The organism is Kosakonia sp. N21 (assembly GCF_050587465.1).
Classification (GTDB): Bacteria; Pseudomonadota; Gammaproteobacteria; order Enterobacterales; family Enterobacteriaceae.
Genome location: NZ_JBOBHR010000012.1, coordinates 56919 through 111739 on the forward strand (window position 1 = coordinate 56919; position 54821 = coordinate 111739).

61 protein-coding genes (2 of these 61 cut by a window edge) are annotated in these 54821 nt (G+C 53.0%); 26 read left to right on the forward strand and 35 right to left on the reverse strand.

The window, feature by feature from the left end; all coding sequences use genetic code 11:
* A protein-coding gene (locus ACQ3G7_RS22245) for a phage baseplate assembly protein V (RefSeq protein ID WP_430892195.1) crosses the window boundary here: on the reverse strand, positions 1–130 show its 5' end (the start). It extends 506 nt beyond the left edge of the window; only the first 130 of its 636 coding nucleotides appear in the window; its start codon is at positions 128–130; its stop codon lies beyond the left edge, outside the window.
* Between the two features lie 122 nt (positions 131–252).
* On the opposite strand from ACQ3G7_RS22245, the gene ACQ3G7_RS22250 reads away from it, so the two are divergent.
* A complete protein-coding gene (locus ACQ3G7_RS22250; RefSeq protein ID WP_430892197.1) occupies positions 253–1344 on the forward strand; it encodes a GTP pyrophosphokinase in 1092 nt (363 codons plus the stop codon).
* An 82-nt stretch (positions 1345–1426) separates the two neighbouring features.
* Here ACQ3G7_RS22250 and ACQ3G7_RS22255 read toward each other — a convergent pair whose 3' ends face one another.
* The 11 genes from ACQ3G7_RS22255 to ACQ3G7_RS22305 form a co-directional block, all read right to left on the reverse strand.
* Positions 1427–1876 carry a phage virion morphogenesis protein gene (locus tag ACQ3G7_RS22255; RefSeq protein ID WP_430892199.1) on the reverse strand — a complete coding sequence of 150 codons (450 nt, stop codon included), beginning with the start codon at positions 1874–1876 and terminating at the stop codon, positions 1427–1429.
* On the reverse strand, positions 1869–2336 hold the full coding sequence (locus ACQ3G7_RS22260; RefSeq protein ID WP_430892201.1) for a phage tail protein: 468 nt from the start codon (positions 2334–2336) through the stop codon (positions 1869–1871). Before ACQ3G7_RS22260 ends, ACQ3G7_RS22255 begins: the two co-directional genes overlap by 8 nt.
* Entirely contained in the window at positions 2299–2562 is a 264-nt protein-coding gene (lysC, locus tag ACQ3G7_RS22265) for an Rz1-like lysis system protein LysC (RefSeq protein WP_430892203.1), read from the reverse strand. The genes ACQ3G7_RS22260 and lysC overlap by 38 nt, the downstream gene beginning before the upstream one ends.
* A complete protein-coding gene (gene lysB, locus ACQ3G7_RS22270) occupies positions 2444–2857 on the reverse strand; it encodes an Rz-like lysis system protein LysB (protein WP_430892205.1) in 414 nt (137 codons plus the stop codon). The genes lysC and lysB overlap by 119 nt, the downstream gene beginning before the upstream one ends.
* Positions 2854–3363 (reverse strand): lysozyme, encoded by a 510-nt coding sequence (locus tag ACQ3G7_RS22275; protein ID WP_430892207.1) that lies wholly within the window; start codon positions 3361–3363, stop codon positions 2854–2856. The genes lysB and ACQ3G7_RS22275 overlap by 4 nt, the downstream gene beginning before the upstream one ends.
* Positions 3347–3583 carry an HP1 family phage holin gene (locus ACQ3G7_RS22280; protein ID WP_430892209.1) on the reverse strand — a complete coding sequence of 79 codons (237 nt, stop codon included), beginning with the start codon at positions 3581–3583 and terminating at the stop codon, positions 3347–3349. Before ACQ3G7_RS22280 ends, ACQ3G7_RS22275 begins: the two co-directional genes overlap by 17 nt.
* Positions 3574–3777 (reverse strand): tail protein X, encoded by a 204-nt coding sequence (locus tag ACQ3G7_RS22285; protein ID WP_430892211.1) that lies wholly within the window; start codon positions 3775–3777, stop codon positions 3574–3576. Before ACQ3G7_RS22285 ends, ACQ3G7_RS22280 begins: the two co-directional genes overlap by 10 nt.
* Positions 3777–4283 carry a head completion/stabilization protein gene (locus tag ACQ3G7_RS22290; RefSeq protein WP_430892213.1) on the reverse strand — a complete coding sequence of 169 codons (507 nt, stop codon included), beginning with the start codon at positions 4281–4283 and terminating at the stop codon, positions 3777–3779. Before ACQ3G7_RS22290 ends, ACQ3G7_RS22285 begins: the two co-directional genes overlap by 1 nt.
* Before the next feature lie 96 nt (positions 4284–4379).
* Positions 4380–5138: a phage terminase small subunit gene (locus tag ACQ3G7_RS22295; protein WP_430892215.1), complete on the reverse strand. Its 759-nt coding sequence runs from the start codon at positions 5136–5138 to the stop codon at positions 4380–4382.
* A gap of 3 nt (positions 5139–5141) precedes the next feature.
* Positions 5142–6299 carry a phage major capsid protein, P2 family gene (locus tag ACQ3G7_RS22300; protein ID WP_430892217.1) on the reverse strand — a complete coding sequence of 386 codons (1158 nt, stop codon included), beginning with the start codon at positions 6297–6299 and terminating at the stop codon, positions 5142–5144.
* Between the two features lie 36 nt (positions 6300–6335).
* Positions 6336–7193: a GPO family capsid scaffolding protein gene (locus ACQ3G7_RS22305; protein WP_430892219.1), complete on the reverse strand. Its 858-nt coding sequence runs from the start codon at positions 7191–7193 to the stop codon at positions 6336–6338.
* A 176-nt stretch (positions 7194–7369) separates the two neighbouring features.
* Between ACQ3G7_RS22305 and ACQ3G7_RS22310 the strand changes: the two genes are divergently transcribed.
* Together ACQ3G7_RS22310 and ACQ3G7_RS22315 are read left to right on the forward strand one after the other, a co-directional pair.
* The gene (locus ACQ3G7_RS22310) at positions 7370–9139 is read left to right on the forward strand and encodes a terminase ATPase subunit family protein (protein ID WP_430892221.1); all 1770 of its coding nucleotides are present in this window, start codon (positions 7370–7372) and stop codon (positions 9137–9139) included.
* Positions 9139–10176, forward strand: coding sequence for a phage portal protein (locus ACQ3G7_RS22315; protein ID WP_430892223.1), 1038 nt, complete (start codon positions 9139–9141; stop codon positions 10174–10176). The genes ACQ3G7_RS22310 and ACQ3G7_RS22315 overlap by 1 nt, the downstream gene beginning before the upstream one ends.
* Before the next feature lie 358 nt (positions 10177–10534).
* Here ACQ3G7_RS22315 and ACQ3G7_RS22320 read toward each other — a convergent pair whose 3' ends face one another.
* The 8 genes from ACQ3G7_RS22320 to ACQ3G7_RS22355 all read right to left on the reverse strand — a co-directional run bounded on the left by ACQ3G7_RS22320 (position 10535) and on the right by ACQ3G7_RS22355 (position 16890).
* The gene (locus tag ACQ3G7_RS22320) at positions 10535–12361 is read right to left on the reverse strand and encodes a DUF7380 domain-containing protein (protein WP_430892225.1); all 1827 of its coding nucleotides are present in this window, start codon (positions 12359–12361) and stop codon (positions 10535–10537) included.
* Between the two features lie 212 nt (positions 12362–12573).
* Positions 12574–14874: a replication endonuclease gene (locus ACQ3G7_RS22325; protein ID WP_430892227.1), complete on the reverse strand. Its 2301-nt coding sequence runs from the start codon at positions 14872–14874 to the stop codon at positions 12574–12576.
* Positions 14864–15139, reverse strand: coding sequence for a DUF5405 family protein (locus ACQ3G7_RS22330; RefSeq protein WP_088237007.1), 276 nt, complete (start codon positions 15137–15139; stop codon positions 14864–14866). Before ACQ3G7_RS22330 ends, ACQ3G7_RS22325 begins: the two co-directional genes overlap by 11 nt.
* A complete protein-coding gene (locus tag ACQ3G7_RS22335) occupies positions 15136–15360 on the reverse strand; it encodes a TraR/DksA C4-type zinc finger protein (protein ID WP_430892229.1) in 225 nt (74 codons plus the stop codon). Before ACQ3G7_RS22335 ends, ACQ3G7_RS22330 begins: the two co-directional genes overlap by 4 nt.
* A 3-nt stretch (positions 15361–15363) precedes the next feature.
* A complete protein-coding gene (locus ACQ3G7_RS22340) occupies positions 15364–15660 on the reverse strand; it encodes a DUF5405 family protein (RefSeq protein ID WP_430892231.1) in 297 nt (98 codons plus the stop codon).
* A complete protein-coding gene (locus tag ACQ3G7_RS22345; RefSeq protein WP_430892233.1) occupies positions 15660–15884 on the reverse strand; it encodes a DUF2732 family protein in 225 nt (74 codons plus the stop codon). The genes ACQ3G7_RS22340 and ACQ3G7_RS22345 overlap by 1 nt, the downstream gene beginning before the upstream one ends.
* Before the next feature lie 63 nt (positions 15885–15947).
* Positions 15948–16448: a phage replication protein B gene (gene repB, locus ACQ3G7_RS22350; protein ID WP_035889130.1), complete on the reverse strand. Its 501-nt coding sequence runs from the start codon at positions 16446–16448 to the stop codon at positions 15948–15950.
* A gap of 169 nt (positions 16449–16617) precedes the next feature.
* Positions 16618–16890 carry a Cox family DNA-binding protein gene (locus ACQ3G7_RS22355; protein WP_088237003.1) on the reverse strand — a complete coding sequence of 91 codons (273 nt, stop codon included), beginning with the start codon at positions 16888–16890 and terminating at the stop codon, positions 16618–16620.
* Between the two features lie 148 nt (positions 16891–17038).
* Here ACQ3G7_RS22355 and ACQ3G7_RS22360 point away from each other — a divergent pair, with 148 nt between their 5' ends.
* Positions 17039–17332, forward strand: coding sequence for a helix-turn-helix domain-containing protein (locus ACQ3G7_RS22360; RefSeq protein WP_430892236.1), 294 nt, complete (start codon positions 17039–17041; stop codon positions 17330–17332).
* A 69-nt stretch (positions 17333–17401) separates the two neighbouring features.
* A complete protein-coding gene (locus ACQ3G7_RS22365; RefSeq protein WP_430892238.1) occupies positions 17402–18382 on the forward strand; it encodes a phage integrase in 981 nt (326 codons plus the stop codon).
* A 184-nt stretch (positions 18383–18566) separates the two neighbouring features.
* Here ACQ3G7_RS22365 and cpxP read toward each other — a convergent pair whose 3' ends face one another.
* Positions 18567–19070 carry a cell-envelope stress modulator CpxP gene (cpxP, locus tag ACQ3G7_RS22370; RefSeq protein WP_430892309.1) on the reverse strand — a complete coding sequence of 168 codons (504 nt, stop codon included), beginning with the start codon at positions 19068–19070 and terminating at the stop codon, positions 18567–18569.
* 151 nt (positions 19071–19221) lie between these two features.
* On the opposite strand from cpxP, the gene cpxR reads away from it, so the two are divergent.
* Both cpxR and cpxA read left to right on the forward strand, forming a co-directional pair.
* The gene (cpxR, locus tag ACQ3G7_RS22375; protein WP_263098598.1) at positions 19222–19920 is read left to right on the forward strand and encodes an envelope stress response regulator transcription factor CpxR; all 699 of its coding nucleotides are present in this window, start codon (positions 19222–19224) and stop codon (positions 19918–19920) included.
* The gene (cpxA, locus tag ACQ3G7_RS22380) at positions 19917–21290 is read left to right on the forward strand and encodes an envelope stress sensor histidine kinase CpxA (RefSeq protein ID WP_263098599.1); all 1374 of its coding nucleotides are present in this window, start codon (positions 19917–19919) and stop codon (positions 21288–21290) included. The genes cpxR and cpxA overlap by 4 nt, the downstream gene beginning before the upstream one ends.
* A gap of 38 nt (positions 21291–21328) precedes the next feature.
* Here the strand turns inward: cpxA and yiiM are convergent, their stop codons facing one another.
* On the reverse strand, positions 21329–22003 hold the full coding sequence (gene yiiM, locus ACQ3G7_RS22385) for a 6-hydroxyaminopurine reductase (protein ID WP_430892240.1): 675 nt from the start codon (positions 22001–22003) through the stop codon (positions 21329–21331).
* Between the two features lie 162 nt (positions 22004–22165).
* On the opposite strand from yiiM, the gene ACQ3G7_RS22390 reads away from it, so the two are divergent.
* On the forward strand, positions 22166–23059 hold the full coding sequence (locus tag ACQ3G7_RS22390; RefSeq protein WP_430892242.1) for a dihydrodipicolinate synthase family protein: 894 nt from the start codon (positions 22166–22168) through the stop codon (positions 23057–23059).
* A 40-nt stretch (positions 23060–23099) separates the two neighbouring features.
* Here the strand turns inward: ACQ3G7_RS22390 and kdgT are convergent, their stop codons facing one another.
* Positions 23100–24083, reverse strand: a complete 984-nt coding sequence (gene kdgT, locus ACQ3G7_RS22395) for a 2-keto-3-deoxygluconate transporter (protein WP_263098602.1) — start codon at positions 24081–24083, stop codon at positions 23100–23102.
* 248 nt (positions 24084–24331) lie between these two features.
* Entirely contained in the window at positions 24332–24952 is a 621-nt protein-coding gene (gene sodA / locus ACQ3G7_RS22400) for a superoxide dismutase [Mn] (RefSeq protein WP_430892244.1), read from the reverse strand.
* 290 nt (positions 24953–25242) lie between these two features.
* Here sodA and rhaT point away from each other — a divergent pair, with 290 nt between their 5' ends.
* Positions 25243–26277 (forward strand): L-rhamnose/proton symporter RhaT, encoded by a 1035-nt coding sequence (gene rhaT, locus ACQ3G7_RS22405; protein ID WP_430892246.1) that lies wholly within the window; start codon positions 25243–25245, stop codon positions 26275–26277.
* On the opposite strand, the gene rhaR is transcribed toward rhaT, so the two are convergent.
* Together rhaR and rhaS (ACQ3G7_RS22415) are read right to left on the reverse strand one after the other, a co-directional pair.
* A complete protein-coding gene (gene rhaR / locus ACQ3G7_RS22410) occupies positions 26278–27126 on the reverse strand; it encodes an HTH-type transcriptional activator RhaR (protein WP_263098605.1) in 849 nt (282 codons plus the stop codon).
* Between the two features lie 73 nt (positions 27127–27199).
* Complete coding sequence (rhaS, locus tag ACQ3G7_RS22415) at positions 27200–28036, reverse strand: HTH-type transcriptional activator RhaS (RefSeq protein ID WP_430892248.1); 837 nt, start codon at positions 28034–28036, stop codon at positions 27200–27202.
* A gap of 305 nt (positions 28037–28341) precedes the next feature.
* Here rhaS (ACQ3G7_RS22415) and rhaB point away from each other — a divergent pair, with 305 nt between their 5' ends.
* From rhaB to rhaM, 9 genes are all read left to right on the forward strand, one after another.
* Complete coding sequence (gene rhaB, locus ACQ3G7_RS22420) at positions 28342–29811, forward strand: rhamnulokinase (RefSeq protein WP_430892250.1); 1470 nt, start codon at positions 28342–28344, stop codon at positions 29809–29811.
* Entirely contained in the window at positions 29808–31067 is a 1260-nt protein-coding gene (gene rhaA, locus ACQ3G7_RS22425) for an L-rhamnose isomerase (protein ID WP_430892252.1), read from the forward strand. Before rhaB ends, rhaA begins: the two co-directional genes overlap by 4 nt.
* A gap of 93 nt (positions 31068–31160) precedes the next feature.
* The gene (gene rhaD, locus ACQ3G7_RS22430; protein WP_263098609.1) at positions 31161–31991 is read left to right on the forward strand and encodes a rhamnulose-1-phosphate aldolase; all 831 of its coding nucleotides are present in this window, start codon (positions 31161–31163) and stop codon (positions 31989–31991) included.
* A gap of 84 nt (positions 31992–32075) precedes the next feature.
* The gene (gene rhaS, locus ACQ3G7_RS22435) at positions 32076–33062 is read left to right on the forward strand and encodes a rhamnose ABC transporter substrate-binding protein (protein ID WP_430892255.1); all 987 of its coding nucleotides are present in this window, start codon (positions 32076–32078) and stop codon (positions 33060–33062) included.
* 53 nt (positions 33063–33115) lie between these two features.
* Positions 33116–34627 (forward strand): sugar ABC transporter ATP-binding protein, encoded by a 1512-nt coding sequence (locus ACQ3G7_RS22440; RefSeq protein ID WP_430892257.1) that lies wholly within the window; start codon positions 33116–33118, stop codon positions 34625–34627.
* On the forward strand, positions 34627–35631 hold the full coding sequence (locus tag ACQ3G7_RS22445) for an ABC transporter permease (protein WP_430892259.1): 1005 nt from the start codon (positions 34627–34629) through the stop codon (positions 35629–35631). The genes ACQ3G7_RS22440 and ACQ3G7_RS22445 overlap by 1 nt, the downstream gene beginning before the upstream one ends.
* Positions 35628–36632, forward strand: a complete 1005-nt coding sequence (locus tag ACQ3G7_RS22450) for an ABC transporter permease (RefSeq protein WP_263098612.1) — start codon at positions 35628–35630, stop codon at positions 36630–36632. The genes ACQ3G7_RS22445 and ACQ3G7_RS22450 overlap by 4 nt, the downstream gene beginning before the upstream one ends.
* 95 nt (positions 36633–36727) lie before the next feature.
* Positions 36728–37876, forward strand: coding sequence for a lactaldehyde reductase (gene fucO, locus ACQ3G7_RS22455; RefSeq protein ID WP_263098613.1), 1149 nt, complete (start codon positions 36728–36730; stop codon positions 37874–37876).
* Positions 37873–38187 (forward strand): L-rhamnose mutarotase, encoded by a 315-nt coding sequence (rhaM, locus tag ACQ3G7_RS22460; protein WP_430892262.1) that lies wholly within the window; start codon positions 37873–37875, stop codon positions 38185–38187. Before fucO ends, rhaM begins: the two co-directional genes overlap by 4 nt.
* 7 nt (positions 38188–38194) lie before the next feature.
* On the opposite strand, the gene ACQ3G7_RS22465 is transcribed toward rhaM, so the two are convergent.
* The 6 genes from ACQ3G7_RS22465 to ACQ3G7_RS22490 all read right to left on the reverse strand — a co-directional run bounded on the left by ACQ3G7_RS22465 (position 38195) and on the right by ACQ3G7_RS22490 (position 44967).
* Entirely contained in the window at positions 38195–38950 is a 756-nt protein-coding gene (locus ACQ3G7_RS22465; protein WP_430892264.1) for a fimbrial biogenesis chaperone, read from the reverse strand.
* Positions 38947–40251, reverse strand: coding sequence for a fimbrial protein (locus ACQ3G7_RS22470; protein WP_430892266.1), 1305 nt, complete (start codon positions 40249–40251; stop codon positions 38947–38949). Before ACQ3G7_RS22470 ends, ACQ3G7_RS22465 begins: the two co-directional genes overlap by 4 nt.
* A 36-nt stretch (positions 40252–40287) precedes the next feature.
* The gene (locus tag ACQ3G7_RS22475) at positions 40288–42804 is read right to left on the reverse strand and encodes a fimbria/pilus outer membrane usher protein (protein WP_430892268.1); all 2517 of its coding nucleotides are present in this window, start codon (positions 42802–42804) and stop codon (positions 40288–40290) included.
* 46 nt (positions 42805–42850) lie between these two features.
* Positions 42851–43567 carry a fimbrial biogenesis chaperone gene (locus tag ACQ3G7_RS22480; RefSeq protein ID WP_430892270.1) on the reverse strand — a complete coding sequence of 239 codons (717 nt, stop codon included), beginning with the start codon at positions 43565–43567 and terminating at the stop codon, positions 42851–42853.
* A gap of 52 nt (positions 43568–43619) precedes the next feature.
* Positions 43620–44153 (reverse strand): fimbrial protein, encoded by a 534-nt coding sequence (locus ACQ3G7_RS22485; RefSeq protein WP_430892272.1) that lies wholly within the window; start codon positions 44151–44153, stop codon positions 43620–43622.
* 265 nt (positions 44154–44418) lie between these two features.
* Entirely contained in the window at positions 44419–44967 is a 549-nt protein-coding gene (locus ACQ3G7_RS22490) for a helix-turn-helix domain-containing protein (RefSeq protein WP_430892274.1), read from the reverse strand.
* A 101-nt stretch (positions 44968–45068) separates the two neighbouring features.
* Between ACQ3G7_RS22490 and ACQ3G7_RS22495 the strand changes: the two genes are divergently transcribed.
* Complete coding sequence (locus tag ACQ3G7_RS22495) at positions 45069–45731, forward strand: AzlC family ABC transporter permease (protein ID WP_430892276.1); 663 nt, start codon at positions 45069–45071, stop codon at positions 45729–45731.
* The gene (locus tag ACQ3G7_RS22500) at positions 45731–46054 is read left to right on the forward strand and encodes an AzlD domain-containing protein (protein ID WP_430892278.1); all 324 of its coding nucleotides are present in this window, start codon (positions 45731–45733) and stop codon (positions 46052–46054) included. Before ACQ3G7_RS22495 ends, ACQ3G7_RS22500 begins: the two co-directional genes overlap by 1 nt.
* A 48-nt stretch (positions 46055–46102) precedes the next feature.
* Here the strand turns inward: ACQ3G7_RS22500 and ACQ3G7_RS22505 are convergent, their stop codons facing one another.
* Together ACQ3G7_RS22505 and fdhD are read right to left on the reverse strand one after the other, a co-directional pair.
* Complete coding sequence (locus tag ACQ3G7_RS22505; protein WP_263098622.1) at positions 46103–46315, reverse strand: YdgH/BhsA/McbA-like domain containing protein; 213 nt, start codon at positions 46313–46315, stop codon at positions 46103–46105.
* Between the two features lie 126 nt (positions 46316–46441).
* Positions 46442–47278 carry a formate dehydrogenase accessory sulfurtransferase FdhD gene (gene fdhD / locus ACQ3G7_RS22510; protein ID WP_263098623.1) on the reverse strand — a complete coding sequence of 279 codons (837 nt, stop codon included), beginning with the start codon at positions 47276–47278 and terminating at the stop codon, positions 46442–46444.
* Positions 47279–47433: 155 nt separating this feature from the next.
* Here fdhD and fdnG point away from each other — a divergent pair, with 155 nt between their 5' ends.
* The 6 genes from fdnG (at position 47434) to ACQ3G7_RS22540 (ending at position 54397) form a co-directional block, all read left to right on the forward strand.
* Positions 47434–50484, forward strand: coding sequence for a formate dehydrogenase-N subunit alpha (fdnG, locus tag ACQ3G7_RS22515; RefSeq protein WP_430892281.1), 3051 nt, complete (start codon positions 47434–47436; stop codon positions 50482–50484).
* Between the two features lie 12 nt (positions 50485–50496).
* Positions 50497–51399 carry a formate dehydrogenase subunit beta gene (fdxH, locus tag ACQ3G7_RS22520; RefSeq protein WP_263098625.1) on the forward strand — a complete coding sequence of 301 codons (903 nt, stop codon included), beginning with the start codon at positions 50497–50499 and terminating at the stop codon, positions 51397–51399.
* Complete coding sequence (gene fdoI / locus ACQ3G7_RS22525) at positions 51396–52031, forward strand: formate dehydrogenase cytochrome b556 subunit (RefSeq protein WP_061499470.1); 636 nt, start codon at positions 51396–51398, stop codon at positions 52029–52031. Before fdxH ends, fdoI begins: the two co-directional genes overlap by 4 nt.
* Entirely contained in the window at positions 52028–52957 is a 930-nt protein-coding gene (gene fdhE, locus ACQ3G7_RS22530; protein WP_263098626.1) for a formate dehydrogenase accessory protein FdhE, read from the forward strand. The genes fdoI and fdhE overlap by 4 nt, the downstream gene beginning before the upstream one ends.
* Positions 52958–53124: 167 nt before the next feature.
* Positions 53125–54036: an alpha/beta hydrolase gene (locus tag ACQ3G7_RS22535; RefSeq protein ID WP_430892284.1), complete on the forward strand. Its 912-nt coding sequence runs from the start codon at positions 53125–53127 to the stop codon at positions 54034–54036.
* A gap of 22 nt (positions 54037–54058) precedes the next feature.
* Positions 54059–54397, forward strand: coding sequence for a nuclear transport factor 2 family protein (locus tag ACQ3G7_RS22540; protein WP_430892286.1), 339 nt, complete (start codon positions 54059–54061; stop codon positions 54395–54397).
* A gap of 46 nt (positions 54398–54443) precedes the next feature.
* Here the strand turns inward: ACQ3G7_RS22540 and fabY are convergent, their stop codons facing one another.
* On the reverse strand, positions 54444–54821 hold the end of the coding sequence (gene fabY / locus ACQ3G7_RS22545) for a fatty acid biosynthesis protein FabY (RefSeq protein ID WP_430892288.1). The gene runs 564 nt beyond the window's last position; only the last 378 of its 942 coding nucleotides appear in the window; its start codon lies beyond the right edge, outside the window; the stop codon is at positions 54444–54446.

The following is a 54821-nucleotide window of genomic DNA, read 5'->3' on the forward strand; positions in this document are numbered from 1 at the left end:
AGCCGGTAACAATGCCGCCGGTCTGCACACGGCAGCGACCGGCATTAAGATCGGTTTCGACCACAAAGCCGGTGCGTACCATATTGCGGATGGCGCGGGCAAGTTCGTTAATGTTTGCTAGTGTGTTCATGAACAAAAAAATGCCTTGAACATCTTCTTACTGCAATGCAATGGTATTTTGCTACAGTTGACACAACTTTGAATGTAAAGTAATGATAAATACAATTATATATTTACAGAGAAAGGAAATTTTTGGGTATTGTTATGAATGAAATACTAACCAGTTATGATACGAACAAAGACACTTATGACTCTTATGCATTGTCGCTAAAATCTCTGCTAAACACTTTAATTCGTGATGGCGGTTATTCAATTCACTCTTTGGACGCAAGAGTAAAAACCAGAGACAGCCTTGCTGATAAAATACTAAGCAAAGCCAAGTACAATTGCATTGAGGATATTACTGACATAGTTGGCGCAAGAATAATAACCCACTACTCAGATGATGTAGATCAACTTGCAAAGTTAATTGAAAGTGAATTTGTTATAGATAGAGAAAACTCAATCGACAAAAGGGTTACATTAGAACCTGACAGATTTGGTTATCTATCGTTACATTACGTTGTGAGTTTAAATAAAAACCGCACAATCTTAAAAGAATATGCGTCATATAAAGATATTAAGGCGGAAATTCAAATACGCTCAATACTCCAGCATGCGTGGGCAGAGATCGAGCATGACATCGGCTATAAATCAAACGGCCTGCCTAATGAAATCAAAAGATATTTCTCCAGACTTGCTGGCTTGTTAGAAATTGCGGACGATGAATTCATAAAGATAAAAGAAAGCATAAATGCGCGAAAGGAAGAAATCGCAAACGTATTGAAAAGCGGGAAAGGGGAAGACACATTAGATTTAGTCTCATTACGAGAGTATATTGACAAAAGCAAATTACTCGATGAACTAGCGCTTGAATTTACCTCAATGCACGCGATACCTCTGTTAAAAGGAAAAACCCCAAAAGAGTTAGACTCTCTTTTGAATAATTTAAATTTCGTTGGCATCAACTCCATAAAACAACTTGAGCATGCTTTAATTAAACACCGGGAGTTGATACTTAACAGAATTAAAGTATTCCCCACCGAAGCCATCGAAAATTTTCGCCTTAGTGGCATCCCTAGACAAGTCCTTATTTCATATCTAACACAAATTCTAGTCGCGATGCGGAATTCACGCGACTTTGAAAATTCTTTTTACAAAACAGCCAAATTTAACATTAGAGACGAAAGGAAAATTTCATTCTTTGAGGATATAAGAAAACTTGCTGCCAATATTAAAAAATAAAAAACATACACGGTGCATTTTAAATGCACCGCCTTTATGAAGCTCGATTCCCTTGCCTAACCAACCGCCTAACAATGCTTATTTAAGCTGACAAGTGAATATTTATAGTCGTCTCCACCAAAGATAAAACATCATCTGACAAGCCAAGTAACGGGCGGGAAGGATATTGTACTGTATAACTATTTTTGTCAGTTTTATCTTTCAACCCATACTGATGTACCCTGGCAATGCGTTGCACTTTGCCGGTGAATTCAACAACTGCTGCGTTGTCATTACCGCTGGCTTTCAGGTAACGATTCGTGCGCAGCTTTGCGAACATCTCCCGTTTTATCCTGCCTTTCTTTGCGCGTATCGGCTGGCTTTTTCGTGGTGCGTATGGCGTCCCGTCGGGCGCTTTTTGCGATTTAATCCGCTGTTGCTGGCGCTGGCGCAGTTTCTTCGCAATCTCGACAGTCAGACGGCGACGGCCAGCGGGAGACAGTGCCGCAAGCAACCCCGCGAGCTTGTCCTCAAATGGCTTAAGCTCATTCATGCCACTGACTCACCAGATCATTACCGGCATACATCGCCAGCGGTCGTGTTACCGGCTCCGGCGGCGGTGGCTCCGGGGCAGTGGTTACATGCAGTGCGGCATCAACCTCTTTAACAATCGTTCGCTCGGTCAGTAACAGGCTGATACTGATATCGACGCTGCTGTCGTTGTTGATGTCGGCATAAAAGGTAAAGCCCTTTTTCTGCCCCTCGCCGGTTGTCATGATGTCCGGCTGGTACTCACGCAGCCAGGCCATCACCGGAACGAGGATCAAATCAATATCGCCGGTGTAGTCGGTCACCACCACGTTGAGGGTGTAGCGTTTTTCAAAAGAGAGGGACGCGGCAAGCGTTGCGCCAATGCTCCCGCTGTCGATAAAAAGTCGCAGCATTTCGGGGTTGGTGCGCAGCTCCGGCACCGCATTACTGAGGGCTTTGCGCAGACTGTCGGGTTTCAGCATCGGTTTCATCCTGGCATTTTTTGACGGCTTCAACCTGTAACGCGCAGCTTTCTAACGCACGCTCAAGGTTCCTGATATCGGCGCTCAAATCGCCGTTGGTGTATGGATCACTTCCCGGCATCGGGCAAAGGCTGACTTTCGGGCAGGCGTTGTAAACAATCACCGGCACTGGCGCAGGCGGGGCGCTTGTGCAACCGGCGCACAGCATCAGGTAACACAGCGCCATACCAGCGGCGGAACGCTTCATTTTCATTGAGTAACCTCTTAATCGCCTCTTCCCGTTGCGCCTCCCGCCCTGCGGCGGCGTCCAGTTTCTGGTGCAAATCCACCTGCGCCCGCTCGTTGTTATCCGCCACGGTACGGGCAACAGTGAGCTGATTTTTCAGCATGCCGATCGTTGTTTTTTGTTCACTGGCGACACGGCCGGCTTTATCAAACGACGCGCGAAGGGTGCCGTTTTCATGGCGCAGCCACAGCAGGCCAACGACGGCCAGAATCAGCAACACGATTAACGTTTTCATTCCGCCCCCTTAAGGCAGTAATCCCGCTCGCGCTTGCGGCGGTTTTCGAGCCCGGTATTTTTAACGCCGTCGATGTAGACCCAGCGCGACAGTTGATCGCATGCCTGTCCCCACTTTTTCTGGTTCAGGAAATAAACCAGCGTGGACTTACACGCCGCGCCGGTGCCGACGTTAAAGGCGAAACTGACCACGGCGTCATACACGCGGGGCGGCATATCCACCGGCGCGCAGACCTCAAGGCTGCGCTCAACCGTCAGCACGTCAGAAACCAGATTTTGCGCCGCTTCCCGTTCCGTAATATCCCGTTTCGGCGTGACCCCGGCAGTGTGGCCGATGCCCGATGTCCATACGCCCGCGCTGCACTGGTAGGGGCGCAGACGGCACCCCTCAAGGTCTGCAATCAGGGCAAGACCGTCCTGCGAGGTATGGAGTAAACGAAAATCGGGCACCAGTGCCGCCAGTGCCAGCACGGCGGCCACACTGCAACGCTTAACGATTGATGACATTGCTCATTACCTCCCCGGAAAGACTGCCCTGTCTGACCTGGAGCGCTAACAGGGCGTAGCTTTTGCGCCGGTAATACCAGTTAACGCCGACCGTCAGCACCACGCCCAGCGCGCCAAAATACGCGGCGAAGTCCTGCGGGGTCATCGCACCGAAGAAGGTGAGCGCAACGCTTATCCAGTACGCCAGCCACGCGGTGATTTTCTCCATGCTCAGTCCCATAAATTCACCGTTTCCCGTGCCGCTGCGGTCTGTATCTCTGGCAGCTCCACCGCGACGCCGTGAGGCAGTACCGCGCCCAGCTCAGCCAGCCCCGGATTAGCCGTGAGCACCGTTTCGAACACCCCCTCAGTGCGCCCGTAATACCGGGCGCAGATAACGTCGAGGGTGTCGCCCTGAAGCGCATACACCTTCATCAGATTTGCCCCACGATGCAGCGGGGTTTGTCCTGAATGCGCGCCACTGACCAGCGCATATCCCGCCACAGCTCATCAATCGTGGTATCAATGCTGTCGGCTTTTTTATCGCCTTTCGCGCTCGCATCCACGCCGCGATAACGTTCGTACAGCGTGGCGGTTGCCATCGCACACACCGCGCGCTCGTAATAAAAAACCCGTGTGCTTTCGCCGTCGATCTCATCCGACGGCACATTGGCCAGGCGCGCAAAACCCGCCTTAATCTGGCTGGCGCGGTACTCGTAAAGCTCCGCGTTCGCCTCGGCAATGCCGGTTTTGATGGCGTTACGCAGTCGTGCTGGCGCGATGGTCTGCTCAAGGCGCATCAGTTCGCGCACGCGCTTCGGGTCGATGTCGGGAAAGAAAAACGTATTTTTAATAACCGGCTCGTCGCCCGCTGGCGGCGGAATGACGACCGTGTTACCCGGTTCAGCCGCCTCGGTTTTGTTAATAATCACTGTCTGCATGACTACCTCTGAAAGGGTGGGCGGTGGACGCCGGTCGCTGATAAGGTGAAACACCCTCATTAACCGGCGTGCCGCCCTAGCGCGGGGCGCGTTCTTTTAACCGGCGACTTTGCGGGGGCGACCCCGCCCGCGTTTCACCGGTGTGACTGTTTTTTTCTGCTGTGCGGCTTTCGCGGGCTTTTCGGGCGCAGGCGTCGCGGCAACAGGTTTCGGATTCAGCTCGCGCGTAAGGCTCTCAATCTCTTTCTTCACCCCGGCGTTGTGGTCGAGTTGTATCGCGCGTTGCAGGTGCGTCATGGCATCAGCGGGCTGACCGGCATCGCGCAGCGTCAGCCCGGCGACTTTATGCAGACGGGCGCGCACCTCATCGGGCATGTCTGCCTCGCGGGTCAGAGTGAGGGTGTCGAGAAGGACTGCCGCATCCACCGGCTGACCGGCGTCACGGGCGCGCAGTGCGGCAAGCGCCACCTCTTCGGCCAACATGTAAGGCGCGGTGCGGTGATGGTTTTCCGGCATCGACAGGTTGTAGCGCAGTGCATAGCGGGCAATCTCCAGCGCGCCGGGAATATCACCGGCATCGAGACGCCACAGCATGACCGTCATCAGAATGGCGTCCTGCGTGCCGGTGCCGTTCTCCAGCACGCCGGTTACCCAGGGCAGATAAAACGGCAACAGTTCGCGCTTTTTCTCTGCCTTGCGCTCTTTCGAATGGATCTCTTTTAACGTCCTGCGGTCTGCGGCCAGCTTTACAAGCATCTGCTCATAAGGGGTGGCATGGCGCAGCGGGTTATCTTCCCGCTGCGCTGCCTTCATGGCCGAGACCCGCATCGCGTGACGCTGTGCGGGGCTCGCCATCTGTTACGCTCCCTCGCCGGTACTGGCCGGGGTGGCAGTGGAGGCGGTTGCCAGTGCTTTCATGGCCTCCGCCATTTCAGCCGCAAACACTTTCGCGATATCCGCTTCCGGGGTGTCACCTTCGGCCTGTTCAAGGATCTCGATGTTTTCAATCAGGCACCCGGCTTCGTAGTCTTCAATCACGAAATCGACTTTCACCTGTTCGTAGTTTTCCACCTGGTCGAGCTTCGGATTTTCGATGATGTGACGGCGGTGACCGTCTTCGTAGAGGTAAATCGAAATGTTATCCAGCGTGGTGATAAAAATACTGCTCGCCGGGAAGAACGGCGCACGCACGGCCTGTAACTGGCCGATGGTTTTCTGGCTGATAATCAGCTCACCGGCCAGTTGTTCACTGTTGGGCTGGAATTTGTTGATCATCGGGAAATATTTGTCGGTCAGAATACGGCGACCACAAATCACCACCATTTCCGGGTTTTCGCGGTGAACCTCTTCGATCAGTGATTCATGCGCATCCATGACCAGCGCGTCGAGGTTTTTGTAAACGCCGTTTTTACCGACCGTGATTTTCTCGGAAATCACTTTGCCGCTTTCGTCGACAACCTTGCTCATGACACGTTCCGGTGCGTCATTGCGGTATTTCTGCAACCAGCCGACAGCGACATCCTGCAACAGCGGATTTGCCTTGCGGTCAGAGGTTGCCGCGCGGCTCACACCGTTAAAGCCGATGGTGATGTAGTCCAGCGCCTGACGCTTGATGATCGCGTTGCGGATACGAATCTGAAAATCCTGAAAGCGCGACCACAAATCAAGCTTGTTATAGCTCAGGTGATAATCGAAGTTCACCGGGTGGCAGAAATAGCGGTAAGCGTCCAGCTTCGAAAAATCGGCGGTCTTACGCTCGTCACCGTTTGCCGTGTCGGCGGTGCTGGCAATCGTGCCGTTGACGTCGATGCCGACTTTTTCCTCGGTCAGCTCGCGCACCACGACCATATTAATTTGCTGCAGGAAGGAGGAAGACTGCTGGATTTTGTCAAACAGCGTCTGTGTTACCGACGGCTCAACGCTGAATTTTTTGCTCAGGTCTTCGACGCTTACGCCGTTCAGCTCTGCAAGGCGGCTCATATACGCATTAAATTTAAAACGGGTTTCTTTACGCATTGTCTCTGTATTCCTGTTCTTAAAAAGGGAGGCCGGTCAGCAGTCGGTCAGGGTGGCATCCGCGCCATCGCCGCCGGTGCTCAGTTTCCGGCGCGGCTGTGTCTGGCTGGGGGTTTTGTCCAGGGTGGCGGTGATCGTGCTGAACTGCTCGCTGTTTTTGGCGGCCTCGTCGGTCACGCTTTGTTTAAGCGCGGCGAGCTCCGCTTCCAGCGAGGTAAAGCGCGTTCCGGCGCTGTCTTCGCTGGTCTGCACGCGCTCGGCGATAGTGGTCACCGCTTCGTGCACGTCGTGAAAACGCGCGTCATCGCTGGTCTGTTTGCGGCTGAAAATCGCCTTTACGGAATCGGTCAGTTTGTTCAGCAGGGTTTCGGGCTGGTCTTCGAATTCCAGCTCGGCGAGGGTGGCAACAGAGAAAACATTCTCCGGGCTGGATTTGAAACGCTGAAGCGGGTTGTGTTTCGCAGTGCGGCAGAATTCCAGATATTCAGTGCCGAGGCTTGCCGGGTCATCAGTGACCGCCAGGCCAACCAGATAACACTTGCCGCTGTTGGCAAAGTTCGGCTGAATTTCCATTGAGGTGTAAACCTTCTGGCCTTTCGCCACCATATCGACCAGCGTGTCGAGCGGGGCAATTTTGCCGAACAGCGCCAGCTTGCCATTCAGCGCGGAATCGTCTTCGATTTTCTCCGCTTTCAGTTCGACCACATCGCCATAACGGGCGAAAGCACCGTCCGGCAACAGGCCGCGCAGGTGTTCGAGGTTGATGCGGCAGCCATAGACTCGCGGGTCAAATGAGTCGGCCATTTCCTGAATATCCGACGCGCTGATCACGCGACCGTCACAGGTGTCACCCTCGACGCCGATACGGAAGAATTTTGATACTTTTTTTGCCATCGTCAGGAGTCCTGATTGTGTGAGAAAGGATCACGTTTTGTCAGGGGGTAGTTTCCCGGCTCGTCCGTTGGTTCGCCATCAGTCACGGATGGCTTGCCCGCGACACATCAGCACCTTAGCGAATCACCGACCGCGCTTAAGTAGCCTTGCCGTGTACCAACAACGGCGAGGCAGGCATGACCATCACCACCGACACGACACTTTTAAATGACCCGCGACGACAGGCGGCGCTGTTGTACTGGCAGGGGTTTTCCGTGCCGCAAATCGCGGAAATGTTGCAGACCAAACGCCCCACGGTTCAGAGCTGGAAACAGCGCGACGGCTGGGACGACACCGCGCCCTTAAACCGCGTCGAAAATACGTTAGAGGCGCGGCTCATCCAGCTTTACGCCAAGCCGGACATGACCGCGCACGACTTCAAAGTCGCTGATTTTCTGGCACGCCAGATGGAACGCTTTGCCCGCATTAACCGCTATGGCCAGACGGGCAATGAGGCGGATCTCAATCCGAACGTGGCCAACCGCAACAAAGGGGATCGCAAAAAGCCGAAAAAGAATTTTTTCAGCGAGGAAGCCGTCGAAAAGCTGGAGGAAATTTTCTTAGACCAGTCCTTCGGGTATCAACTCGGCTGGCATAAGGCCGGGCTTGAGCACCGCATCAGGCACATTCTCAAATCCCGCCAGATTGGCGCAACGTTTTATTTCGCCCGCGAGGCGCTGTTACGCGCCCTGAAAACCGGCCATAACCAGATATTTTTATCGGCGTCCAAAACACAGGCGTATGTGTTCCGAAAATACATCATCGCCTTTGCGCGCCTGGTCGATGTCGACCTGACCGGCGACCCGATTGTCATCGGCAATAACGGCGCGGAGCTGTTATTTCTCGGCACCAACAGCAACACCGCGCAGAGCCATAACGGTGACCTGTATGTCGACGAAATTTTTTGGATCCCCAACTTTCAGAAACTGCGCAAAGTGGCGTCGGGCATGGCCTCACAAAAACACCTGCGCACGACCTATTTTTCGACCCCTTCCTCGCTCGGGCATGGTGCCTATCCGTTCTGGTCGGGCGACCTGTTTAACCGTGGGCGCGCCAGCGCCAGCGAGCGGGTTGATATTGATATCAGTCACGCCGCGTTAGCGCGCGGTGTGGCCTGCGCTGACGGGCAGTGGCGGCAGATTGTCACCATTGAGGACGCGCTCGCCGGGGGCTGTACCCTGTTTGACCTGGACGCGCTGCGGCAGGAAAACAGCGCCGACGACTTCCGCAACCTGTTTATGTGCGAGTTTGTCGACGACAAAGCGTCGGTGTTTCCGTTTGAAGAACTGCAGCGATGCATGGTCGACACTATGGAAGAGTGGGAGGACTTCGCCCCGTTCGCCGACCGGCCATTTGGTCACCGCGTGGTGTGGATTGGCTACGACCCGTCACACCGTGGCGACAGCGCGGGGTGTGTGGTTATCGCGCCGCCGGTGGTTGCCGGGGGCAAGTTCCGCATACTGGAGCGCCACCAGTGGAAAGGAATGGACTTTGCCACACAGGCGGAGTCTATCCGCGCACTCACGCAAAAATACAACGTGGAATACATCGGCATCGACTCGACCGGGCTCGGTCAGGGCGTGTTCCAGCTTGTGCGATCGTTCTATCCCGCCGCCCGCGATATCCGCTACACCCCGGAAATGAAAACCGCAATGGTGCTCAAGGCCAAAGACACCATCACGCGCGGTTGCCTGGAATACGACGTGAGCGCGACCGACATCACGCAGTCGTTTATGTCCATCCGTAAAACCATGACCAGCAGCGGGCGCAGCGCCACCTATGAGGCCAGCCGCACCGAAGAAGCCAGCCATGCGGATCTCGCCTGGGCAACCATGCACGTACTGATTAACGAACCGCTGGCCGCCGCCACCGGCCAGCAATCCTCTTCCATTCTGGATTTTAACTGATGAGCAAAAACAAAAAACGAAAATTGACCCAGGCGGCACGCCAGCAGACCGCCGCACCGGCGCAGAGTATGGAGGCATTTACCTTCGGCGAGCCGGTGCCGGTACTCGATAAACGCGAAATCCTGGATTATGTGGAGTGCATCGACAACGGTCAGTGGTACGAGCCGCCGCTCAGTTTTTCCGGCCTGGCGAAAAGCATGCGCGCCGCCGTTCACCACAGCTCGCCGATGTACGTTAAGCGCAATATTCTGGTATCGACATTTATCCCGCATGCCCGCCTGTCACGGCAGGATTTCAGCCGGTTCGCCCTGGATTACATCGTTTTCGGCAACGCGTTTATTGAGACGCGGTTAAGCCTGTCCGGCAGACCGGTCAAATATGAAACCTCACCGGCGAAATACACCCGGCGCGGCGTGGAGGACGACACCTACTGGTTTATTCAGAACTTCACGCAGCCGCACCAGTTTGCGCCCGGGTCGGTTTTCCACCTGCTGGAGCCGGACATCAACCAGGAGCTTTACGGGATGCCGGAATATCTCAGCGCGCTTAATTCGGCCTGGCTGAATGAGTCGGCAACGCTGTTTCGCCGCAAGTATTACCAGAACGGGGCGCACGCGGGTTACATCATGTACGTGACCGACGCGGCGCAGAGCAGCACGGATGTTGAAGCGCTGCGCAAGGCGATGCGCGACTCGAAAGGGCTCGGTAATTTTAAGAACCTGTTTTTTTACGCGCCGAACGGAAAAGCCGACGGCATTAAGATCGTGCCGCTGTCGGAAGTCGCCACCAAAGACGACTTTTTTAACATCAAAAAAGTCAGCGCCGGTGATCTGCTCGACGCGCACCGCGTGCCGTTCCAGTTGATGGGAGCCAAGCCCGAGACGGCGGGCTCTATTGGCGACGTTGAGAAGGTGGCAAAGGTGTTTGTGCGTAATGAGCTGAAGCCTTTGCAGTCGCGATTTCTGGAGCTCAACGAGTGGGCGGGCGACGAGATCATCCGGTTTGAAAAATACAGCCTTGAGGACGACAACGCGTAAACCATCACAGCCGCCTGCGGGCGGCTTTTTCATGCCCCCGCCCTGACAGTCTCAGAGACGCCACACGCCGCGCAACATTCCCGACACGCTCACACATGCCTTACGCCGTGACAACGCGACAGCGGCGCGCTCAGGCGCGAAAAAAATAAATAAATACCCGCCCCAGCGCGCAATGCTTTCCCCGCCACGCCTGCCCGCTTTACGGGTCGGTTTTAATGCAGTTGCATTTAGCACACAAAACCAAGCCAGCTCTGGCACTGAGCTCCTAAATCAGAACGGTATATCACATGCAAGCTCATGCAGCCTAACATGCATGTGAATTATTACTATATTATCGAGTTATATAATGCATTTTTTGTCAGTCAAAAATCTTTTCGAAATGTGGTAGTAGCGGATAGGCACACAGATAAAAAATCAGAATGCAAGCATAAGTTGTTGTTTCTGCGAAGCAGTATCCTGCATACAAATTGCCATGTGCTAATTTATGCCTTAATACTGGGCCGCCTTTTCTATTAAAAACAAGATCGATAGTTAAGGCCAGGTCTTTGGAAAAGATACTTTCAATGTCATCCCTGCATTTATCAAGCAAAATTGAAATGCTAGTTGATTCTTCTAACTCCTTATCCAAGTATCGAGTAGCATCTTTTCCACTAAGCTCATAGTAATGACGGAGCATTCCTTCCATTTGCGGAATTAAGATATAGCTAGCACCAATGTAATCACCTTGCCAAAGTCTATAAAATCCTAGATTAAAGACCTCTTTAAATTCTGGCTTAATAATAGGGCTATATGCAACCAATTTACTAAATGTTGATAACGTTAAATTATGCTCTTGAGAAAGTATGTACCGTGCAGGTTCAAAGACACCGTTAACAAAAATTTGATGACCAATTTCAAAAGTTCTCAAGTATTGATCTATAACTGCCTCATCATTTATGCCCTCTTTAATATTTAAGGGAAGGGCTTTGTGTACCTTACGCCCCGCCTCGTCATGCACTTCTACTCCAAAGAAACTTGAAAAAACATTTCTCTTGACTGATTCGTTAACCTCATCTCTCATATTTTCAATATTTTCAATAGGGGTTTCAGCTATCACCGCCTTGAAAATATCTGCTAAGCTACGATCTCTAAGACTTTTTTCTGTACCATCAACTAACTCACTAATATCAATAGGATGGCTAACCGTAACATATTCGCTCCTTACTTCTTCTCTTAAATCAGTAAGTTGTTTTTTTAAACCATCAATCAATTGGGCATCGCCACCATACTGCCTTAATTCTGAAATTGCAGTTCTTAGCCATGCAACCCTTCCCATTTTATCAGCCCGACCGTTAGCCACGTTAATATTAATACTTGCTGAACATAATCGACACCTTTTGGCGCTATCCGGTTGACCATTTTTTTCATAAATACGTGCACTAGTCATATATAGTGCTTTGACAGCATCATAATATTTTTTTTCGCGATGCGCTTCAGCCATTGCTTCTGCATTTTTAGCGTATTGTAACCTATCACCTTTAGGGTAATACTCTGCCATAATCAATGTTAAGTAATTGAAACCTTCAAATATTAGTTTCTCATTTTGAGTGTTATAAAGAAAATGAATTGCTTGTGTAATATTTTCATTACCACCTGATTTTCTTGAATAAACCCTAGAGTTGATAAACAACCCCCTTGCTATGTACTCTCGGATAAATAAAAAAACATTTAAATCATCCTGTGTTATGTTACTGTTATTTAGAATTAACATATCAGCAGTTTTATTTATCATCATTGCATATGCGTCTATCGCTTTAACTGCAATATCTCTATTTCTTTTATTATTACACCAAATGACATCACATATCCTTGAAAGCAAAAAAGGATTGCTTATCTTTTTTGATATATTTAAAAGGCATTCATTAAATCTATCATTAAAATCCTCAGGCAATATTGACCGTTCATTTCCAAATATGCTTCGAGGTTCAAAAACAGATGAATCACCAATAATCTCTAAATTAAAATCATATAATACAGACAACAATGATGCTAATTTATGTTCATTGGGGTTCAATTCAGGGGAAACTATCTCAGCCAGATTTTTTTTCATTTCATGCTTATGAAAAGTGATAGGCACATCTAAAAATACAGTATAATCAATCAAATCCAACTCTTCCTGAGTAAGGATAAAAGCATTATTTATCATTTTCACCCTCCGCAATATACTCATTGTATACGTACACAATTAACACGATCTTGACCATTCTTCGCTAGCTTAGTAAAAAATCATTCCACCAGAATATACATTCTGTCAAATGATAACTTAGTCTTAACCATACTGTTGTTCATGAAATTTTCGGATAGTAAACACCCATATATTAAATATAATTTCCGCAGTGTTTATTATCATGTTTTTGACTATTTAATATATTCTATCATCGACCAATCTGGATGCCCCAGCCATCCCTCTGCAACCGGATATGAAAAATTTTTCCCGTCGTATGTCACCGTCGCCCCTCGCGCCAGTACATCCACCTCCCATAGTTCCGGCGCTATGCCATGCTGTGCGAGGTCAAACCTGATGCGTGGAATTTGGTGACGCTGCGATTTGGTCAAACGTCGTGATGGTGCTAGTTCATCCTGTTTTAACTGTGAGCCATGCATTTGCTGCCTGTTCTGAGGTTTAACCCCTAGCTTTAGAGCTTTCCTGAACACTGTCACGACTTCGGGGTCATCCCATGCGATAACCCCGTCATCAACAAGATTTAGCACCGCTGCGGCATGCTCAGACGGTGTAGGAGTCATAACCGGAACGTCACCGCCGGTGAGCTTTCCACAGTTATTGACAGGACTCCGAGGCGCGGCGATGCCGCTTTTTAAAGTCAAAGGCTCAACGGCTAAAAGCTTTGGAACAATGCGCCAATCCGATGATCGGGTAACGTGGACATGACGCGCTCCGAGGTGCGGTGCGTAAATTCCGACCACACGCTCAATATCTTCCTCGTATGCGTTGACCTCATCAGTCACGTTTCGGGCTACGCGCACAGTCTGACTATCTCGCGGGATATTTGCCCCACCCTGTGCGGCGATATACAAATCAAAATCACCATTATCAGCCGCCGCGCGAACCGCTTCGACACGCTCATCAAATTCATCAGCAACGCTAACACCGCGAGGTAATTTTCGCAGCTCACGATATGCGCCCATTGTCGGCAAGCCAATCGGTTTAAACTGAGGAATTCGCCACGTTGACGCCCATGCGGTAACAGCCGAGGCCGTATCTTTTAACGGCTTTCCGGTATCATTATCGAGCTCGCCATCAAGTGCGTAACCGTCGATATTTTTTGCGATATATTTCGCTATGTACCCAGCCGCACCGCCTTTATTCAGATGTTTAGCCTGAAAGCGATTACGTTTCGCCCCTGGCTCGTCTCCATCTTCTTTGAGGGCATAACGCCGCATAATTTCGGTGATGTCCTGGCGCTGGTGACGCTTACAAAAAAGCATCATATGCCAGTGTGGCGTGCCATCGTGATGCGGCTCGACGACACGCATACCATAAACCTGTAAATCGTTATCTTTGAAAGCGGTGCGCATCAGGCTCCAGATACGGCATAGATAACGCTGGCCATCCTTCGGGGTATAGGCCTCATCGTTCCAGCCGTGATTAAGCTGCACGGTCTTATCTTGACCCTTGCCGACCTGACGCGTCGGGTGATATTTCGACGGCGCGGTCAATGTGATAAACATCCCCACATCACCCTCGCCAGCGGCGTAACGCTCAATTCCTGCGATGGTATTCATAAGCTCCATGCGTCGTATCTCCGGGTTAGAAATACTCCCCATGACTTTGCTAATGAGATCAATACGCTCACCCGTCACCTTATTTTCCAGATCACAAGATTTGAGGTATTCAAGATTAGCCAGGCGGCGTGCATGCACATCGCGAATTGCGCTTTTGCTGGCATACGGCGAGCGGTCTTTATTAACCTCACCGGCAGCAATTAAAAGAGCTTCATGCCAGCGCATACGTTGCGCTTTGAGTTGATTAATCCACCATTCATCGTTAATCAGCCGAGCCACAGCGGAAAAGGCCTGGCGGATTGTTATCTGCCCTTTTCGATACTTCTTCCAGAAAAGCGGAGTGATATTGAAAGCACGAGCAGCACCAACGACATGACCGTAAAGATGAGACTGCGCCTCATCGGTAAAAAGCGATTCTTTACCGCCGTGCGCCTCCGCCCATGCATCGCTTAGCTCTTCGTACATAACGAAAAACTGCGAGGCGATACGCGCCGCGAATTTTTTCAGTTCCTTATCGTTCATCCCCGGCAAACGCGCATAATTTTCGCTTTCCGCCAGAAACAGCAACGACGCCTGAGTATTCATTTCGTTGCGCTGATTTACTCGCTCTATGCGCGGCCATAAACGGAGTAAAAATGTCGACTTGAGAAAATAGAGCCCGTGAACCGGGCTTTTGTTACGCCTGATGTACTCATAACGCGATGTGAAGAGGGAACTTAAAAAGTAAGGTAGGCGGTCAATCTTGGACAAAACACCTTGCACCTGACGCAGCTCGTCACGTGTAAGGGGTCTATCGCGCCCAATAGCATCTCGCGGCGCGTTCCATGAATAGGCACCGGAAAATTCTTTACCGGTGCCTTTTGCAAATGGTGGCGGCGGTGTAGGGGCGTAACGCCCCCGAACTTCAACGCCCATTTGAGCCGAAAGCCGTTAAGCATTGCTGGCTGAGCCGCTCAACCTGCGTGCTTAGTGCCTCAAATGAGGTGGCGTCGCCAGTGAAAAGATCGTGATACACCAATCCGGATACGAGCTGGTTTAATTTGGGGTAATAGCCGACAACATCGAGCCACTCCTTACCCGCATTCTTACCTGTTTCAGCGGTCTTTTTTTCCTGCAAAATGAACTGAAAGCGATCACTGGTGACAACATAGCGTTCGCCAATCTCGATACGAATGCTCATACGTGCCCCCGATAGTGTTTTGCTTTCGCCTCGAGTGCTGACTGACAGTAAACACAGCGAGTAGCAGACGGATAAACAGCACGGCGATCAGCAGGAATCGGAGCTTCACACTCTTCACAAACAAACGCAGCAGCGCCGCAGGGTTTTACCCGCGCGGCGTTAACCTGGCGGGTCAGTGACTCGGTCTGCCGTTCTTGAACGAGATCCATATAATCTGGCATTGGTTATCCTCTAATTCTGCTTAGTGTTTTAAATTCACTTACGCAGTGCGTAATGAGCTCGGTAGTTAATTCTGTAACTTCATCCAACGAGGAGATTTGCTTATGAAAAATCGCACGCTTAACGAGTAGATTTATTACGTCCGAAAACAGTTTTAATTCACAGGAATAAATAGCGATGACTGATTCAACCTTCGCACCGGTTTCCCTGTCGCGTTTAATATCAGCAAGCGAAAACTCGTTATTTTTCAGAAGCGTGATTTTCAACCAGTTATTTAGTAATACGGTGTGTACGAGTGACATTAAAGGCACTCCTCGCGAGACAAGCCGATATTATGAAACTTGATTGACTCCTGACTGAGTAACTCGACAATCTCTAAACGAGATAACTCAGCACTTGTTATGTGGCGTATTAAGGCGTCAAGATGAGAAGAAAAGCGTGTAGCCGCGTCGGTCTGTGCTTCCGTTTTGGCCTGCTGTAGCATTAATGAGAATTTACCGCACTGCGTTCCTGTTACTGTATGCATGACTTTCTCCAGATAAAAAGAAGCCCCGCACAATTAAGTGCGTTAAAAATTAACGGTAATTATTTAATGTAGATATTGTTCAGGCTTAACCGAGGTTAATATTGTCGGTGCATGCTCAAAAAGGCCGAATAACTCCCGCAACGCTCGAAATAATTTATCGCGCCAATAACAGGAATCGTCATTAATGCGCCAGTAAGGCTGGTTAAATTCATTTTCTGTTAAACCAGCATGCATAAATAAAGTTCTTCGCTGGCTTATTGTTAACCTGCCAATGTAAGCTGTTTGGCTGATACCAACCTGACGGAATCGGGAAAACGCTGCGCGTAATTCGTCAATTGCACAGATCAGGCGCTCGCGATCGACGTCGTTCATTTCTTCAAAACGCATGGTCGCATGGCGCTGTTTCAACTGCGCATGAAAACAAACGGTTAAGCGCTCACGCTCCATCATCTGATTATAAAAATCGCAAGAATCTTGCCAGCGAGGAGCGGCCAGGTATTTGCTGACCAAGCTGCGCAAACCGGCTGGCTGACCGGACACAATACCGAGAGTCATCACAGACATTTCCAGAACCTCCGGGATTTCAGAAAAGTAAAAACAGCGCTTAGAGTGCTCGGTTTTTTGGTGCGGATGATGATGCCTTTGCGTCCCTTGCCGTGGGTGATAGTGAAATCTATCGCCCTTGAGCTTTCGTTACGCAATAGCTGAGCAATGCAACGAGGCTCATTCATGATCAAAGCCCCATCCACAACAGCCACGCGTCACGCTGCTCAACTGGTCTGTTGTAAAACGCTTCACGTACGCCGCGATTGAACTCAGGAATGAAAACCAGCTTATCGCCTGCGCGGGCATTCGGTTTAGATGGATCGCGAAACTCAACAACAGGCAACTTGTTCGCTTTCAGCATTTCAATGACTGCACTGCGTGGCTTTCCGAGTAATTCGGCGAACTTATCAGGATGTACCGCTTCAATTGGGTACTGGATCAAATAGTTATTTGCGTCCATAAAACACACCTCTCGTGCTAATCTTGTCGGATCCAGCCCCTTCAAAACCGCTCAGGAACGTTCCTGACGGGCTGGACTCACGCCCAAAATGGTACACATATAGGTTCCATTTGCGGAAAATTTAGGACACATATAGGTTCCATGTCAAATGAAATTAAGCGCGAAGGTAAAAGCCTTACGAGAAGCAGAGGGGTTAAGTCAGGCTAAGTTTTGCAAAATCATCGACTTGCCCCTTAGCACGTTGAAAAAGTATGAAACAGGTAATTTCGAGCCAGGAGGTAACGCTCTGCTCAAAATTACGACACACCCACAATTTCAGAAATATGCCCTTTGGTTAATGACTGACAAAACTGCCCCACAAGCTGGTCAAATCGCACCGGCTATCGCACACAATGGGCAAGAGCCAACAGAATCAAACCACTCAGAGAAACGGACTGGTTAACACTATATAAACATTACATTTTCACCATTTGTTACCAAGATGGTGAATCCTGCGCCGGAGGGCTTTCTTATGGCAATTAAGAAGCTCGATGATGGTCGCTATGAAGTGGACATTAGACCGCGCGGGCGCGAAGGACGTCGCATTCGCCGGAAGTTTGAAAGAAAGGCTGAAGCTATCGCATTTGAGCGTTACACGCTGGCGAACGCCCCCCAAAAGGAATGGGCTGGCCGACGGACTGACCGACGCACTCTAACCGAGTTGTTAGATGCATGGTGGCAATACCACGGGCAGAACCACGAACACGGAAAAAAAGAGCGAGGGCATTTGCTCAAAACCATCAATGGGCTGGGAGATCTGCCAGTCAGCAGATTAAGCAAGAAATGCCTGATGGATTACCGCTCAATGCGTTTACGGGAAGGTATCAGCGCAGCAACAATAAATCGTGATATGTACCGTCTATCGGGCATGTTTACGAAGCTGATCCAGTTAGAGGAGTTTGCCGGGCAACATCCCGTGCATGGTTTGCCTCCACTGGCAGAAGCCAACCCGGAAATGACGTTTCTGGATAAGTCAGAAATTGAAAAGCTGTTAGGAGTATTGAGCGGAGATGCTTTGCTCGTTGCCCTCGTCTGCCTTAGCACTGGCGGAAGATGGACAGAGGTAGCCACACTAAAACCGGCGCAAATAGCCAGTTGCAGGGTTACTTTTTTGAAAACGAAAAACGGCAAAAAGCGAACCGTGCCTATCTCAGCGCAGCTTGAAACGAAAGTGAAAGAGGAAGCCAGCGGGAAGCTGTTCAGAGTTGATTATGAAAAATTTTGCGGGGTATTGCGCAACGTGAAACCTGACATTCCACCCAATCAGGCAACACATATTCTGCGCCACACTTTCGCAAGCCATTTCATGATGAACGGGGGAAATATTATTGCCCTGCAACAGATTCTCGGGCATGCAAGCATTCAGCAGACAATGGCCTATGCGCACCTTGCACCTGACTACCTGCAAAATGCTGTCGCGTTGAACCCTCTTAACGGAGGAGTGACGGTATAAATTATCTCTCTGAGTGTCCACATTGTGTCCACACTCAGAGGGTTTTGAAACCGTTCCAGACCGTTACAGCTTTTTCTAAGTGGCTGTTATTCTTAGACTCAGGTGTAAGTGATTGATAAAAAAAACCCCTCCATCATGGAGGGGAAGACAGGGATGGTGTCTATGGCAAGGAAAACAGGGTTTGTTACTGGTAATACCGGGTACTGCTACTACTCAATACTGTCGACGGGGAACTTTGCTGCATCTGCGCTACATCGCGCAGTTGTTCCATCCGTTGCTGATGCTTCTGGTTTAAAACCGCTTGCTGCTCCGGCGTGAGCAGGTGGTACATCTGGTTGCGGACCTTTGCCATTTCAACCTGACGGGCTACCTGTTCCTGCGCCATTTTTTCCGCCTGGGCGCGCACAGCGTTTTCATCAAATTTTTCTGCGGTGACAAGGCTGTGCATTGTCTCCATTTCGCTAACATTAACTGGAGGCTGATCGTGCCGCGCCTGTCTCATCAGATCCCGCATCTGCTGACGCTGATGTTCGGTCAAATTAATACCGTCGAACATATGGCTCTGAACACTGCGCTGCGCGAATCCTTCGGTAGGATGCCAGTTATCGCCTGTTACGACTCCAGCCGCCTGGCTAACTGCACTTAACGCCAGCGTTGAGGCCATGACGGCAGCGGTAACTTTGCGCATCATTTACTCCAGTAATATTTCCGTATCGCGTATCAACGAGAATCAGTCTACGATTCAGGCTGCAAACATGCGTCAGGGGGTGTAAAACAACGTAAAGTCATGGATTAGCGACTCTTGATGACGTAATTTCTGCCTCGGAGGTATTTAAACAATGAATAAAATTCTTTTAGTAGATGATGACCGAGAGCTTACATCCCTGTTAAAAGAGCTACTCGACATGGAAGGTTTTAATGTGCTCGTTGCTCACGATGGGGAACAGGCGCTTGACCTCCTCGATGACAGTATTGATTTGCTTTTGCTCGACGTAATGATGCCGAAGAAAAACGGTATCGATACCCTTAAAGAGCTACGTCAGACACACCAGACGCCGGTGATTATGTTGACTGCACGCGGCAGCGAGCTTGATCGCGTTCTCGGCCTGGAGCTGGGCGCGGATGACTATCTGCCAAAACCGTTTAACGATCGCGAGCTGGTCGCGCGTATCCGGGCGATTTTGCGCCGCTCCCACTGGAGTGAACAGCAGCAAAACAGCGATAACGGTTCGCCTACGCTTGAAGTGGATGCACTGAGCCTGAACCCGGGCCGCCAGGAAGCCAGCTTTGATGGTCACGCCCTGGAACTAACAGGGACTGAATTCACGTTGCTCTACCTGCTGGCGCAGCATCTCGGCCAGGTGGTTTCCCGTGAACATCTTAGTCAGGAAGTGCTCGGCAAACGCTTAACGCCGTTTGATCGCGCCATCGACATGCACATTTCCAATTTGCGCCGCAAATTGCCGGATCGCAAAGATGGGCATCCGTGGTTTAAAACTCTGCGCGGGCGCGGTTATCTGATGGTTTCCGCTTCATGATAGGCAGCCTGACCGCCCGCATCTTCGCCATTTTCTGGTTAACGCTGGCACTGGTGTTGATGCTGGTCTTGATGGTGCCAAAGCTGGACTCCCGTCAAATGACGGAGCTGCTGGACAGCGAACAACGTCAGGGCGTGATGATTGAACAGCATGTCGAAGCGGAACTGGCTAATGACCCGCCGAACGACCTGATGTGGTGGCGCAGGCTTTTCCGCGCTATCGACAAATGGGCGCCGCCGGGTCAGCGCTTGTTGCTGGTCACCAGCGAAGGGCGCGTTATCGGCGCCGAACGCAACGAAATGCAGATAATCCGTAACTTTATCGGCCAGGCGGATAACTCTGATCATCCGCAGAAGAAAAAGTATGGTCGGGTCGAAATGGTCGGGCCGTTCTCCGTACGTGACGGGGAAGACAACTACCAACTCTACCTGATACGCCCCGCCGGCAGTTCACAGTCTGACTTTATCAACCTGCTGTTTGACCGCCCGTTGTTATTGCTGATCGTCACGATGCTGATCAGCTCACCGCTGCTGCTATGGCTGGCGTGGAGCCTGGCGAAACCCGCGCGTAAGCTGAAAAACGCGGCGGATGAAGTCGCACAGGGCAACTTACGACAGCACCCAGAACTGGAAGCCGGGCCGCAGGAATTCCTTGCCGCCGGGGCCAGTTTTAACCAGATGGTGACAGCACTGGAACGGATGATGACGGCGCAACAGCGTCTGTTGTCTGATATCTCGCATGAGTTACGCACACCGCTCACACGTTTACAGTTGGGCACCGCGCTTTTGCGCCGCCGCAGCGGTGAAAGCAAAGAGCTGGAGCGCATCGAAACCGAGGCGCAGCGGCTGGATGGCATGATCAACGACCTGCTGGTAATGTCGCGGAATCAACAGAAAAACGCGCTGGTGAGCGAAACGGTCAAAGCCAACCAGATGTGGAAAGAGGTACTGGATAACGCCGCTTTCGAAGCAGAACAGATGGGTAAATCCCTGACGGTCAGCTTCCCGCCCGGTCCGTGGCCGTTGTATGGCAACCCGAACGCGCTGGAAAGTGCGCTGGAAAACATCGTGCGTAATGCGCTGCGCTACTCGCACAGCAAAATCGAAGTGAGTTTTGCCGTCGATAAAGACGGCATCACCATTAACGTCGATGACGACGGCCCTGGCGTCAGCCCGGAGGATCGGGAGCAGATTTTCCGCCCGTTCTACCGTACCGACGAAGCCCGGGACCGGGAATCCGGTGGTACAGGTCTGGGGCTGGCGATTGTGGAAACGGCTATCCAGCAGCATCGCGGCTGGGTCAAAGCCGACGATAGTCCGCTGGGCGGTTTACGCTTAACGCTCTGGCTACCGTTGTACAAACGCGCTTAGCCATACGCCCTCTCCGTCAAGGAGGGGGCGCTACCTTGCTATTTTCCCCACAGTCGCCGGGAATTATCTTCAATTTTGCCGTGAATACGCCGATTCTGCATCGTACGCGTCCAGCTTGCCGATAGCCCCGCCGCCGACAGTAAACGGTGATATTGCGCATCATCAAACGGCTGATACCAGGCGATGGCCGCAGCATCATATACGCTGACGTCGCTCAACCGGGATGCCAGCTCCAGCGGTGCATCTGTGGATACCCTTCCCGCTGCAATCACCCGATAGAGCCAGCCAACTTTGCCACTTGCCTGCATCTGCGCGCCCATATCGCTAATAGCGAAATGGAAATTGAGTTTAAAACAGGGAGAGCGCGGTTGCGTCACCTGGATGAGTGCATCACCCCAACGAAAAATATCGCCGATAAATACCGTTTGCTCAGTCAGCCCCGTGGTGGAAAGGTTTTCGCCAAACGCCGGGGCGCAAAACAACGATGCCTGCTCAGGGAAACGCGCAGCCCACCACGCATAATGCTCGCGCGGATAGTGGCACAGCGCGCGATCCGCACCACCGTGGTAACTCTGTTCAGCCTGCTCATCTCCTGCAAGCCCGGTGTCGGTAAGCATCAGTTCACCTTCAACCTGCAATTTGGCGATGGCGCTGGGCCGACTCCCTGCATAATCCCTGACTTTGCCAATAAAGACGTCAACCGGATGGCGCATATTCACTCCCTGGATAGTGTTGAATCACGCCACTATTAGACCACATTTTTTGTGCAGTAAACGTGCAGAAATGCGACCCCGGTTGCCATGCTGCCCTCACAGACGTGCTATCACTTAATCTGATATTTGAAACGCTATTTCATTCAATAAGGAGACCGTGCTGTGACCCACGAACCCCCATTCTCCGGCGTCTGGTGCCCTTCCATCACCCCCATGGACGGCGAAGGACGAGTCGATCTTAACGGACTGAGCAAACATATTGCCCGTCTTAGCGCGGCGAAAATTGATGTCATTTTGCTGATGGGCAGCATCGGTGAATTCGCCTCTCTCTCGATGGACGAGCGGCTATTATTGATCCGCAAAGCGCGGGCGATGTCTCCCGGCACGATGGTCGCCAACGTCTCGTCGACCTGCTTCAACGATATCCTGAGTATGGCCGATGAAGCCTGGCGCACCGGCTACGAAGCCGTTATGGTGCTGCCCCCTTACTATTACGGTCAAACGCCAGCGCAATTGTTAAGTTACTTCCGGGCGCTGGGTAAGGCGATTAGCGGTAAGTGGTTTGCATATAACTTTCCGGCGCGCACCGGCTGCGATCTGACAGCCGACCTGGTGGCAACCCTGGCGGCGGAATTCCCGGATTTTGCCGGTATTAAAGACACGGTGGATTGCCAGTCGCATACGCGTAATATCATTCTCGCGACGCAGAAAGTACGCGACGATTTCGCCGTGCTGTCCGGGTATGACGAATATTATATTCCCAACCTGCTGGCGGGCGGCGCCGGGGTGATTTCCGGGCTGAACAACGTTATGCCGGAGCTGTTTGTCAAAGCCCGCGAAGCCTGGCGACAGGGCGATTTACCAACGTTACAGGACGCACAGCGCGAGATAGGCAAATTTATGGCGATTTACGCCATCGGCGATGATTTTGTTACCACCATTAAGACCGTGGTGTCACGCAAGTTTGGCTACTGCACGCCGATTGCGCGCAACCCTGGCGGCGCACTGAATGAGGAGCAGCGCCACCAGGTTGATAGCCTCTTCGGTATTCAATAACGACACAGGCCGGATAAGCGTCGCGCTATCCGGCCTGCCGTTATTTCACTGCATTACGTATCGCGATTTCCGCGGTTGCCCCTTTCACTTTCCGTGACCAGATTGAGGTTAAAATTGGCACCAGAATCGAGGTGACGATCACCGAGGTCGCCACCAGCGCGGTAGCCGCTGGCGCCATCGCTTTAAAATCCGGCACCATTTCGGCAATCAGCACCGGCGTGGCTACCGCCGCGCCCGCAGAACTGGAGGCCGCCAGCCCGGCGGTTCCATCCCCGCCACCAAGCAGTTTATCGGCGAGAATCAGCGGAATGCCGGTGATCACAATCACTGCCAGACCTAACAAAATGCCCAACAGCCCGGTTTGTGCAATCACACTTAAATCGATGGTGTTACCCAATGCGAAAGCAAAGAACGGGATCAGCGTCTGCACCGCCTTGCTAAAGAATTCCCTCAGTTCCGGATCAAGGTTACCCAGTGCGAACCCCACCAGGAAGGGCAATACCGCGCCGACAAACACATGCGGCTCAAACGAGGCGATACCCGCAGTACCGAGAATAATCATCGTCATCAACGGGCCGGACTCCAGCGACATCAGCACAAACGCCCCGGCTTCCTCTTTCGTGCCGTATTGCTGCATGATCGACGCATAAAGCCCGCCGTTGGTCATATCCATCGAGGCCACCAGCGCCAGCGTCGACAGCCCGGCAAAAAATCCGACTTCAACACCGTGCGCCGGGATCACGCGCGACGCCACCGCCGCAACCACCCATGCCACGGCAATTTTGGTGACCACCAGCGTACCGGATTTCCGCAGCACCGTACCGGTCGCGCTCAGTTTGATCGACGCCCCCATGCAGAAAAACCACACCGCCAGAATCGGCACCGTACCGGTGATCATACCGTTGGTAAAAGAGCCAAAATATTTCCCCGCTCCCGGCGCAAAGGTGTGGCACAACGCACCGATGAACAAGGGAACCAGCATCATACCGCCCGGAATTCTCTCTATTGCACGTTTGATTTGCATATTCTCACCTGTCGTCAAAACCGTCTGATTTTGCTGCGCCGGGCAAAAAACACTCAGCGCCGATGAGGTGATGTTAGAACCCGTTTCCGGTGAGAAAAGTGATCAATCATGCATAACGAAACAATATTTCATTATTTTAGGATCATCGTTTTTATTGTCTGCACTCATGTAAAGCGACATAAAAAAACCCCCGTCGGCAGCGCCTGGCGGGGGTTTTGCCTCACCTTACGGTGAGTGACGAAACAGACTTATTTTTTCGCCGCGAAACGCGCAGCAGCTTCGTCCCAGTTCACCACGTTCCAGAACTCTTTGATGTAGTCCGGGCGGCGGTTCTGGAATTTCAGGTAGTAAGCGTGTTCCCACACATCCAGACCCACGATCGGGAAGCCAGAGGCGCCGGAAATCGCTTCACCCATCAGCGGGGAGTCCTGGTTTGCAGTAGAAACCACCGCCAGTTTGTCGCCTTTCAGCACCAGCCAGGCCCAGCCGGAACCAAAGCGGGTTGCTGCTGCTTTTTCGAATTCTGCTTTGAAATTATCTACGGAACCGAAATCACGCTCGATTGCCGCTTTCAGGTCACCCTGCAGAGTGGTGTCTTTTTTCAGACCTTTCCAGAACAGGCTATGGTTCGCGTGACCGCCTGCGTTGTTACGCAGAACGGTTTTTTTGTCCGCCGGCAGCTGGTCCAGTTTGGTGATCAGCTCTTCAGCAGACAGATTTGCGAACTCCGGCAGACTTTCCAGCGCTGCGTTTGCATTGTTCACATAAGTCTGATGATGTTTGGTGTGATGGATTTCCATCGTTTGTTTGTCGAAGTGCGGCTCAAGGGCATCATACGCGTACGGCAGAGCAGGCAATGTATAGCTCATAATCATCTCCATTAAAGGTGTAAGCGGCTACTGTGTTAACGCCGCGTAAGCAGTTGGTTCATTATAGTTAATTAAATGATATTGAAAATGTTTATCAATGCCGTAGTTTTTATAAGGTTATAACTTTTGGTTATGTTATTGAAACTGTGAAGCTGCTCACCTCCATAACGCGCTGATTGCCAGCTCTCGCCGTTACGCGGCAAACGCCTCAAGGTTAATCCTCTGACCGATTTTTACACTCATCGGGTCGGCTGCTCGTATCCCGGCGATAAAAACAAAGAGGATTGAAAATGAGTAACGCGATTACGATGGGTATTTTATGGCATTTGATAGGTGCAGCCAGTGCAGCCTGTTTCTATGCCCCGTTTAAAAAGGTGAAACATTGGTCCTGGGAAACCATGTGGTCAGTCGGCGGCATCGTCTCCTGGCTGATCCTTCCCTGGACAATCAGCGCGCTGTTATTGCCGGATTTTTGGGCCTATTTCAGCTCGTTTAATGCCTCCACGCTGCTGCCGGTGTTCCTGTTCGGCGCAATGTGGGGGATCGGTAACATCAACTATGGCCTGACCATGCGCTACCTGGGCATGTCGATGGGCATTGGTATCGCCATTGGCATAACGCTGATTGTCGGTACGCTGATGACGCCGATCATCAACGGTAACTTCTCTGTGCTGATTGGCACCGAAGGCGGTCGTATGACGCTGCTGGGCGTGCTGGTTGCCCTTATCGGCGTGGCTATCGTCATCCGTGCAGGCCAGTTGAAAGAGCGCAAAATGGGTATCAAGGCCGAAGAGTTCAGCCTGAAAAAAGGGCTGGCGCTGGCCATCATGTGCGGCGTCTTCTCTGCCGGGATGTCCTTTGCCATGAATGCCGCCAAACCGATGCACGAAGCCGCAGCGGCACTGGGTATCGATCCGCTCTATACGGCGTTGCCAAGCTATGTGGTGATCATGGGCGGCGGCGCGCTGGTCAACCTCGGCTTCTGCTTTATTCGTCTGGCAAAAGTGAAGAACTTGTCGGTAAAAGCCGACTTCTCGCTGGCAAAACCACTGCTTATCAGCAACATCCTGCTCTCTGCGCTGGGCGGTCTGATGTGGTATCTGCAGTTCTTCTTCTACGCCTGGGGTCACGCGCGTATTCCGGCGCAGTATGACTACATCAGTTGGATGCTGCACATGAGCTTCTACGTGTTGTGCGGCGGTATTGTTGGACTGGTGCTGAAAGAGTGGAACAATGCGGGCAGACGCCCCGTGAGCGTGTTGAGCCTGGGCTGCGTGGTGATCATTGTCGCGGCCAATATCGTTGGCCTCGGCATGGCTAACTGATCAGGCGGCAACCCGACTACGATGACGCCATTGACCTGGCGTCATCCCCACTTCCCGGCTAAACACCACCGAAAAGTAGTTACTGTCTTCAAACCCGCACTGCATCGCAATCTCACTGATCATCTGCTCGGAATGCTGCAACAGATACTGCGCATGGCAAATGCGTAACTGGCGCAAATAGTGATTGATGGTCATCCCGGTCTGACTGCGGAATTGCTGGCGCAGCGCCCGCTCGCTGCACTGCTCCTGCTCACAGAACTGCTCCAGCACAAAGCTGCGATTCAGGCTGCCGGACAGCGCGGTAATCAGCTTATCCAGCAGCGCTTCGCTGTGGGTGGCGGCAAGATTATCGGTGGCGAAACGGTGGCGTTTTAGCGTCAACACCAGCTGTGCAAACAGCGTTTCCGCCATGAGATTGTCGAGGGGATCGGGCCTGGCGCTCTCGTGCTCAAGTTGCGTAATGACCTGTCGCGCCTGCGCCATACCGGTGCTACCGATGCGCCAGTGTGGCGTCCACGGCGAGCCATTAAGCCCGGGAATATGCGCTGCCCAGTCGAGGTTCAACGTCAGCCGGTCCGGGCAGTAAATAATGTTTTGTAGCACCAGGTCGTTGACCGACGCGTAGGAGTGGCAATCTTCCGCGCGGATATAGAACAGGTCACCACGGGTAATGCGATAAGGGCGATCGTTAAGCACATGCAGGCCGTTGCCGCGCCATACCATCACCAGTTCATAAAACTCATGGGTATGTTCGGCAAAGACATTTTGCGGATAGCGATCCGCTACCGCCACCGCCTGTCCGGTGCGGGGGAAGAAGTCCGCTTTACGAAGAATTAACTGACCTGCCACAACGTCACCTCTGCCGTGAACAACCTGTGATTATTAGCGGAACTACGGCAAAAAATCGGTGATAGCCTTCTCGTTACTGAAGCAGCGTATCGCGCCCCTGGCGGATATCCCGCGGTGACCAGTCGAACTCGCGACGAAACAGTGTCGAAAAATGGTTGCTGTCGCCAAAGCCGCAGCGGAAGGCGATATCCGTCACGCTGTCGTCGCTATGGCGCAGCATATGCCGCGCTTTGATAAGCCGTAAACGGTTGAGATAACGCTGCGGGGTCAGGCCGGTCGACTGCTTAAGCTGGCGGTGTAGCGTGCGCAGAGAGAGCGTAAATTGCTCTGCCAGCGACTCCCAGCAAATATCCTCCGCAAAGTGATCTTCCAGCCACAGCATCAACTGATTAAGCCGGGCATCATTGTTCGCGACGCCCTCTTGCAGGCTGCTTTTACGCAGTAACACCAGCAGTTGCATAAACAGGATCTCGCGGTTAGCGATACCGTGCGTATCCATCTCCATATCCATCTCTTCCATCTGGCTGATGATGGCGCGCACCTGGGTCAGAGTGTGCTGATTCACCCGCCAGTGCGAGGGATAGTGCCCGTCCTGCTCCTGCGGCAACAGCAGATTTAACCCGGATAAAAACTGGAATGCATCCGGCGAACGGTACAGAACATTGGTCAGACAAAGGTTGTCAGTATGTTCATACAAGTGCCGGTCATGGTCGCGGACAAAACAGACCGTCCCACCGCTGATGGTGTAGGGCTGACCGTTAAAAACGTGGATCCCTGTGCCATGCTCAACAATCACAATTTCATGAAAATCATGGTGATGCTCAGGAAATGCCGCCTGGGGTAATCGCGGTTCAATGGCGACAGGTGATTTACCTGACGGGAAAAAATCCACGCTATGAAGTACGGTCATACTCGCCCCCAACCCAACAATGAGAAAAGTTCTCAAAATAGTAATTAAGGGTTCGCAACCTCACCTTAAATTTTCGACAGCATTTCGCGCATAGCCTGCCGTTTTTTCAAGAAACGGCCGGAAAGATCGGGAAATGTGGCAAGGGTCACAATGGCCCAAAACCCCACCAGAACTGGAAACTGTGAACTCTCTCACGTTCACCTTTGCTTTCTTGCCAGCGCGAAATCGCCGCTGTCCGTAACAAGAAGGTACGACGCATCGCCCTTTTTTAGACTGTCTGCAATGACTCTAAGAAGGACCCGATCATGACTTTTCGCCATTGTGTTGCAGTTGATTTAGGCGCCTCCAGCGGACGTGTAATGCTGGCGCGTTACGATCGCCAACAACGCACACTCACTCTTCGCGAAATCCACCGTTTCGTTAACTGTCTGCAAAAAACAGAGGGTTTCGATTGCTGGGATATCGACAGCCTGGAAGCGGAGATCCGCCAGGGGCTGCACAAAGTGTGTGAAGCAGGCATTCAACCTGACAGCATCGGCATCGATACCTGGGGCGTGGATTATGTGCTGATCAACAGCAAAGGCGAGCGCGTGGGCTTACCCATCGCTTACCGCGACGACCGTACCGACGGCGTGATGCAACGTGCGATGCAGGCACCGGGCAAAACCGACATTTATCTGCGCAGCGGCATTCAGTTTTTACCCTTTAACACCCTGTATCAACTGCGTGCACTGGCGGAGCAGCAGCCAGAACTGCTGGAGCAAGCCGCCCATGCGCTGCTGATCCCGGATTATTTCAGTTACCGGCTGACCGGCAATCTGAACTGGGAGTACACCAACGCCACCACCACGCAACTGGTCAATATCAACACCGATAACTGGGATAGCACGCTGCTGGACTGGGCTGGCGTTCCGGCTCACTGGTTCGGCACGCCCACCCATCCGGGCAATGTGATAGGTCAGTGGATCTGCCCGCAGAACAACGCCATCCCGGTGGTTGCCGTCGCCAGCCATGACACCGCCAGCGCCGTCATTGCTGCACCGCTGGCGGATAAAGATGCCGCGTATTTGTCGTCCGGCACCTGGTCGCTGATGGGTTTTGAAAGCAAAACCCCCTACACCAGCAATCACGCGCTGGCGGCCAATATTACCAACGAAGGCGGTGCAGAAGGCCGCTACCGTGTGCTGAAAAACATTATGGGGCTGTGGCTGCTGCAACGCGTACTGAAGGAACAGGCGATCGCCGACCTGCCCGCGCTGATTGCCCAAACGGAACAGCTCCCCGCCTGCCAGTTCATCATCAACCCCAACGATGATCGCTTTATCAACCCGGACAACATGAGCGCCGAAATCCAGGCTGCTTGCCGGGAAGCAGGCCAGCAGGCACCGCAAAACGCGGCTGAGCTGGCGCGCTGTATCTTCGACAGCCTTGCGCTGCTGTATGCCGATGTGCTGGGCGAGCTGGCAAGCCTGCGCGGCAAACCCTTTACCCGTCTGCATGTGGTGGGCGGCGGTTGCCAGAACCAGTTGCTGAACCAGCTCTGTGCAGATGCCTGTGGTTTGCCCGTGGTGGCTGGCCCGGTAGAAGCCTCCACGCTCGGCAATATTGGCGTGCAACTGATGACGCTGGATGAACTCAGCAACGTTGATGATTTTCGCCAGGTGGTGGTGGCTAACCACTCCCTGATCACATTTACCCCTAATCCTGACAATGAAATCGCCCGCTACGTCGCGCGCTTTCAGCAAAAACGACAGACAAAGGAGCTATGCGCATGACCACTCAACTTGAACAAGCCTGGGAAATTGCTAAACAGCGTTTCGACGCGGTAGGCATTGATGTCGAGGAGGCGCTGCGTCAGCTCGATCGCCTGCCGGTATCCATGCACTGCTGGCAGGGCGACGACGTTGCCGGTTTTGAAAACCCGGAAGGCAGCCTGACTGGCGGTATCCAGGCCACCGGGAACTACCCGGGTAAAGCGCGCAATGCCACGGAACTTCGTGCCGATCTGGAGCAGGCGCTGAGTCTGATCCCCGGCCCAAAACGCCTTAACCTGCACGCGATTTATCATGAGGCTGATGCGCCTGTCGCGCGTAACGAAATCAAACCGGAACACTTTAAAAACTGGGTGGCATGGGCAAAAGCCAACAAACTGGGGCTGGATTTTAACCCGTCCTGTTTTTCGCACCCGCTGAGCGCCGATGGCTTTACCCTCTCGCACGCGAACGACGAGATCCGTCAGTTCTGGATTGACCATGTAAAAGCCAGCCGCCGCGTTTCTGCCTGGTTCGGTGAACAACTGGGGACGCCGTCGGTGATGAATATCTGGATCCCGGACGGCATGAAAGATGTCACCGTCGACCGCCTGGCGCCGCGTCAACGCCTGCTGAATGCGCTCGACGAGGCGATCAGCGAAAAACTGAACCCGGCACACCATATCGATGCCGTGGAGAGCAAACTGTTCGGGATTGGCGCAGAAAGCTACACCGTTGGCTCCAACGAGTTCTATATGGGCTATGCCACCAGCCGCCAGACCGCCCTGTGCCTGGATGCCGGCCACTTCCACCCGACCGAAGTGATCTCCGACAAAATCTCCGCCGCCATGCTGTATGTGCCGCGCCTGCTGCTGCACGTCAGCCGTCCGGTACGCTGGGACAGCGACCACGTGGTCCTGCTGGATGACGAAACCCAGGCCATCGCCAGTGAAATCATTCGCCACAAACTGTTTGACCGCGTGCACATCGGTCTCGACTTCTTCGACGCCTCTATTAACCGTATTGCCGCCTGGGTGATAGGCACCCGCAATATGAAAAAAGCGCTGCTGCGCGCGCTGCTGGAGCCGGTTGATCAACTGCGCCAACTGGAAGCCGATGGCGACTACACCGCGCGCCTCGCGCTGCTGGAAGAGCAGAAATCCCTGCCATGGCAGGCGGTATGGGAAATGTATTGCCAGCGCCACGACACCCCGGCAGGCAGCCAGTGGCTGGAAAGCGTGCGGGCGTATGAGAAAAACGTATTACGCAAACGCGGGTAACCCTTTTGATCCTCTCCCGGCAAGGGAGAGGGAGCAAACCATTGTCAGCGTGAGGGGAAAACCCCGCACCGTATTAACAGGAACCACAAGACTATGCAGACCATTATTGATTCCTGGTTCGTCCAGGGCATGATCAAAGCCACCTCCGACGCATGGCTGAAAGGGTGGGATGAGCGCAACGGCGGCAACCTGACGTTGCGTCTCGATGAGGCGGACATCGCCCCGTTTGCCGCGGATTTTCATCAAAAACCGCGTTATATCGCCCTGAGCCAGCCGATGCCGTTACTGGCTAACACACCGTTTATCGTCACCGGTTCCGGCAAATTCTTCCGCAATGTACAGCTCGATCCGGCGGCAAATTTAGGCGTGGTCAAGGTGGACAGCGACGGCGCGGGTTACCACATTCTGTGGGGGCTAACGCACGAAGCGGTGCCGACCTCGGAGCTGCCTGCGCACTTCCTGTCTCACGGTGAACGTATCAAAGCCACCGGCGGCAAAGATCGCGTGATCATGCACTGCCATGCCACCAACCTGATTGCCTTGACCTACGTATTGGAAAACCACGCCGACCTGATCACCCGCAAATTGTGGGAAGGCAGTACCGAGTGTCTGGTGGTGTTCCCGGACGGCGTTGGCATTCTGCCGTGGATGGTGCCAGGCACTGACGAAATAGGCCAGGCCACTGCCGCCGATATGCAAAAACATTCGCTGGTGTTGTGGCCCTTCCACGGCGTCTTTGGCAGCGGCCCGACACTGGATGAAACCTTCGGTCTGATCGACACCGCCGAGAAGTCTGCGGAAGTGCTGGTAAAAATCTATTCGATGGGTGGAATGAAACAGACCATCTCGCAAGCAGAACTGATTGCATTGGGCAAACGCTTTGGCGTGACCCCGCTGCAATCCGCCATTGATTTGTACAAATAACAACATCGCGCCCCGCTCACTGAGACGGGGCGAACTCTGTCACCTGCAAGCCCTACAAACACTAACTTATGTGGAGTAAAAGCAATGAAAACAAAAGCAAGCTTGATCCTCACCGTTGCCATTCTGGCGTTGTCCGGTTCCGCTGTCGCTGAAGTAAAAATCGCCCTGGTGGCGAAATCTTTAGGTAATGGCTTTTTTGAAGCAGCAAATACCGGCGCACAGGAGGCAGCCAAAGAGTTAGGAGACGTCAAAGTCATTTATACCGGCCCGACCACCACCACGGCCGAAGCCCAGATCGAAGTCCTGAATGGTTTGATCGCCCAGGGGGTGGATGCGATCGCCATTTCGGCCAACGATCCGGATGCGGTCGTGCCGGTACTGAAAAAAGCCATGCAGCGCGGTATCAAAGTGGTTTCCTGGGACTCCGGCGTCGCCAAAGCCGGGCGACAGATCCATTTGAATCCGTCCAATAACGCTCTGATTGGCGAAACCAACGTCAAACTCGCCGCTGACGCGCTAAAAGCGCTGAACGTCGAGAAAGGCGACGTGGCTATTCTCAGCGCCACACCGACCTCCACCAACCAGAATATCTGGATTGCGGAGATGAAAAAGGTGCTGCCGAAATACCCGTCCATCAACCTGGTGAATGTCGCCTACGGTGATGACTTGTCGGATAAAAGTTACCGCGAAGCGGTGGGTCTGCTGAAATCCTACCCGGACCTGAAAGTGATCGTTTCGCCGTCATCCGTCGGGATTGTTGCCGCCGCACAGGCGGTAAAAGATCAGGGCAAAATCGGCAAAGTGTATGTCACCGGCCTCGGGTTGCCGTCTGAAATGGCGGGGGCAATTAAGTCCGGGGCCAGTAAAAGTTTCGCTATCTGGAACCCGATCGACCTTGGCTATGCCGCAACCTATTTAGCCGATGATCTGGTGAAAGGAACGGCGACCAAAACCGAAGCCAGCATGGGTAAACTCGGCAAGGTCAAACTGGATGCCGATGGCAACGGCGCGATGGCGGAGCCCTTCGTCTACGATGCCAGCAACATTGATAAGTTCTCAAAGATTTTCTGATCCCTTTCTCCCTCTCCCGCAGGGAGGGGGAATACAAGACCTGGAGAACGTTCATGACGGCATCCACCCCATTGCTATCCCTTAAGGGCATCACCAAAGTCTTTCCTGGCGTGCGCGCCCTTGAGAATGTACAGCTCGATCTCTGGCCCGGAAAAGTCACCGCTCTCATCGGTGAAAACGGCGCAGGGAAATCCACACTGGTCAAAGTGATGACCGGCATTTACCAACCTGAAGAGGGCGAAATCCTCTACAAAGCGATCCCCATTTCACTCCCTACGCCGGAGTCCGCCCATAAGATGGGCATCACCGCCATTCACCAGGAAACGGTTCTGTTCGATGAACTCTCCGTGACCGAGAACATTTTTGTCGGCCAGTACCTCTATAAAGGGCTTCTGAAGAAACTCGACTGGCCCGCGATGCACCAGAAAGCCCGGGAGATTCTCACCCGGCTGGAAGTGCAGATCGATCCGCACGCTACCTTAAAAACGCTGAGTATCGCGCAGCGGCATATGGTAGCCATTGCCCGCGCGTTGTCGTTTGAAGCGCAGGTGGTCATTCTGGATGAACCCACCGCCGCGCTCTCGCAGCATGAGATTCTGGAGTTTTACCAAATCGTCGAGCGCCTGAAACAGGAAGGTAAAGCGATCCTGTTTATCTCGCACAAATTTGATGAAATTTTTGAACTGGCGGATCACTACACCATTTTGCGGGATGGGGTGTATGTCGATTCCGGGGCAATCAACACCATCAGCGAAGAGCGAATGGTGGCAATGATGGTTGGGCGCGCCATTACGCAGAGCTGGCCCAAAGTGCATTGCGAACCGGGTGAAACGGTGCTGGAAGTGAGGGATTTGTGTCATCCCACCGAATTTGCTCACATTACCTTTTCGCTACGCCAGGGCGAGATCCTTGGCTTTTATGGCCTGGTCGGCGCGGGCCGCACCGAGCTGATGCAAGCCCTGTCCGGCGTTTCACGCCCCTCATCCGGCGACATTCTTCTGCACGGTAAAACCGTGCATTTTCGCCAACCCGCCGATGCCATTAACGCGGGCATTGTGTGTGTGCCCGAAGAGCGGCAAAAGCAGGGCGCGATTATTGAACTCTCCATCGCCCAGAACATCAGCCTGCCGCAGCTCAGCAAATTAAACCGCAACGGTGTGTTGAACGATACCCGCGAATCGGCGCTGGCGGATGAGTATGCCCGCCGCTTACAGGTAAAAGCGTTTAGCTGGCGGCAGGCGGTGGAAACCCTCTCTGGCGGCAATCAGCAAAAAGTGGTGATCGGCAAATGGCTCGCCACCCACCCGGACGTCATTATCCTCGATGAGCCCACGAAAGGGATCGATATCGGCTCAAAAGCGGCGGTGCATCAGTTTATGTCTGAACTGGTGGCGCACGGGCTGGCGGTGATCATGGTCTCTTCCGAACTGCCTGAAGTGATGGGCATGGCAGACAGAGTCATTGTGATGCACGAAGGCCTGATGGTGGCGGAATACAAGGCAGGCGACGCCACAGCGGAAATCATTGTCAGCGCCGCCAGCGGCGCAGGTAAGGAGGCGGCATAATGTGGCAACAACTGCTTAAACACCGTGAAGCCTTGCTGGCCGGGGTGATTGTGCTGCTGGTGCTGGTCATTGGCAGTAGGGTGCCCTCGTTTATCAGTCCGGGCAATCTCGTCGAAATGTTCAACGATACCGCCATTCTGATCATTCTCGCTCTTGGGCAGATGATGGTGCTGCTCACCAAAGGGATCGATCTGTCGATGGCGGCGAATCTGGCGCTGACGGGCATGATTGTCGCGCTGATTAACTTCCACCATCCGGATGTGCCGGTATGGTCACTGCTGCTGCTGGCGACTGTGCTCGGGTTGGTGATGGGCATGATCAACGGTCTGCTGGTGTGGAAACTGGGGATCCCGGCGATTGTCGTCACCCTCGGCACCATGAGCATCTACCGCGGGATGATCTTCTTACTCTCCGGCGGCGGCTGGGTGAACGCCAACCAAATGAGCGCTGATTTTCTCGGCCTGCCGCGATCGGGCGTGTTAGGGCTCCCGGTTCTGAGCTGGTGCGCTGTCGCGGCGTTGCTGCTGGTGGGGTATTTCCTGCGTTATAGCCGCACCGGGCGCGCACTCTACACCGCTGGCGGAAACGCCACTGCGGCGTACTACACCGGGATCAATGCCGGGAAAATGCAGTTTATTAGCTTCTGCCTTTCCGGCGCGCTGGCAGGCTTTTGCGGTTATCTGTGGATTTCCCGTTTTGCCGTGGCGTATGTCGATGTGGCTAACGGTTTTGAGCTGCAGGTCGTGGCAGCCTGTGTGATTGGCGGCATCAGCACCATGGGCGGAACCGGGCGCGTAACGGGCTGCCTGCTTGGCGCACTGTTTCTTGGTGTGATCAATAACGCCCTACCCATCATCGGTATTTCTCCCTTCTGGCAAATGGCTATCTCCGGCACGGTGATTGTGATTGCGGTTCTGCTCAACGAACGCGGCAACAAGCGCAAAGGTCGCTTGATCCTGCGTGATGCAGCGCTGGCGCGACAGAAACAGGCGGTGAAATCATGAGCAAAATACTGACGTCCGACGCGGTAAAACCGGAACCCGCCGCAGCATCACGCTTTCAGCGGCTGTTGTGCTGGGAAGGTTTTTTACTGGCGGTAACGCTGGCGGTCTTTGTGGCCAACGCCCTCGCCTCGCCCTACTTTCTCAATATCTGGAACCTGTCGGATGCGACATTCAACTTTACCGAGAAGGCGATCATTGTCTTACCGATGGCGATGCTGATTATCGCCCGGGAAATCGATCTTTCCGTCGCGTCCACCATGGCGCTTAGCTCAACGGTAATGGGATTTTGCGCCCAGGCGGGTATGGATACACCGCTGTTGGTGTGCGTAGGTCTGGGCGTCGGGCTGTTATGCGGGCTGTGTAACGGCATCCTGGTGACGCGTTTTAACCTCTCTTCAATTGTTATCACCATCGGCACCATGAGCCTGTATCGCGGCATTACGTACATTTTGCTTGGCGATCAGGCATTGAACACCTGGCCTGAGAGTTTCGCCTGGTTTGGCCAGGGTTATGTTTGGGGCGCGCTGTCGTTTGAGTTTGCGCTGTTTATTGTGCTGGCGGCGATGTTTGCCTTTCTGTTGCATAAAACCAACTTTGGTCGCCGGACCTACGCCATTGGCAATAACCCGACCGGCGCCTGGTACTCCGGTATCAATGTTAAGCGACATAACCTGATCCTGTTTGCCCTGGTCGGGCTGATGGCGGGCCTGGCATCGGTGTTGTTGACCTCGCGCCTCGGCAGTACCCGCCCGACGCTGGCGCTGGGTTGGGAGCTTTCCGTGGTGACGATGGCGGTACTTGGCGGCGTCAATATTCTCGGGGGGTCCGGCAGCATGGTGGGCGTGATCATTGCCGCCTTCCTGATGGGGCTGGTGACGTTTGGCCTGAGCCTGCTCAACGTGCCGGGCATTGTGATGTCGATTGTCGTCGGCGCAATGCTGATCGTGGTGATTTCACTGCCGATTATTACCCGCCGGATCGTCCAGCGCAGGCGAATGTAACGCGGTACAGGCCTGATCAGCGGGCAAAACAGAATACCTCCGGCGACAGGGAATCTTGCCACCGGGAAAAATCACAGCAAATCAAGGAGTAAATCATGAGCTTTATGTTAGCACTACCCAAAATCAGCCTGCATGGCGCAGGCGCGATTGGCGATATGGTGAATCTGGTGGCGAACAAACAGTGGGGTAAAGCGCTGATCGTGACCGACGGGCAACTGGTGAAAATGGGGCTGCTGGATAGCCTGTTCGCCGCGCTCAAGGAACATAACATGGCTTACCATCTGTTTGATGAAGTATTCCCGAACCCCACCGAAGCGCTGGTGCAGAAAGGCTATGCCGCCTATCAAAATGCCGGCTGTAACTACGTGATTGCCTTTGGCGGCGGCAGCCCAATTGATACCGCGAAAGCCGTAAAAATCCTCACTGCCAACCCGGGTCCTTCCACGGCGTATTCCGGCGTTGGGAAAGTAAAAAACCCCGGCGTACCGCTGGTCGCCATCAATACCACCGCCGGTACGGCGGCAGAGATGACCAGCAATGCGGTGATTATCGATTCCGCCCGTCAGGTCAAAGAAGTGATCATCGATCCTAACATCATTCCGGATATCGCCGTCGATGATGCCAGCGTGATGCTGGACATTCCCGCCTCTGTGACCGCAGCCACCGGGATGGACGCCCTGACCCACGCCGTTGAAGCCTATGTTTCCGTTGGCGCGCACCCGTTAACCGATGCCAATGCACTGGAAGCGATTCGTCTCATCAATCTGTGGCTGCCGAAAGCGGTAGATAACGGTCATGACCTCGAAGCGCGTGAGCAAATGGCGTTTGGTCAGTATCTTGCGGGCATGGCGTTTAACAGTGCCGGTCTCGGTCTGGTGCATGCGCTGGCTCACCAACCCGGCGCAACGCACAACCTGCCGCACGGCGTTTGCAACGCTATCCTGCTGCCGATCATCGAAAACTTTAACCGACCGAATGCCGTAACGCGTTTCGCCCGCGTCGCGCAGGCAATGGGGGTAGACACCAAAGGAATGAGCGATGAAACCGCCAGCATGGAAGCCATTAACGCCATTCGCGCACTGAGTACGCGTGTGGGGATCCCTTCCGGTTTCAGCAAACTGGGCGTCACAAAAGAAGATATCGAAGGCTGGCTGGATAAAGCGCTGGCAGACCCGTGCGCACCGTGTAACCCGCGCACCGCCAGCCGTGACGAAGTCCGTGAACTGTACCTGGAGGCATTATGATCCGTAAAGCCTTTGTGATGCAGGTGAACCCCGATGCACACGAAGAGTATCAACGTCGTCATAATCCCATCTGGCCGGAACTGGAAGCCGCGCTGAAAGCGGGAGGCGCGCATCATTACGCGATTTTCCTCGATAACGCGCGCAACCTGCTGTTTGCCACCGTGGAGATTGAATCCGAAGAACGCTGGAACGCCGTTGCTGATACCGAGGTGTGCCAGCGCTGGTGGAAACATATGCGTGATGTGATGCCCGCAAACCCGGATAACAGCCCGGTTAGCGCGGAGCTTAAAGAGGTGTTTTATCTGGCCTGATGGCGTATTACTTTCCCCTCTCTTCACCGGAGAGGGGAAATTCGCTCACCGAGATATTCCCATCATCATCAATGATTTCTGCGCGAACCCGCAGAGGCAACGCGCGATTTCTTGCGGCCTCAGCCGCTACGGAATAGCGTTTTTCGCCGTAGGGCGCCACCATCATGTCCGGCATCGGTTCCACGCTGTAAGCGTGACCCGCGACAAGCAAGGTGATCGTCGCGAACGAAACATGCCACGGCGATCGGTTCTGGCAGATGATCTCCCACTTTCCATTGAGGTCTTCCAATCTGAAGTGGACTCTCTCAGACAGGTTTTCAGGTGCGCCCAGCGTTTTCGGACGCCAGAAAATTTTCATTTGCGTATTCATGGTCAGTACCACGCTCTGCGCCTGTAAAGAACGCGCTGGTGAGCCTGGCGGGATCTCATAAACATTGAGCCAGAACACAGACTCGCGATCCTTTGGCAGCGGCGACTGGTTGTAGATCAGACGGATCCCTTGCATTCTTTGCGGAGCGAGGGAAAAGAGCGGCGGAACGGAGACAAACGGCGCGTTAACACTGCCGGGCGCAGGGTTAGCATCGCCGTTGTCCACCCATGTCTGCACCATCACCGGCCAGTCGTTGGTATTTACCAACATCAGACTCTGTTGCGCCTGACCTTCGGTAAAAATCACCCGCGAAGAAGACGCCGTTACGCCAGCGTGAACAGAAAACACCGTTGCCGCAACCAGCGCGCCAGCCCCCGCGAGCAAGCGCATCATTGTACTTTCACCAGGATTTGCGCACTGGCGTAGACCTGACCCGCGCGGACGGTTTGATTACCAATGCGGGAAAGATATGCATTGAAATTAATCGCATATTCGCTGATCCCTAATGTCCCTCCGTTATTGACGACCCGGGCGCCATCCCGCGCGTCGTACCACCCGCCCGCCTCACCGGCAGCACAATAGGAGGGGGCGGCATTACAGCGTTGCCAGCCAATAAAGTTACGTATCATGCCGTCATTAGCATTGGCAATCTGGATACCAACGCCACTCGCCATACCGGATACCCCAAGGTCGGTGGGAAGCAAATAGCTGACACCGCCAGAGCTGTTAACAAGGTTCAGTCGCAATGCAGCCTGGTAATTTTCATAGGGTACCTGCATGCCCAGCGCCGTCAGGCCGCTAACCGTCCCGGTTCCCGTCAGCCCTTCGCACAGGATATTCACGGTAAACATGCCTTGCGACTTTCCGCCATTGTTTAGCGCATCGACCGTGATCGGGGGAAATGTGACCACCGGCGTGACACTTTTGGCAGTGCAGGTCCGTTTTGATACCAGTTCCGCCATCGGCGCGACACCGCCCATATTGATCCCCATCCAGTTGTCCAGCCCCCATCCGACATAACTGGTGGAGGAGTCTCCTGTATCGCAATACGCCGCCGGGCTGCCTGGCGAGCAAAAGGAAACATATCCATTCGGTTGCGTACAGGTGTAGGTGCCGGAAGTCAGTTGTTCGGCCTTACCGCACCAGTCAAAGGGGGACTGCCCACGGGGAGTCGTTAAGCTCACCCGGATCAGATCTGCGCGGATAGGGCTAAAATCTTTAACCCGGATATGAATTTTCAGGCCATCCGGCGATATGGCATAGTTTTGCAACGGAATGCGCTGATAGTTACGCGTAAACACACGACCGGAATTTACATGGGTCAGACGTATGCCAACATTGCGGAAAAGCGTTGCGTAGTAGTTTGGGTAGCCATCGAACGACCCAACCTCAAAATGCCCTCCGTTACGGTCGTTGCCATTGGTCGCGATGATTTCATAGATATTATTCACATCCGCACGATCGCAGACCCACAGAATACTGTCCGGACCTTTTTTAAAACGCGGGTTGTCGGAAAAACGCACCACATTTGAAGCCAGAAGCGAACCGACAGGCTGAACTTTGTTATTGGTTATATTAATGGTGCCAAGCGCAAGACTTACGCCATACCCGCTGGCGACGGTACGGACAAAGTCAGGCCCTTTAACGCACCTTGCATTGAGGGATAAACAGGTAAACAAAGAAAGAATCAGCAAGCATATCCGTATAAATGTCATCGGAAACTCCATGAATTAACGGCAAGGTAATCTCATCAGAGCCAGCGGCTCTGGCAAGGTCGGGGCGCGCCACGCAATACGGCAGGTCTCTTCCGGGCTACGCCCCCACTGCACCCGCAACTCACCCTTTTCTTCGTGTGAGCGCAGATAGATCTGATTCGCCTGCCCCACCATTCCGGTGCTGTTGTTGTATTCGTCATACACGCTTGTTCCCATCGGTATGATGGTATTGTCCGGGCGCAGAGCGGTGATCAACATGGCTTGCCCTTGCAGCGTGTTGAAACGTAACCGCACTGTCGCGCCAGCATAAGGCGCGACCTGCATTTTCATGGTTTGTAACTCGACGCTATCAGCCATATTGCGAGGATCCAGGGCAATTTGGTTGATTTGATAAGCGCCCAACGACGGGGCAATCGCATAACCAAATGCATCAACGTAAGCCCTCTGCCCACCAATGACCTCTGCACCACTGGCACCAGGGGCATCGATTAAAGCAAAGCTATCCCCCACCCACTGACCCAGCGTCACGCCGCTTTTATGGGCGACAATGGACCCAAGCAACGAACCCGAAGCCTGCCAGTAATTACGTGTTGTCGACCAGGATGTTGCGGCATTGACGTACGGGAAACTGCGCTGGAGGCTGGCTCCCCACCCTGCTTGTTCCATTTTCTTGTCGGCGGAAAAATTGAGGCTATAGCTCAGGGGATCATCGTGCTCGCCATATATGCCGCTCAGCGTTGATTGATAACCGCCGTCGCTGCCATCACTGCCGGACGAACGACTTGCGCTGGTTGATAGCACGGGTGAAGAACGACGCTGACCAAGTGGAGTGGATAGAGAGAGAGACCACATCGTTTGCATACGGCGGCGTAACGAGAATGCGTCTGCGTTATTGCCGATTCCAGGCGTAATGTTATAGGTTCTGGCTGCGCTAACACTTAGTGAAATCCCATAATCAAACAGCTTATTCCAGCTTAGCTGGTACTGCTTATCCCTTTGTTTTCCATCACTATAGTCCTGCCATGATGCAGACACATTCATATTGCCAAACGAAGCAAATGGCTGAGCGGCGGAAAACTCAATACGGCTGCGCTGTTTCCAGGTTGATGACTGCCACTGTTGCCTCTGACCGTGCGCATAACGCGATCCCAGGGTGTCGTAGAGTTCAGAATAACCCTGAGCTGCATACCGGGATGCGGCCAGGGTAAATAATGTTCCGGTTTGCGGCAGTGCTTTGCTGTAGTTCAGCCGTAACATCCAGCCTGCGCGGTTGCCATCATCCTGCTGCGCCAGAGAATAAAAACTGTTTACCCCTAATGCCCCGATTGCCGAGCTATACACGCCACCGAGAGACCAGGCCATATATCCCGTCGCCAATTGGTTACCGGCATTGAGCGTAAGTGCGTTAGTTAATCCCTGTCGCCAGACCACTTCGCTGAAGGTATTCCCTGCATCAATGTTCTGTACCTTTCCCACGGTAAATGACCAGCGCGATAAACCGGGCCTGATCGACTCCGCCAGTGAAGAGTAAGGCATGCTGTAGGTACTCTTACTGCCATCCGCTTCAGTGACCACAACGGTTAAATCCCCTGCGTAATGGGTTGGATAGAGATCGTCAATGGTAAAAGGCCCAGGGGCTACAGTGGTTTCATAGAGCGTGGTCTGGTCTTGCAATATGGTGACTTTTGCATTCGTCTTTGCGATACCCCGCACTACAGGCGCATAACCACGAAGCGAGTCTGGTAGCATTCGCGTATCCGATGACAGCTGCACTCCCCGAAAACCAATGCCGGAAAAGAGCTGGCCATCGGTATAACCTTCTCCTAAAGTCAGTTCGCTGCGTAAGGGATAGATAGCACGCTGTACATAACGGCGGCTGGTGTTCCAGCTACTGCCGTCAGTGGTGCTGTAGTTTACGTTGGATTGCTGACGATAACGCCACAATCCCAGGTTGAACCCACCATGAAGATTTAGCCAGGATGAATCCATTGTACGAGTGTTATAGCGGCGCGATGTTACGTGGTACTGGTTAGCCATATAATTGATAAACAACATACTCTCCCCGGCGTCGAGGCTTTCCTCACTCACGCTGCCGCGAGGTGTCGTTTTTAACAATGCTTGTGGTGCAAACACATCCATACGCAGTTGCGCCTGATCGAACTTAACCGTTGTACCCTGCATCACGTTATCATCAGGCCAGTAGCAAGAGGTTCCCGATTCCTTTGGCAATGACTTCAGACGCAGCATGGAGACTAATTTATGAGAAAAGCAGGGCTCAACGTTTCCCCCGCGTGGTGAAAACTGAATCTCTGTACGGGTAATAAACGTGCCATTAAGATAAATATCCAGAGAATGACTTCCTGGCGCTATCAACGTATCCTCGTTCAGTTTCTGTAGATCATCGCTGGATAATCCACTGTTTCTTAATAGAGAGGCATCAAAGTAAAAAGCATTATCTTTTGCTGTCGCGGTTAGCGATTGCATTACTATAAGAAGGAATAAAGCACAAAAATATAAACGGTACTGATACATTTAAATCATCCGAACTGAACAGTACTTTCATTGTCGAATCGAAACCTTAATGAGGAAGCGAATAAACCTTACTGAACACTCCGCCATAATCATTTATTGCATTAATCGTTAAATAACTACCGCTATGATCAGGCAATATCCATCGGACAGACGCATAAGGTGCGATCATTTCGGCATTTTCAATTTTCTTTTGTTTCTTACCATCATCAACGAAAGCATCAAGTACAGAAATATAATATGCGGTAGTATTTTTTACATCTATCAACTGACCCTGTTTACTGATCTTAATTGCATCGAGTGTTTTATTTGCATCCTGAGAGAGCCCCTGTGGTCGGTAAAATATTTTCAGTCTGCTTTTTACCAACAGTGTTAAATGATTTTCATCGTTAACGGCATCATTTTTTGCCGGGTACTGCAAAAAATTTAGCCAAAAAAGCGACTCCCGGTCCTGCGGCAAAGCTTTCCCGGTAAATTTCAATCGCATAACGTGCGTATGATTACCGTTAATACGAAAAATAGGCGGCATCACAATAAAAGGAGCATCAGCTGTTTCAGGTGTCGACTCAGGATTATTAATATCCGTCCACGCGACAACCAGGACCGGCGCTTCACCGGTATTATTAAATGTCAGGGATTTCTCTTTCGCATCCGCAGGATAGATAACCCGGGTGCCGAGCATTGTCACACTGGCGTAAACATTGCTGCACACCAACGAAAGGACGCATAACGTAAACCGCACTCTGACTAACCAATCTCTAAACATGCTGATGTAAACCAGAAAATGGCGCTGCCGAAGCAGCACCGCCTGAAAGTGATTACAGATACGTCACTGCAAACTGCGCCTGGCCTTCTACGGTACCAGCCGTTGCCACGCCAGTCGCATAGTAACGTGCAACCAGATCAAAATTGGCGGATGTTGCACCACCACTTATATTCTGCATTGCCGTCTGCGCCTTATTACCGGTAAAACTTAATGTTGTTGCACCCTCTAACAACTGAATTGCGACATTTGTCGCAGGTGAACGAGTCGCAATGTTTTTTAAATCACGACCATCAACCTCATTCGCAACAAAAACAATACCCGCGGTGGTGCCCTGGGAATTACAGCTATCCAACGTAACAGTAAAAGGCGTATCGCCTGCGGTTGAGCCTGAACTGGCCAACTGACTTTTACTTACCGTAGGTAAAAGAACGATGGGTGAAGCAGCACTATTATTAATTTTAATAGTACAGGTTTGCTCACTCACTTCCCCCATAAAATAAACAATATTATTGGCCTGAGAAACTAACGGTGCACTCATTAAACCAAAAGCAAATAATACCGAAAAAGAATGACTCATCCTGAGCATGCTATGCCTCCATTATAATGTGTTGTAGAATAAAACCATAAAACTTGCATCACGCAACGAATTCTAAAATTGGATGCAAAGCATACAGTCGAGAATAATTGATGTAAAGCAATTTTGCTTATTTAAAGTTCTGGTAATACCACCTCAAAAAAAATAAATATTTTTTAAGTTAAATATTCAAAATTAAATTCACCACATCAATATTAATAATAAAAGGCGATACACAATTAAGTAACGCCAATGCGTTGTCGCCTTATATAGAATATTAATTCTGTTCCGCCACCAAAATGGCCTGGGTATCCGGTTCAAGCGCCTTAAAGATATGCTCCTGATCCGCCGGGTAACAAATATAATCGCCTTCATTCAGTTCTTCCGGCGTTTCTGTCAACCCAACCAGCGCCCGACCTTGTGTCACAATAATATGTTCTACTGAACCGACCGGATGGGGATGTGAAATACGATCTGCGCCAGGTTGCGTCTGTAACAGATAAATGTCGCGCCGCGCACCAGGCGGGCATGTTGCAAGTAAAATCGCCTGATAATTGGCCTGTTCAGCCACCACTTTTGCGCCTTCACCGCGGCGAATGACCTGTGTTTTAGCACCTTGTGGCTCCAGCAGGCGCGCGAACGGAATATCCAACGCCACACACAGCGACCAGAGCGTTTCCAGGCTCGGGTTACCGTTGCCAGCTTCCAGTTGAGACAGTGTGGATTTTGCAATACCAGCGCGACGGGCAATTTCCGCCAGTGAAAGCCCGGTTCGCAGGCGTTCACGCACCAGACTTTTAGCAATAACGCTGATTGGCTGTGTCATACACAACTCCATCGTTCATTAAAAAGAACGAATCGTTCATCTTGAAAAACGATCCGGGTATGTTCATTATAATGAGTAATCGTTCGATATGGTTATCATCTATGTTCAAAAAACACATTTCACATCTCAGCGGCGATACCATTAAGGCCATCATTCTCGTCTGCCTGGCGGTCGGCGTGGTCGCCGTCTCTTACGGTTCACTGGCCATGGCTTATGGTTTTCCGCTCTGGGTTCCCCTTGCGCTTTCGATGTCAGTGCTGGCGGGCGCTTCCGAATTTATGTTTATTGGCATTGTCGCCAGCGGCGGTAATCCACTGGCGGCCGCTGTGGCCGGTCTGCTCGTCAACGCCCGCCATATACCTTTCGGGGTGACGGTGCGTGAACTGGTAGGTAAAGGCACGGCGGGTTTTCTCGGTTGCCACATTATGAATGACGAAAGTGTGGTGTTCGGCTTGTCGCAAAAAACGCCGGAACAGCGTAAAGCGGCCTACTGGCTTTGTGGACTGGGCGTTGCCTTGCTGTGGCCCGGAGGCGTGCTGGTCGGCGCTGCCGTCGGCAAGCTGCTCCCCGCACCCGAAACCATCGGCCTCGACGCCGTCTTTCCGGCTATTTTGCTGGCGCTGGTACTGCCGGCGCTGAAAAAGAGAACCACACTTATTCGCGCTACCAGCGGTGCGGTGGCGTCACTGGCTGCGGTCCCCTTTACGCCAGTAGGATTACCGGTTCTGCTCTCATTACTGGGTTTACTGACGAGGAAAAAATAATGGCCAGTGTTTCGCTGATCATCGGCGGTATCGTTATCCTGTCAGTGGGAACCTACCTGATGCGTCTGGGGGGGACAAAGCTCGGAAACAGGCTGGCGCTCTCCGAACGTTCGCAAGCGCTGCTCTCCGATGCAGCCACCACACTGCTGTTCGCCGTAGCGCTGGCAGCGACGTTATATGAAGGTGAACATTTCGCCGGGATGGCCCGTCTGCTGGGGGTATTATTTGCGGTATTTCTTGCCTGGCGGAAGATGCCGTTGATTGTGGTGATCGTTTCTGCCGCAGTGGTAACCGCATTACTGCGCCTTGCAGGCATCCATTAAGGCAAAAAAAAAGCGCCCGCAGGCGCTCTTTCGACAGTAATGCAGGACTTATTTGGTCAGTTCGGCAGTCATGTGTACCTGGTTGCCGTTATACGCTTCGGTGATCTGGTAAGAAGATGCGCCCGCCTGCTGAGCCTGAGCAGCGATTTTCGCTTCTGCGCCAGACAGAGTGGTATCCGTTGCGGAGACAGTCTGTGCAGCGAAAGAACCGAAAGACGTAGCCAGAGCGATAACTGCGACAAAAGTTTTGATGCTTTTCATGATATAAACCCTTACGTTAGTTTGTTTGAGTGAGGCACCGTGCCTCGATGAAATAAATACTAGACCTGTTCTCACTCAACAAAAAGCGGAAGGATTTGCTGTCATCTTTCAAAATTTTTGACTGTTTTATAAACCCATCAGTCGCTGCGGATGAGTGTAGACCGTCGCCCTGCCTGGCTTGCAAAAACCCACCAGCGTTAGATTGCAGCGTTGCGCCACTTCCACTGCCAGCGTGGTCGCCGCAGACACCGCAAACAGGATCTCAACGCCGCACATGGCGGACTTTTGCACCATTTCATAACTGGCACGGCTTGAAACCAGCACCGCACCTGACGACCAGCGCTCACCCTCACGGGCGCGGTGGCCCAGCAGCTTATCCAGCGCCACATGACGCCCGACATCTTCATGCCCGCCCATTAACTCACCGGACGGTAGCATCCACGCGGCCGCATGGGTGCAGCCTGTTAGCTGGCCAACGGGCTGAAAGTCGGTTAAATGCGCCAGTCCGGCGTCAAGAGCGGCTAAATCGAAGGTCTGAGTGAACGGAAGGGGAGCAATGGGCTTACCGATATCATTAAGCTGCTCAACGCCGCAGACGCCGCAACCGGTCCGCCCGGCCAGCGCGCGACGACGCTCTTTCAGCCCCATAAAACGGCGGCTGGAGAGTTCTATCTGCACTTCGAGTCCATTACAGGAAGGGACCACATCCATGCCGTAGATTTCCGTGTGGTTTTCAATAATCCCTTCGGATAAGGAGAAACCCAGGGCAAAGCACTCGAGGTCTTTTGGCGATGCCATCATCACCACGTGAGAAATCCCGTTGTAAACCAGCGCAACGGGAACCTCTTCCGCCAGCATATCGGGCGTTGCATGTTGCAAGTCATCACGTTTCCACAGAGACACCTGACGTGCGCCTGTGACTGATGTTGCATTTTTGTGCTTTTCTTCGCGCAATTCGTTCACTTTGTATTAACCGCCACCGAACAAGCGTACCAACATTGTGGTATCCTCAACTGCATATCCCTCGTAAAAAGAGGGAATAACAGCAATTCTGAACCTTTGCGCCTTCTACCGCAAAGTAAAAACGATAAGAGTAATGTCGAAACCAGGAGCAAACCATGCAGGTCAGCAGAAGGCAGTTCTTTAAGATCTGTGCTGGCGGTATGGCAGGAACGACGGCAGCGGCGCTGGGCTTTGCCCCAGGCGTTGCACTGGCGGAAACGCGGCAATATAAACTGCTGCGCACCCGTGAAACCCGTAATACCTGCACATACTGTTCCGTTGGCTGTGGGCTGTTGATGTACAGCCTCGGCGACGGTGCAAAAAACGCCAAATCATCCATCTTCCATATCGAGGGCGACCCCGATCATCCGGTTAACCGTGGCGCGCTCTGCCCGAAAGGTGCAGGTCTGGTGGATTTCATCCACTCGGAAAGCCGCCTGAAATATCCCGAATACCGTGCGCCAGGCTCAGATAAATGGCAGCGGATTACCTGGGATGATGCTTTTGATCGCATCGCCAAATTGATTAAGGCCGATCGCGACGCCAACTACATCGCGAAAAATGCCGAAGGCACCACCGTTAACCGCTGGCTGAGCACCGGGATGCTGTGTGCATCCGCTTCCAGTAATGAAACCGGTTATTTAACGCAAAAATTTACCCGCGCACTCGGCATGTTAGCCGTCGACAACCAGGCGCGTGTCTGACACGGACCTACGGTAGCAAGTCTTGCTCCTACATTTGGTCGCGGTGCGATGACCAACCACTGGGTCGACATGAAAAACGCCAACCTTATCATTGTGATGGGTGGGAACGCGGCTGAAGCGCATCCGGTGGGATTCCGCTGGGCGATGGAAGCCAAGATCCATAATGGCGCGAAGCTGATTGTTATCGATCCGCGCTTTACGCGTACCGCTTCTGTAGCGGATTTTTATACACCGATTCGTTCCGGTACTGACATTGCCTTCCTGTCAGGCGTGTTGCTGTACCTGATGACCAACGAAAAATACAACCGCGAATACACCGAGGCCTACACCAACGCCAGCCTGATCGTGCGTGAAGATTTTGGCTTCGAGGATGGCCTGTTCACCGGCTACGACGCGGATAAACGCAAATACGACAAAACCAGCTGGAACTACGAGCTGGATGAGAAAGGCTTCGCCAAACGCGATACCACCCTCACCCATCCGCGCTGCGTGTGGAATCTGCTGAAACAGCACGTTTCCCGCTACACGCCGGAGGTGGTTGAAAACATCTGCGGGACGCCAAAAGCGGACTTCCTGAAGGTGTGCGAATACATCGCCGAAACCAGCGTGCACGATAAAACCGCCTCGTTCCTGTATGCATTGGGCTGGACACAGCACTCCATTGGCGCGCAAAACATCCGCACCATGGCGATGATCCAGCTACTGCTGGGCAACATGGGAATGGCGGGCGGCGGCGTCAACGCCTTGCGCGGCCACTCCAATATTCAGGGGCTGACGGATCTTGGTCTGCTGTCGCAAAGCCTGCCCGGCTATATGACGCTACCCAACGAAAAACAGACCACCCTCCAGACTTACCTTGCCGCCAACACGCCAAAACCGTTGCTGGAAGGCCAGGTGAACTACTGGGGTAACTACCCGAAATTCTTCGTGTCGATGATGAAAGCCTTCTTTGGCGACAAAGCGACTGCGGAGAATAGCTGGGGCTTTGACTGGTTACCGAAGTGGGACAAAGGCTACGACGTTCTGCAGTACTTCGACATGATGTACAAAGGCCAGGTTAACGGCTATCTCTGTCAGGGCTTTAACCCGGTAGCGTCGTTCCCGAACAAGAACAAGGTCGTGGCGGCACTGTCGAAACTGAAATTCCTTGTCACTATCGATCCGCTGAATACCGAAACCTCAACGTTCTGGCAAAACCACGGCGAGTCGAACGATGTCGATCCGTCGAAAATCCAGACCGAAGTGTTCCGCTTGCCATCCACCTGCTTTGCCGAAGAAAACGGTTCTATCGTCAACTCCGGACGCTGGTTGCAATGGCACTGGAAAGGCGCAGATGGCCCGGGCGAATCTGTAACCGACGGCGAGATCCTCGCCGGCATCTTCACGCGCTTGCGCAAGATGTATGCCGAAGAGGGCGGCGCGTGCCCGGAACAGGTGCTGAGTATGACCTGGAACTACTCCACTCCACATGAACCGGCTTCGGAAGAAGTGGCGATGGAGAGCAACGGCAAAGCACTGGCGGACATCACCGATCCGGCAACCGGCGCAGTGATTGTGAAAAAAGGCCAGCAGCTTAGCTCCTTCGCGCAGTTGCGTGATGACGGCACCACCTCCAGTGGCTGTTGGATCTTCGCCGGTAGCTGGACGCCGGACGGCAATCAGATGGCGCGTCGCGATAACGCGGACCCGTCCGGGCTTGGCAATACGCTGGGCTGGGCATGGGCGTGGCCGCTTAACCGCCGCATTCTGTATAACCGTGCTTCCGCGGACCCGCAGGGTAAACCCTGGGATCCGAAACGTCAGTTGCTGAAGTGGGACGGCGCGAAATGGGGCGGCGTGGATATTCCGGACTACAGCACCGCCGCACCGGGCAGTGACGTCGGACCGTTTATCATGCAGCCGGAAGGGATGGGCCGCCTGTTTGCTATCGATAAGATGGCGGAAGGGCCATTCCCGGAACACTACGAACCGTTTGAAACGCCGCTGGGCACGAACCCGCTGCACCCGAACGTGGTGTCTAACCCGGCTGCCCGCGTCTTCAAAGACGACATGGCGGCGATGGGTAAAGCCGATAAGTTCCCGTACGTTGGCACCACTTATCGTCTGACCGAGCATTTCCACTACTGGACCAAGCACGCGCTGCTGAACGCTATCGCGCAGCCGGAGCAGTTTGTGGAAATCGGCGAAAAACTGGCAGGCAAACTGGGCATCGTGCAGGGCGATACCGTGAAAGTCTCCTCCAACCGCGGCTATATCAAAGCCAAGGCGGTGGTGACCAAACGTATCCGCACGCTGAAAGTGAACGGACAGGATGTCGATACCATCGGTATTCCAATCCACTGGGGTTATGAGGGTGTGGCGAAGAAAGGCTTTATCGCCAACACGTTGACACCATTTGTTGGTGATGCGAACACCCAAACGCCTGAATTTAAGGCGTTCCTGGTGAATGTGGAAAAGGTGTAACGGAGACGACTTATGGCTTATCAATCGCAAGACATCATCCGTCGTTCCGCGACTAACGGTTTCACCCCCGCGCCACAGGCGCGGGATCACCAGCAGGAGGTGGCGAAGCTTATCGACGTCACCACCTGTATCGGCTGTAAAGCCTGCCAGGTGGCCTGTTCTGAGTGGAACGACATTCGTGATGAAGTGGGGCATAACGTCGGGGTGTATGACAACCCGGCGGATCTGACCGCTAAATCCTGGACCGTGATGCGCTTCTCGGAAGTGGAGCAGAACGACAAACTGGAATGGTTGATCCGCAAAGATGGCTGCATGCACTGCGCCGATCCTGGCTGCCTGAAGGCATGTCCGTCGGAAGGGGCTATCATTCAGTATGCCAACGGTATCGTCGACTTCCAGTCTGAGCAGTGCATTGGCTGCGGTTACTGCATCGCCGGTTGCCCGTTCGATGTACCGCGTTTAAACCCGGAAGACAATCGCGTCTACAAATGTACGCTGTGCGTTGACCGTGTCACCGTAGGCCAGGAGCCAGCGTGTGTGAAAACCTGCCCAACCGGCGCTATCCACTTTGGCTCCAAAGAGGATATGAAAACACTGGCGGGCGAACGCGTAGCGGAACTGAAAACCCGTGGTTACGATAACGCAGGTTTGTACGATCCGGCTGGTGTGGGGGGGACACACGTTATGTACGTGTTGCATCATGCCGACAAACCGAATCTGTACCACGGCTTGCCGGAGAACCCGCAAATCAGCGCTACGGTTAAATTCTGGAAAGGGATCTGGAAACCTCTTGCGGCGGTCGGCTTTGCGGCGACCTTCGCAGCCAGCATCTTCCACTATGTCGGTGTCGGTCCGAACCGTGCAGACGAGGAAGATGACAACCTGCATGAAGAGAAAGACGAGGTGCGCAAATGAAAAAACGTGACACCATCGTGCGCTACACGGCGCCTGAGCGCATCAACCATTGGGTCACCGCCTTCTGTTTCGTGCTGGCGGCGGTGAGCGGACTGGGATTTTTCTTCCCCTCCTTCAACTGGTTGATGGGCATTCTCGGTACGCCGCAGCTGGCGCGCATTCTCCATCCGTTCGTCGGTGTGGTGATGTTCGCATCGTTTATAATCATGTTTTTCCGCTACTGGCACCATAACCTCATCAATAGGGATGATATCTTTTGGGCGAAGAATATTCGTAAGATTGTCGTCAATGAGGAAGTGGGTGACACCGGGCGCTATAATTTCGGCCAGAAGTGTGTGTTCTGGGCGGCAATTATTTTCCTGGTGTTGCTGCTGGTAAGCGGCGTGGTTATCTGGCGCCCTTACTTCGCGCCAGCGTTCCCGATTCCGGTGATACGAATTGCCCTGATGGTGCATTCATTTGCCGCAGTCGCGCTAATTGTGGTTATTATGGTGCATATTTACGCCGCATTGTGGGTAAAAGGCACCATAACCGCAATGGTGGAAGGCTGGGTTACCAGCTCATGGGCGAAGAAACATCACCCGCGCTGGTACCGGGAAGTTCGCAAGACAACGGAAAAATCAACTGAATGAGTATTCGCATAATCCCGCAAGATGCGCTGGAGAAGAGCGATAAACGCACGGCGGAAGTGATTCCGCCGTTATTATTCCCCAGACTGAAAAATCTCTATAACCGCCGCGCAGAGCGTCTGCGTGAGTTGGCCGAGAGTAACCCGCTGGGTGATTACCTGCGCTTTGCCGCGCTGATCGCCCATGCTCAGGAAGTGGTGCTGTACGACCATCCTTTGCAGATGGACCTGACGGCGCGCATCAAAGAAGCCGCCGAACAGGGTAAGCCGCCGCTGGACATTCACGTGCTGCCGCGCGACGCGCACTGGCACAAGCTGCTGCATTCACTGATTGCAGAGCTCAAACCCGAAATGAGCGGCCCTGCGCTGGCCGTGATCGAGAATCTGGAAAAAGCCTCGGCGCAAGAACTGGAAGCGATGGCCAGCGCACTGTTTGCCGCCGATTTCGCCTCAGTGAGCAGCGATAAAGCGCCCTTTATCTGGGCGGCGCTGTCGCTCTACTGGTCGCAAATGGCTACGCTGATCCCGGGTAAAGCCCGTGCTGAATATGGCGAACAGCGCCAGTTCTGCCCGGTGTGCGGTTCGATTCCAGTCTCCAGCGTTGTGCACATTGGCACGACTCAGGGCCTGCGTTACCTGCACTGCAACCTGTGTGAGACCGAATGGCATGTGGTGCGCGTAAAATGCAGCAACTGCGAGCAGACTCGCGACTTACACTACTGGTCGCTGGATAACGAGCAGGCAGCAATCAAAGCCGAAAGCTGTGGCGACTGCGGCACCTACCTGAAAATTCTCTATCAGGAAAAAGATCCAAACGTAGAGCCGGTCGCAGATGACCTGGCCTCGCTGGTGCTCGACGCACGCATGGAGCAGGAAGGCTTTGCCCGCAGCTCCATCAACCCGTTCTTATTCCCTGGCGAAGGGGAATAAAACTGCATAACCCTTGCCTCATCCGGGCAAGGGTTGCCTGCTCTTCACCCTCCTCCTCTGTTTCGCTTCCCGTTGCCGTTGGCACTGATTGTTAAACATCGTCCATTCCCATTTCGCTAAAACCAGGCTATAAAACTGGATATTTATACAGATATAAGGTTATCGGAATGGCACTGGAAAAGGGGATCGCCGGTTTGGTGAGCGACTTTATCGCCGCCGGTCGCCCGTCAGCGCGGGCAAAGAGTATTGATGAACGACGCGCAGGCTATATCGCCAGCACGGTACTTGCGGGAGAGACGGAAACCCGCGTGCAGGTCGCAGATACGACTCTGGATGGCATAACGCTGCGCATCTTTTCTCCGCTGGATGCCAGCGAAGCGCTACCGGCACTGATTTACTACCACGGCGGCTGTTTTATTAGCGGCGGTTTCGCCACCCACGATAATCAGCTTCGCCAGGTGGCTTACTACAGCGGCTGTCGGGTCATTGCCGTTCAGTATCGCCTCGCCCCGGAACATCCCTGGCCTGCAGCACACGACGACGCACAAAAAGGCGCTAACGTTGTGTGGAAGAATGCCGAAGCACTGAATATTAACCGGGAAAAAATCACCCTTGCGGGTGACAGCGCAGGCGGGCATCTGGCGCTGGTTACGGCCTTGCGGTTAAAGGCGGCGGGCAACTGGCAGCCCGCACAGTTAATCCTTATCTATCCGATGCTGGACGCGACCGCCTACTTCGATAGCTATGCCTTTAATGGCATTGATTACGTGATAACCCGCGATGCCTTACTCTCAGGTTATGACATGTATCTTGGCGATGCCGACCGCTTGCAAGCGGATGTCAGCCCTTTGTGGCGAGATGATTTTAATGGCCTGCCGCCGGTACATATCATCACTGGCGAATTTGATCCGTTGTGTGATGAAGGCGAGGCGCTTTATAAACATATGACGGAACAGGGTGTCACCTGCACCGGGTCACGCTATCAGGGGGTGATTCACGGTTTCTTCCAACTGGCGGGCATCAGCCAGGCAGCAAAAGATGTCATCAGAGACGTTGCCGCCCGCGTCGCCCGGGCATAACTACACAACACAAGGAAAGCAGATGTCTGTCGTCATTCCGGTAGAAAAACAGTTCGCCGCTTACAATGCGCACGATATTGACGCATTTGCCGCATGCTTTAGTGAAGATTTTACCGCCTGGCGCATGCCAGCAGACGAACCCACTTTGCAAGGCCGTGAAGCGCTGCGCAACTTTTACGCGCAGCATCGGTTTAACAATCCGGCCTTACGGGCTGAGCTACTGTCACGCACCGTGATGGGCAATAAGGTGTTCGATCACGAAAAAATCTACGGCATGGGCGATGCTGTGATTGAAAATATGGCGGTCTATGAAGTGCAGGATGGATACATTAAAACTGCGTGGTTTTTCTTTGCCGGGTAATGCGGCAAAAAGGCAATGCGCCTGTGTTAACAGGCGCAATAGGCGCTTACTCTTCTTCGTTGCCGCCTTCAATATACGAGCCGAAAGGTTTGGCAGGCAGCACAATGTAAATGCCTTCGAAAATCGCCCCGGGTTTGTCGTCGCCAAACAGTTCGACCTGAAGCTGCACCCGCGCTTTACGGCCACGCGCCAGTCTGTCGAGATCGCCGCTTAACGAACCAAGATCGGCAATCGCACTGGGTTTGCCGGTTATCGGTGTACTGTAACGAATGTGCGCATCGGCAAGAATAATGGTGCCGCCAAGGTGGCGTTCACGCAGCATCAACCAGATAAGCCCCCAGCCGGTGAGTGTCGCCAGAGAGAACAAACTGCCGGCAAACAGTGTGTGGTGCGGGTTCTGATTACCGATTTCCGGCATGGTGGT

What these genes read in the sequence shown, in the direction of transcription:
- ACQ3G7_RS22450 (WP_263098612.1), top strand. Translation starts at nt 35,628, where the DNA reads ATGAGCAAAATACTGACGTCCGACGCGGTAAAACCGGAACCCGCCGCA.
- ACQ3G7_RS22345 (WP_430892233.1), bottom strand. Translation starts at nt 15,884, where the DNA reads ATGCATACAGTAACAGGAACGCAGTGCGGTAAATTCTCATTAATGCTA.
- ACQ3G7_RS22340 (WP_430892231.1), bottom strand. Translation starts at nt 15,660, where the DNA reads ATGTCACTCGTACACACCGTATTACTAAATAACTGGTTGAAAATCACG.
- ACQ3G7_RS22465 (WP_430892264.1), bottom strand. Translation starts at nt 38,950, where the DNA reads ATGATGCGCTTGCTCGCGGGGGCTGGCGCGCTGGTTGCGGCAACGGTG.
- ACQ3G7_RS22360 (WP_430892236.1), top strand. Translation starts at nt 17,039, where the DNA reads ATGAAATTAAGCGCGAAGGTAAAAGCCTTACGAGAAGCAGAGGGGTTA.
- sodA (WP_430892244.1), bottom strand. Translation starts at nt 24,952, where the DNA reads ATGAGCTATACATTGCCTGCTCTGCCGTACGCGTATGATGCCCTTGAG.
- ACQ3G7_RS22275 (WP_430892207.1), bottom strand. Translation starts at nt 3,363, where the DNA reads ATGTCATCAATCGTTAAGCGTTGCAGTGTGGCCGCCGTGCTGGCACTG.
- fdhE (WP_263098626.1), top strand. Translation starts at nt 52,028, where the DNA reads ATGAGTATTCGCATAATCCCGCAAGATGCGCTGGAGAAGAGCGATAAA.
- ACQ3G7_RS22255 (WP_430892199.1), bottom strand. Translation starts at nt 1,876, where the DNA reads ATGAATGAGCTTAAGCCATTTGAGGACAAGCTCGCGGGGTTGCTTGCG.
- fdoI (WP_061499470.1), top strand. Translation starts at nt 51,396, where the DNA reads ATGAAAAAACGTGACACCATCGTGCGCTACACGGCGCCTGAGCGCATC.
- ACQ3G7_RS22505 (WP_263098622.1), bottom strand. Translation starts at nt 46,315, where the DNA reads ATGAAAAGCATCAAAACTTTTGTCGCAGTTATCGCTCTGGCTACGTCT.
- ACQ3G7_RS22480 (WP_430892270.1), bottom strand. Translation starts at nt 43,567, where the DNA reads ATGTTTAGAGATTGGTTAGTCAGAGTGCGGTTTACGTTATGCGTCCTT.
- fucO (WP_263098613.1), top strand. Translation starts at nt 36,728, where the DNA reads ATGAGCTTTATGTTAGCACTACCCAAAATCAGCCTGCATGGCGCAGGC.
- ACQ3G7_RS22490 (WP_430892274.1), bottom strand. Translation starts at nt 44,967, where the DNA reads ATGACACAGCCAATCAGCGTTATTGCTAAAAGTCTGGTGCGTGAACGC.
- rhaD (WP_263098609.1), top strand. Translation starts at nt 31,161, where the DNA reads ATGCAGACCATTATTGATTCCTGGTTCGTCCAGGGCATGATCAAAGCC.
- ACQ3G7_RS22285 (WP_430892211.1), bottom strand. Translation starts at nt 3,777, where the DNA reads ATGAAGGTGTATGCGCTTCAGGGCGACACCCTCGACGTTATCTGCGCC.
- ACQ3G7_RS22535 (WP_430892284.1), top strand. Translation starts at nt 53,125, where the DNA reads ATGGCACTGGAAAAGGGGATCGCCGGTTTGGTGAGCGACTTTATCGCC.
- yiiM (WP_430892240.1), bottom strand. Translation starts at nt 22,003, where the DNA reads ATGCGCCATCCGGTTGACGTCTTTATTGGCAAAGTCAGGGATTATGCA.
- ACQ3G7_RS22300 (WP_430892217.1), bottom strand. Translation starts at nt 6,299, where the DNA reads ATGCGTAAAGAAACCCGTTTTAAATTTAATGCGTATATGAGCCGCCTT.
- ACQ3G7_RS22325 (WP_430892227.1), bottom strand. Translation starts at nt 14,874, where the DNA reads ATGGGCGTTGAAGTTCGGGGGCGTTACGCCCCTACACCGCCGCCACCA.
- fdxH (WP_263098625.1), top strand. Translation starts at nt 50,497, where the DNA reads ATGGCTTATCAATCGCAAGACATCATCCGTCGTTCCGCGACTAACGGT.
- ACQ3G7_RS22305 (WP_430892219.1), bottom strand. Translation starts at nt 7,193, where the DNA reads ATGGCAAAAAAAGTATCAAAATTCTTCCGTATCGGCGTCGAGGGTGAC.
- ACQ3G7_RS22500 (WP_430892278.1), top strand. Translation starts at nt 45,731, where the DNA reads ATGGCCAGTGTTTCGCTGATCATCGGCGGTATCGTTATCCTGTCAGTG.
- ACQ3G7_RS22315 (WP_430892223.1), top strand. Translation starts at nt 9,139, where the DNA reads ATGAGCAAAAACAAAAAACGAAAATTGACCCAGGCGGCACGCCAGCAG.
- cpxP (WP_430892309.1), bottom strand. Translation starts at nt 19,070, where the DNA reads ATGCGCAAAGTTACCGCTGCCGTCATGGCCTCAACGCTGGCGTTAAGT.
- ACQ3G7_RS22335 (WP_430892229.1), bottom strand. Translation starts at nt 15,360, where the DNA reads ATGCCAGATTATATGGATCTCGTTCAAGAACGGCAGACCGAGTCACTG.
- ACQ3G7_RS22320 (WP_430892225.1), bottom strand. Translation starts at nt 12,361, where the DNA reads ATGATAAATAATGCTTTTATCCTTACTCAGGAAGAGTTGGATTTGATT.
- rhaS (WP_430892248.1), bottom strand. Translation starts at nt 28,036, where the DNA reads ATGACCGTACTTCATAGCGTGGATTTTTTCCCGTCAGGTAAATCACCT.
- ACQ3G7_RS22495 (WP_430892276.1), top strand. Translation starts at nt 45,069, where the DNA reads ATGTTCAAAAAACACATTTCACATCTCAGCGGCGATACCATTAAGGCC.
- ACQ3G7_RS22355 (WP_088237003.1), bottom strand. Translation starts at nt 16,890, where the DNA reads ATGGACGCAAATAACTATTTGATCCAGTACCCAATTGAAGCGGTACAT.
- ACQ3G7_RS22440 (WP_430892257.1), top strand. Translation starts at nt 33,116, where the DNA reads ATGACGGCATCCACCCCATTGCTATCCCTTAAGGGCATCACCAAAGTC.
- rhaA (WP_430892252.1), top strand. Translation starts at nt 29,808, where the DNA reads ATGACCACTCAACTTGAACAAGCCTGGGAAATTGCTAAACAGCGTTTC.
- rhaS (WP_430892255.1), top strand. Translation starts at nt 32,076, where the DNA reads ATGAAAACAAAAGCAAGCTTGATCCTCACCGTTGCCATTCTGGCGTTG.
- ACQ3G7_RS22540 (WP_430892286.1), top strand. Translation starts at nt 54,059, where the DNA reads ATGTCTGTCGTCATTCCGGTAGAAAAACAGTTCGCCGCTTACAATGCG.
- ACQ3G7_RS22365 (WP_430892238.1), top strand. Translation starts at nt 17,402, where the DNA reads ATGGCAATTAAGAAGCTCGATGATGGTCGCTATGAAGTGGACATTAGA.
- ACQ3G7_RS22295 (WP_430892215.1), bottom strand. Translation starts at nt 5,138, where the DNA reads ATGGCGAGCCCCGCACAGCGTCACGCGATGCGGGTCTCGGCCATGAAG.
- ACQ3G7_RS22310 (WP_430892221.1), top strand. Translation starts at nt 7,370, where the DNA reads ATGACCATCACCACCGACACGACACTTTTAAATGACCCGCGACGACAG.
- ACQ3G7_RS22475 (WP_430892268.1), bottom strand. Translation starts at nt 42,804, where the DNA reads ATGTATCAGTACCGTTTATATTTTTGTGCTTTATTCCTTCTTATAGTA.
- ACQ3G7_RS22445 (WP_430892259.1), top strand. Translation starts at nt 34,627, where the DNA reads ATGTGGCAACAACTGCTTAAACACCGTGAAGCCTTGCTGGCCGGGGTG.
- ACQ3G7_RS22260 (WP_430892201.1), bottom strand. Translation starts at nt 2,336, where the DNA reads ATGCTGAAACCCGACAGTCTGCGCAAAGCCCTCAGTAATGCGGTGCCG.
- lysB (WP_430892205.1), bottom strand. Translation starts at nt 2,857, where the DNA reads ATGAAAACGTTAATCGTGTTGCTGATTCTGGCCGTCGTTGGCCTGCTG.
- ACQ3G7_RS22485 (WP_430892272.1), bottom strand. Translation starts at nt 44,153, where the DNA reads ATGCTCAGGATGAGTCATTCTTTTTCGGTATTATTTGCTTTTGGTTTA.
- kdgT (WP_263098602.1), bottom strand. Translation starts at nt 24,083, where the DNA reads ATGCAAATCAAACGTGCAATAGAGAGAATTCCGGGCGGTATGATGCTG.
- ACQ3G7_RS22290 (WP_430892213.1), bottom strand. Translation starts at nt 4,283, where the DNA reads ATGCAGACAGTGATTATTAACAAAACCGAGGCGGCTGAACCGGGTAAC.
- rhaB (WP_430892250.1), top strand. Translation starts at nt 28,342, where the DNA reads ATGACTTTTCGCCATTGTGTTGCAGTTGATTTAGGCGCCTCCAGCGGA.
- ACQ3G7_RS22330 (WP_088237007.1), bottom strand. Translation starts at nt 15,139, where the DNA reads ATGAGCATTCGTATCGAGATTGGCGAACGCTATGTTGTCACCAGTGAT.
- repB (WP_035889130.1), bottom strand. Translation starts at nt 16,448, where the DNA reads ATGTCTGTGATGACTCTCGGTATTGTGTCCGGTCAGCCAGCCGGTTTG.
- ACQ3G7_RS22280 (WP_430892209.1), bottom strand. Translation starts at nt 3,583, where the DNA reads ATGGGACTGAGCATGGAGAAAATCACCGCGTGGCTGGCGTACTGGATA.
- cpxA (WP_263098599.1), top strand. Translation starts at nt 19,917, where the DNA reads ATGATAGGCAGCCTGACCGCCCGCATCTTCGCCATTTTCTGGTTAACG.
- lysC (WP_430892203.1), bottom strand. Translation starts at nt 2,562, where the DNA reads ATGGCGCTGTGTTACCTGATGCTGTGCGCCGGTTGCACAAGCGCCCCG.
- rhaT (WP_430892246.1), top strand. Translation starts at nt 25,243, where the DNA reads ATGAGTAACGCGATTACGATGGGTATTTTATGGCATTTGATAGGTGCA.
- rhaM (WP_430892262.1), top strand. Translation starts at nt 37,873, where the DNA reads ATGATCCGTAAAGCCTTTGTGATGCAGGTGAACCCCGATGCACACGAA.
- cpxR (WP_263098598.1), top strand. Translation starts at nt 19,222, where the DNA reads ATGAATAAAATTCTTTTAGTAGATGATGACCGAGAGCTTACATCCCTG.